The sequence below is a fragment of the Marinobacter alkalisoli genome, assembly GCF_045449855.1.
Lineage (GTDB): Bacteria > Pseudomonadota > Gammaproteobacteria > Pseudomonadales > Oleiphilaceae > Marinobacter.
In genome coordinates this window covers 1-56,593 of the sequence record NZ_JBJJLC010000031.1, presented here as the reverse complement: position 1 = coordinate 56,593, position 56,593 = coordinate 1, and the positions used below count along the sequence as shown (strand labels likewise).

Annotated in this window: 50 protein-coding genes, 1 tRNA gene and 1 rRNA gene (1 of these 52 cut by a window edge); 24 read left to right on the top strand and 28 right to left on the bottom strand. The window is 58.4% G+C overall.

Annotation, left to right across the window (positions count from 1 at the left end; all coding sequences use genetic code 11):
• Both ACJO5Y_RS13150 and ACJO5Y_RS13145 read right to left on the bottom strand, forming a co-directional pair.
• Positions 1-638: the 5' portion of a DUF2254 domain-containing protein gene (locus tag ACJO5Y_RS13150; protein WP_406987780.1), read on the bottom strand. The gene continues 646 nt to the left of window position 1, outside the view; the window shows 638 of its 1,284 coding nt (coding positions 1-638); its start codon is at positions 636-638; its stop codon lies off the left edge, out of view.
• A 30-nt stretch (positions 639-668) separates the two neighbouring features.
• On the bottom strand, positions 669-3,056 hold the full coding sequence (locus tag ACJO5Y_RS13145; protein WP_406987778.1) for a catalase: 2,388 nt from the start codon (positions 3,054-3,056) through the stop codon (positions 669-671).
• Positions 3,057-3,363: 307 nt separating this feature from the next.
• Here ACJO5Y_RS13145 and ACJO5Y_RS13140 point away from each other — a divergent pair, with 307 nt between their 5' ends.
• Together ACJO5Y_RS13140 and ACJO5Y_RS13135 are read left to right on the top strand one after the other, a co-directional pair.
• Complete coding sequence (locus ACJO5Y_RS13140; RefSeq protein ID WP_406988014.1) at positions 3,364-4,605, top strand: DUF2254 family protein; 1,242 nt, start codon at positions 3,364-3,366, stop codon at positions 4,603-4,605.
• A 317-nt stretch (positions 4,606-4,922) separates the two neighbouring features.
• Positions 4,923-5,639 (top strand): matrixin family metalloprotease, encoded by a 717-nt coding sequence (locus ACJO5Y_RS13135; RefSeq protein ID WP_406987777.1) that lies wholly within the window; start codon positions 4,923-4,925, stop codon positions 5,637-5,639.
• A 6-nt stretch (positions 5,640-5,645) separates the two neighbouring features.
• Here the strand turns inward: ACJO5Y_RS13135 and ACJO5Y_RS13130 are convergent, their stop codons facing one another.
• Positions 5,646-6,194 carry an outer membrane beta-barrel protein gene (locus ACJO5Y_RS13130; RefSeq protein ID WP_406987776.1) on the bottom strand — a complete coding sequence of 183 codons (549 nt, stop codon included), beginning with the start codon at positions 6,192-6,194 and terminating at the stop codon, positions 5,646-5,648.
• Positions 6,195-6,588: 394 nt separating this feature from the next.
• Between ACJO5Y_RS13130 and ACJO5Y_RS13125 the strand changes: the two genes are divergently transcribed.
• From ACJO5Y_RS13125 to ACJO5Y_RS13110, 4 genes are all read left to right on the top strand, one after another.
• The gene (locus ACJO5Y_RS13125) at positions 6,589-6,792 is read left to right on the top strand and encodes a CsbD family protein (protein WP_406987774.1); all 204 of its coding nucleotides are present in this window, start codon (positions 6,589-6,591) and stop codon (positions 6,790-6,792) included.
• A gap of 90 nt (positions 6,793-6,882) precedes the next feature.
• On the top strand, positions 6,883-7,032 hold the full coding sequence (locus tag ACJO5Y_RS13120) for a CsbD family protein (protein WP_406987773.1): 150 nt from the start codon (positions 6,883-6,885) through the stop codon (positions 7,030-7,032).
• Positions 7,019-7,234 (top strand): DUF3185 family protein, encoded by a 216-nt coding sequence (locus ACJO5Y_RS13115; protein WP_406987772.1) that lies wholly within the window; start codon positions 7,019-7,021, stop codon positions 7,232-7,234. The genes ACJO5Y_RS13120 and ACJO5Y_RS13115 overlap by 14 nt, the downstream gene beginning before the upstream one ends.
• Before the next feature lie 14 nt (positions 7,235-7,248).
• Entirely contained in the window at positions 7,249-8,427 is a 1,179-nt protein-coding gene (locus tag ACJO5Y_RS13110; RefSeq protein ID WP_406987770.1) for an AI-2E family transporter, read from the top strand.
• A gap of 41 nt (positions 8,428-8,468) precedes the next feature.
• Here the strand turns inward: ACJO5Y_RS13110 and ACJO5Y_RS13105 are convergent, their stop codons facing one another.
• Positions 8,469-8,957, bottom strand: a complete 489-nt coding sequence (locus ACJO5Y_RS13105; protein ID WP_406987769.1) for a winged helix-turn-helix transcriptional regulator — start codon at positions 8,955-8,957, stop codon at positions 8,469-8,471.
• A 103-nt stretch (positions 8,958-9,060) separates the two neighbouring features.
• Between ACJO5Y_RS13105 and ACJO5Y_RS13100 the strand changes: the two genes are divergently transcribed.
• From ACJO5Y_RS13100 to ACJO5Y_RS13090, 3 genes are read left to right on the top strand one after another with little or no spacing between them, the layout of a single operon-like run.
• Complete coding sequence (locus ACJO5Y_RS13100) at positions 9,061-9,795, top strand: SDR family oxidoreductase (protein ID WP_406987767.1); 735 nt, start codon at positions 9,061-9,063, stop codon at positions 9,793-9,795.
• 12 nt (positions 9,796-9,807) lie between these two features.
• Positions 9,808-10,398: a 2-hydroxychromene-2-carboxylate isomerase gene (locus ACJO5Y_RS13095; RefSeq protein ID WP_406987765.1), complete on the top strand. Its 591-nt coding sequence runs from the start codon at positions 9,808-9,810 to the stop codon at positions 10,396-10,398.
• Between the two features lie 54 nt (positions 10,399-10,452).
• Positions 10,453-11,721: an MFS transporter gene (locus ACJO5Y_RS13090; RefSeq protein WP_406987764.1), complete on the top strand. Its 1,269-nt coding sequence runs from the start codon at positions 10,453-10,455 to the stop codon at positions 11,719-11,721.
• A gap of 65 nt (positions 11,722-11,786) precedes the next feature.
• Here the strand turns inward: ACJO5Y_RS13090 and ACJO5Y_RS13085 are convergent, their stop codons facing one another.
• From ACJO5Y_RS13085 to ACJO5Y_RS13070, 4 genes are all read right to left on the bottom strand, one after another.
• Positions 11,787-12,371, bottom strand: coding sequence for an antibiotic biosynthesis monooxygenase (locus tag ACJO5Y_RS13085; protein WP_406987762.1), 585 nt, complete (start codon positions 12,369-12,371; stop codon positions 11,787-11,789).
• Positions 12,372-12,531: 160 nt separating this feature from the next.
• Positions 12,532-12,867 carry a TraR/DksA family transcriptional regulator gene (locus ACJO5Y_RS13080; RefSeq protein ID WP_406987760.1) on the bottom strand — a complete coding sequence of 112 codons (336 nt, stop codon included), beginning with the start codon at positions 12,865-12,867 and terminating at the stop codon, positions 12,532-12,534.
• 114 nt (positions 12,868-12,981) lie between these two features.
• A tRNA-Arg gene (locus tag ACJO5Y_RS13075) sits at positions 12,982-13,058 on the bottom strand.
• Positions 13,059-13,120: 62 nt separating this feature from the next.
• Positions 13,121-13,768: an MBL fold metallo-hydrolase gene (locus tag ACJO5Y_RS13070; protein WP_406987759.1), complete on the bottom strand. Its 648-nt coding sequence runs from the start codon at positions 13,766-13,768 to the stop codon at positions 13,121-13,123.
• Positions 13,769-13,864: 96 nt separating this feature from the next.
• Between ACJO5Y_RS13070 and ACJO5Y_RS13065 the strand changes: the two genes are divergently transcribed.
• Positions 13,865-14,608 carry a TIGR04283 family arsenosugar biosynthesis glycosyltransferase gene (locus ACJO5Y_RS13065; RefSeq protein WP_406987757.1) on the top strand — a complete coding sequence of 248 codons (744 nt, stop codon included), beginning with the start codon at positions 13,865-13,867 and terminating at the stop codon, positions 14,606-14,608.
• Positions 14,592-15,230 carry a TIGR04282 family arsenosugar biosynthesis glycosyltransferase gene (locus ACJO5Y_RS13060; protein ID WP_406987755.1) on the top strand — a complete coding sequence of 213 codons (639 nt, stop codon included), beginning with the start codon at positions 14,592-14,594 and terminating at the stop codon, positions 15,228-15,230. The genes ACJO5Y_RS13065 and ACJO5Y_RS13060 overlap by 17 nt, the downstream gene beginning before the upstream one ends.
• Before the next feature lie 12 nt (positions 15,231-15,242).
• On the opposite strand, the gene ACJO5Y_RS13055 is transcribed toward ACJO5Y_RS13060, so the two are convergent.
• On the bottom strand, positions 15,243-18,095 hold the full coding sequence (locus ACJO5Y_RS13055) for an insulinase family protein (RefSeq protein WP_406987754.1): 2,853 nt from the start codon (positions 18,093-18,095) through the stop codon (positions 15,243-15,245).
• A gap of 20 nt (positions 18,096-18,115) precedes the next feature.
• Positions 18,116-18,415, bottom strand: coding sequence for a hypothetical protein (locus ACJO5Y_RS13050; protein ID WP_406987752.1), 300 nt, complete (start codon positions 18,413-18,415; stop codon positions 18,116-18,118).
• 379 nt (positions 18,416-18,794) lie between these two features.
• Between ACJO5Y_RS13050 and ACJO5Y_RS13045 the strand changes: the two genes are divergently transcribed.
• Positions 18,795-20,780 (top strand): SDR family oxidoreductase, encoded by a 1,986-nt coding sequence (locus tag ACJO5Y_RS13045; RefSeq protein WP_406987751.1) that lies wholly within the window; start codon positions 18,795-18,797, stop codon positions 20,778-20,780.
• A 65-nt stretch (positions 20,781-20,845) separates the two neighbouring features.
• Here the strand turns inward: ACJO5Y_RS13045 and rnt are convergent, their stop codons facing one another.
• Both rnt and pyrC read right to left on the bottom strand, forming a co-directional pair.
• Positions 20,846-21,502, bottom strand: coding sequence for a ribonuclease T (rnt, locus tag ACJO5Y_RS13040; RefSeq protein WP_406987750.1), 657 nt, complete (start codon positions 21,500-21,502; stop codon positions 20,846-20,848).
• A gap of 65 nt (positions 21,503-21,567) precedes the next feature.
• Positions 21,568-22,605 (bottom strand): dihydroorotase, encoded by a 1,038-nt coding sequence (pyrC, locus tag ACJO5Y_RS13035; RefSeq protein ID WP_406987749.1) that lies wholly within the window; start codon positions 22,603-22,605, stop codon positions 21,568-21,570.
• A 212-nt stretch (positions 22,606-22,817) separates the two neighbouring features.
• On the opposite strand from pyrC, the gene ACJO5Y_RS13030 reads away from it, so the two are divergent.
• A complete protein-coding gene (locus ACJO5Y_RS13030; protein ID WP_406988013.1) occupies positions 22,818-23,681 on the top strand; it encodes a flagellar protein MotY in 864 nt (287 codons plus the stop codon).
• Here ACJO5Y_RS13030 and ACJO5Y_RS13025 read toward each other — a convergent pair.
• Positions 23,678-24,604 (bottom strand): histone deacetylase family protein, encoded by a 927-nt coding sequence (locus ACJO5Y_RS13025; RefSeq protein ID WP_406987747.1) that lies wholly within the window; start codon positions 24,602-24,604, stop codon positions 23,678-23,680. The genes ACJO5Y_RS13030 and ACJO5Y_RS13025 overlap by 4 nt on opposite strands.
• 202 nt (positions 24,605-24,806) lie before the next feature.
• Here ACJO5Y_RS13025 and ACJO5Y_RS13020 point away from each other — a divergent pair, with 202 nt between their 5' ends.
• Positions 24,807-27,551: a bifunctional acetate--CoA ligase family protein/GNAT family N-acetyltransferase gene (locus ACJO5Y_RS13020; protein ID WP_406987746.1), complete on the top strand. Its 2,745-nt coding sequence runs from the start codon at positions 24,807-24,809 to the stop codon at positions 27,549-27,551.
• Positions 27,552-27,573: 22 nt separating this feature from the next.
• On the opposite strand, the gene rdgC is transcribed toward ACJO5Y_RS13020, so the two are convergent.
• From rdgC to ACJO5Y_RS12980, 8 genes are all read right to left on the bottom strand, one after another.
• Entirely contained in the window at positions 27,574-28,503 is a 930-nt protein-coding gene (rdgC, locus tag ACJO5Y_RS13015) for a recombination-associated protein RdgC (protein WP_406987745.1), read from the bottom strand.
• Positions 28,504-28,592: 89 nt separating this feature from the next.
• Complete coding sequence (locus ACJO5Y_RS13010; RefSeq protein WP_406987744.1) at positions 28,593-28,793, bottom strand: DUF2788 domain-containing protein; 201 nt, start codon at positions 28,791-28,793, stop codon at positions 28,593-28,595.
• Positions 28,794-28,819: 26 nt separating this feature from the next.
• The gene (gene yaaA / locus ACJO5Y_RS13005; protein WP_406987743.1) at positions 28,820-29,590 is read right to left on the bottom strand and encodes a peroxide stress protein YaaA; all 771 of its coding nucleotides are present in this window, start codon (positions 29,588-29,590) and stop codon (positions 28,820-28,822) included.
• 12 nt (positions 29,591-29,602) lie between these two features.
• The gene (locus ACJO5Y_RS13000) at positions 29,603-29,836 is read right to left on the bottom strand and encodes a glutaredoxin family protein (protein ID WP_127331718.1); all 234 of its coding nucleotides are present in this window, start codon (positions 29,834-29,836) and stop codon (positions 29,603-29,605) included.
• Positions 29,836-30,585 carry a YciK family oxidoreductase gene (locus tag ACJO5Y_RS12995; RefSeq protein ID WP_406987741.1) on the bottom strand — a complete coding sequence of 250 codons (750 nt, stop codon included), beginning with the start codon at positions 30,583-30,585 and terminating at the stop codon, positions 29,836-29,838. The genes ACJO5Y_RS13000 and ACJO5Y_RS12995 overlap by 1 nt, the downstream gene beginning before the upstream one ends.
• Before the next feature lie 48 nt (positions 30,586-30,633).
• On the bottom strand, positions 30,634-31,293 hold the full coding sequence (locus ACJO5Y_RS12990) for an HAD family hydrolase (RefSeq protein WP_406987739.1): 660 nt from the start codon (positions 31,291-31,293) through the stop codon (positions 30,634-30,636).
• A complete protein-coding gene (ubiG, locus tag ACJO5Y_RS12985; RefSeq protein WP_406987738.1) occupies positions 31,290-32,018 on the bottom strand; it encodes a bifunctional 2-polyprenyl-6-hydroxyphenol methylase/3-demethylubiquinol 3-O-methyltransferase UbiG in 729 nt (242 codons plus the stop codon). The genes ACJO5Y_RS12990 and ubiG overlap by 4 nt, the downstream gene beginning before the upstream one ends.
• 52 nt (positions 32,019-32,070) lie before the next feature.
• Entirely contained in the window at positions 32,071-33,402 is a 1,332-nt protein-coding gene (locus tag ACJO5Y_RS12980) for a TRZ/ATZ family hydrolase (protein WP_406987737.1), read from the bottom strand.
• Positions 33,403-33,585: 183 nt separating this feature from the next.
• On the opposite strand from ACJO5Y_RS12980, the gene mtnA reads away from it, so the two are divergent.
• Positions 33,586-34,650: an S-methyl-5-thioribose-1-phosphate isomerase gene (gene mtnA / locus ACJO5Y_RS12975; RefSeq protein ID WP_406987735.1), complete on the top strand. Its 1,065-nt coding sequence runs from the start codon at positions 33,586-33,588 to the stop codon at positions 34,648-34,650.
• On the opposite strand, the gene ACJO5Y_RS12970 is transcribed toward mtnA, so the two are convergent.
• From ACJO5Y_RS12970 to ACJO5Y_RS12955, 4 genes are all read right to left on the bottom strand, one after another.
• Positions 34,639-35,352, bottom strand: coding sequence for a helix-turn-helix domain-containing protein (locus ACJO5Y_RS12970; RefSeq protein ID WP_406987734.1), 714 nt, complete (start codon positions 35,350-35,352; stop codon positions 34,639-34,641). The two genes, mtnA and ACJO5Y_RS12970, sit on opposite strands and share 12 nt — an antisense overlap.
• A 35-nt stretch (positions 35,353-35,387) precedes the next feature.
• A complete protein-coding gene (locus tag ACJO5Y_RS12965; protein ID WP_406987732.1) occupies positions 35,388-37,547 on the bottom strand; it encodes a carboxy terminal-processing peptidase in 2,160 nt (719 codons plus the stop codon).
• A 258-nt stretch (positions 37,548-37,805) separates the two neighbouring features.
• Positions 37,806-39,956, bottom strand: coding sequence for a 3-hydroxyacyl-CoA dehydrogenase NAD-binding domain-containing protein (locus ACJO5Y_RS12960; protein ID WP_406987731.1), 2,151 nt, complete (start codon positions 39,954-39,956; stop codon positions 37,806-37,808).
• Between the two features lie 33 nt (positions 39,957-39,989).
• Positions 39,990-41,198, bottom strand: a complete 1,209-nt coding sequence (locus tag ACJO5Y_RS12955) for an acetyl-CoA C-acetyltransferase (RefSeq protein ID WP_406987729.1) — start codon at positions 41,196-41,198, stop codon at positions 39,990-39,992.
• Between the two features lie 187 nt (positions 41,199-41,385).
• Here ACJO5Y_RS12955 and ACJO5Y_RS12950 point away from each other — a divergent pair, with 187 nt between their 5' ends.
• Entirely contained in the window at positions 41,386-41,649 is a 264-nt protein-coding gene (locus ACJO5Y_RS12950) for a late competence development ComFB family protein (RefSeq protein WP_406987727.1), read from the top strand.
• Between the two features lie 11 nt (positions 41,650-41,660).
• On the opposite strand, the gene ACJO5Y_RS12945 is transcribed toward ACJO5Y_RS12950, so the two are convergent.
• A complete protein-coding gene (locus tag ACJO5Y_RS12945; protein ID WP_406987726.1) occupies positions 41,661-44,132 on the bottom strand; it encodes a DUF349 domain-containing protein in 2,472 nt (823 codons plus the stop codon).
• A 178-nt stretch (positions 44,133-44,310) separates the two neighbouring features.
• On the opposite strand from ACJO5Y_RS12945, the gene ACJO5Y_RS12940 reads away from it, so the two are divergent.
• Entirely contained in the window at positions 44,311-44,796 is a 486-nt protein-coding gene (locus tag ACJO5Y_RS12940) for a regulatory protein RecX (protein ID WP_406987724.1), read from the top strand.
• 11 nt (positions 44,797-44,807) lie between these two features.
• Here ACJO5Y_RS12940 and mltF read toward each other — a convergent pair whose 3' ends face one another.
• Complete coding sequence (gene mltF / locus ACJO5Y_RS12935; protein WP_406988012.1) at positions 44,808-46,286, bottom strand: membrane-bound lytic murein transglycosylase MltF; 1,479 nt, start codon at positions 46,284-46,286, stop codon at positions 44,808-44,810.
• Between the two features lie 377 nt (positions 46,287-46,663).
• Here mltF and purL point away from each other — a divergent pair, with 377 nt between their 5' ends.
• On the top strand, positions 46,664-50,569 hold the full coding sequence (gene purL / locus ACJO5Y_RS12930; protein ID WP_406987722.1) for a phosphoribosylformylglycinamidine synthase: 3,906 nt from the start codon (positions 46,664-46,666) through the stop codon (positions 50,567-50,569).
• 437 nt (positions 50,570-51,006) lie between these two features.
• Positions 51,007-51,318 carry a YqfO family protein gene (locus tag ACJO5Y_RS12925; protein ID WP_406987720.1) on the top strand — a complete coding sequence of 104 codons (312 nt, stop codon included), beginning with the start codon at positions 51,007-51,009 and terminating at the stop codon, positions 51,316-51,318.
• Between the two features lie 6 nt (positions 51,319-51,324).
• Here the strand turns inward: ACJO5Y_RS12925 and ACJO5Y_RS12920 are convergent, their stop codons facing one another.
• Positions 51,325-51,873 (bottom strand): NUDIX hydrolase, encoded by a 549-nt coding sequence (locus tag ACJO5Y_RS12920; RefSeq protein ID WP_406987718.1) that lies wholly within the window; start codon positions 51,871-51,873, stop codon positions 51,325-51,327.
• Between the two features lie 99 nt (positions 51,874-51,972).
• On the opposite strand from ACJO5Y_RS12920, the gene ACJO5Y_RS12915 reads away from it, so the two are divergent.
• The 5 genes from ACJO5Y_RS12915 (at position 51,973) to ACJO5Y_RS12895 (ending at position 56,522) form a co-directional block, all read left to right on the top strand.
• Positions 51,973-52,578 carry an NUDIX hydrolase gene (locus tag ACJO5Y_RS12915; protein ID WP_406987716.1) on the top strand — a complete coding sequence of 202 codons (606 nt, stop codon included), beginning with the start codon at positions 51,973-51,975 and terminating at the stop codon, positions 52,576-52,578.
• A gap of 1 nt (position 52,579) precedes the next feature.
• Positions 52,580-53,113 (top strand): gamma carbonic anhydrase family protein, encoded by a 534-nt coding sequence (locus ACJO5Y_RS12910; RefSeq protein WP_406987714.1) that lies wholly within the window; start codon positions 52,580-52,582, stop codon positions 53,111-53,113.
• Positions 53,110-53,292 (top strand): DUF1289 domain-containing protein, encoded by a 183-nt coding sequence (locus tag ACJO5Y_RS12905; protein WP_127331754.1) that lies wholly within the window; start codon positions 53,110-53,112, stop codon positions 53,290-53,292. Before ACJO5Y_RS12910 ends, ACJO5Y_RS12905 begins: the two co-directional genes overlap by 4 nt.
• Before the next feature lie 27 nt (positions 53,293-53,319).
• Entirely contained in the window at positions 53,320-54,510 is a 1,191-nt protein-coding gene (gene purT / locus ACJO5Y_RS12900; RefSeq protein ID WP_406987712.1) for a formate-dependent phosphoribosylglycinamide formyltransferase, read from the top strand.
• A gap of 472 nt (positions 54,511-54,982) precedes the next feature.
• Positions 54,983-56,522: ribosomal RNA gene (locus ACJO5Y_RS12895) — 16S ribosomal RNA — on the top strand.
• Positions 56,523-56,593: the final 71 nt, after the last annotated feature.

The following is a 56,593-nucleotide window of genomic DNA, read 5'->3' as shown; positions in this document are numbered from 1 at the left end:
TAACCAACCGTTGAAGAACAGACGGGGACACCCTTGTCCCCGGCCTGATGCGGGGAGACTGCCAAACCGCCGAGTGTGGGCGCATGGCGGCGACGATCCAGTGCGTCGCCGGCTGCCTTTTCCGCTTTCTCAATGGTGTTCACCACCCGGCCCAACCGGGCAATTCTGTCCACCCAGCGAACGAAAGTGATGATGACAATGGCGAACACCAGAAGGGTCAGCACGAAGATCGCAAATCGGCCTGCAGAGTCAAACAGGTCATTCTGGATGGCTATCAGGGAAACAATACTGAAGATGAAGGCGCCTATAAACGCAGACAATGCGTTCTGGGTAACGTCATCAGCAATAACAAGCGGTATGGAACGAGGTGTCGTACCGGCACTGGCGGATGCATAAGCGGCCACCATGGAGCCTACCGCAAAAGTTGCGATAACCAGCATGCTGGACGCCATGATGGACAGCAGGGACTCGACAGATTCCAGGGTAATCTCGGGCAACACACTGGAAAGACCCGTATCGTCAGCCAGTTTGGCGATGAAGGTACCACCAATAGAAAGCACGCAAAGTACCAGTGGCTTGACCCACAAACGCTCTTTAATCCGACTGATAACAAAACGAAACCTGTCCGCGCTCAACATACTGGTCCCTCCAACTGCTGTGATGATACATCAGGTTGGAGGGGCCCTGTCAGAGTCAAAATGACGATGAGCCGCGACCGCGTTGATAAAGGCGGACGCGATCTCGGCGGCATCGGCGCTTTCTGCCAAAAGGATCCCCGGGTCGTCCTCCGCCGCTGATTCGATGCCAGCCATTTCCAGCAGCTTCCGTCCGGCGCCGAAAGCAAGGATCGTCTTACAGTGCCTGAACTGATCGTTAACAAACTCCATCGTCTCTCCATTACCCGCCAGCGCCTGGACCGCTTTGTCGCCATCGGGCAATACCAGTGCGTCGAACAGGAATCCGGGCGCATTTTCCATCGATTTGTCCGCTTCTATTTGTTCGCCCGAGTCGCCTGCGAACAGGCCTACCCGTGGACCTACAAAATGAACCACGGCTCCTGCATCCGTCAGCGCGCTGTGAAGGCTGGCGAGCGAGGCATGGTGGACGCCTTCCTCCACCAACACGGCGATCTGTCGCGTGCGGACACCGCATTCGCCCGGCAGCGCCATCAGCGAAAGGGCAGGGGATGCGGTGACTTCAGGGGGCTGGGGATTTTCCATTGCCTTCGGCATGGCTTTGGGCACCTCCATGCCCAAACCCGCGGCGACCCTGGTTGCCAGATCTGGCGAAACGTTCACCAGGGATGACAACATCCGCTCCCGTATGGCGGGAACACCGACCTTGCTAAGCTCGAAACGGAATCCGTCCACAATATGCGCTTGCTCGACAGCCGTCTGACTGTCGAAGAACAGGGTGGCCTGGGCATAGTGCTCGGCGAACTTCTCCGGTTTTCCACGGACCTTGTCTTCGGCATTGGCATCTGGGAAGGACACGAATCCTGCTGTGCCAGCCTGGAAGGGGCAGCCGCCCGCCAATGAATTCGGTTCGTACGCAACACGCCCGCGATGCACCGCCTGACGGTGCAAACCGTCGCGCTGGTTGTTCTGCACCGAGGCAAGGGATGCATTGATCGGAATTTCGTGAAAATTGGGGCCGCCGAGTCGCGTGATCTGCGTATCGGAATAAGAATGGATACGACCGGCGAGCAAAGGATCATTGGAGAAGTCGATACCCGGTATAACATGCGCCGTACAAAACGCGACCTGTTCGGTTTCCGCGAAGAAATTGTCAGGGTTGCGGTTCAGAACCATGCGTCCGACGGGCGTGAGCGGCACCAGTTCCTCCGGCACAATCTTGGTGGAGTCGAGCACATCGAAGCTGAAGCTCTCGGCTTGCTCCTCGGTGAAGATCTGCAGCCCCAGCTCCCATTCGGGGAATTCGCCGGATTCGATGGCTTCCCACAAATCCCGCCGATGGAAATCGGGATCCGCGCCCGAAATTTTCACGGCTTCGTCCCAAACGAGTGAGTGGGTTCCCTGCAGTGGCTTCCAGTGGAACTTACAGAATACGGATTGCCCCTGCTCGTTGACCAGGCGAAATGTGTGAACGCCAAAGCCCTGCATCATCCTGTAGCTACGCGGTATGCCGCGATCCGACATCACCCACATCAGCACATGAGTGGATTCCGGCATCAGCGAGACGAAGTCCCAGAAGGTATCATGGGCCGACGCCGCCTGAGGCATGCCGTGATGCGGTTCCGGCTTGACGGAATGGACCAGGTCGGGAAATTTCATCGCATCCTGGATGAAGAATACCGGTATGTTGTTTCCGACCAGGTCCCAGTTGCCTTCGTCGGTATAGAACTTCACCGCAAAGCCACGGATGTCCCGCGCGGTATCTTTCGAACCGCGTTCGCCGGCCACTGTGGAAAAGCGCACGAACACAGGTGTGATTTTGCCTTTCTCGGCGAACGGCGCTGCGCGAGTGACCTTGGTCAGCGCGTCGTAGGCTTCAAAGTAGCCATGGGCTGCCGAACCGCGTGCATGGACGACTCGCTCCGGAATGCGTTCGTGATCAAAATGGGTGATTTTTTCCCGAAGAATGAAATCTTCGAGTAACGATGGCCCCCGCAATCCGGCTTTCAACGTGTTCTGATTATCGCCAATGGGAACACCTTGATTCGTCGTCAACGGTCGACCGCTTGCGTCGACTCTGACCCGGTCGAGCGGAGCGACGGCCGCGTTCGTTCCGAGCCGCGCTGCGCCGCCGGTTTTTGCGGTCCCGGTATCCTCTGTGGTCGTGCTCGCGGTCAATGCACTGGAACCCGGCTCTACAGTCTCTCCGGCCGGTGGCGTCACGGCGTTGGCGTGACCGTGCTCCTGCGCCTTGATACTGTTATAGGGCATTGCAGCGACGAAGTCTTCGCTTGCGCTGGCGTGCTCCGCGACAATGTCGTTGGTTCTGAGCACACCATCGTCTCTATGACCTGTCGTGGCAGGCTTATTGCCATCGTTTTTCACTCGTGATGACGGGGCCGGTTTCTTTTTCTTGGCCATGATTCTTCTCCGTGAAAGTGGGGAATGCGAACAATCGAGATGCCACTCGAACCACTTGCCTCAGTGGATTTTCATGCTGCTGGGAAGAACTGTCTGTTCGGTAACGAACGCTTAAGACGAGCTGGACCTACCCCGGTCATTCAGTTCCGATTTGCGCTCAGTGTGACAGCGCACCGACGAGATGGTCGCCACCGGGCGACTATACGCCGCTCGGCCACAACAAGGGGGGAGCAACATGGGGGAGACGAACCGGGGCAGGCCACGGCCCCGCTGGACTAACCTGCGCCTGGGAGAGATCACGGTGGCGATGAGCGTGGCCATGGCCGCCGGCCTGGGCGTGGGCCTGGCCGCAGTGGCCGTGGATACTGCGTGGCTGTGGCCTCCGCCGGTCGAGCTCGGTACCGTCGCTGGCGCGCGGGTCCTGCTGGGATCGGTAACTGGTGGTCTGATCACGGTCGCGGTGTTCGGCCTGTGGATGCGCACGGTCGTGGTTGGCCTCATGGCCGCGCATTTCTCGCCCCGGACGCTGCTGATCTTCCTGGATGATCGCTTTCAACGCAATCTGCTGGCGTTCATGTCGGCGGGCGTCGTGGCGGTACTGGCAATCCTGTTGAGGATGCCTGCCGACGAACAGGCGGCCGCTCCCCTGGTGAGTACGGTGCTGGTGGTGGTGATCGCGCTCGCCGCGATGGCGGGCGTATTGCTGGCGATTCAGCACGCTACGCGGAGCCTGTCGCTGCCGGAACTGATCAGCCGCCTTGCCGAAGAGGCCCTCCAGGTGCTTGATCGCTACCCCGAGGCGCGGGTTGAACTCACCGAGGTGCCGCCGCCGATGTCTGCCCCGCGGACGGTCCTGGCCCCGGGAACCGGCTGGATTACCCGCATCGACATCGACCGGATTCGCATGGCGCTGCCGGTTGGCGGGGTTGTCCATTTGCGTTGCCGAATTGGCGAGTTTGTCACCCCCCGTCGCCCTGTCGCGCTCGTGTCCTCCACAGAAATCGACGTAGAGGAGGCCGACTTCGACGCCGTGGCCAACGCTTTCAACCTTGCCCGTACCCGCAGCCCTGATATGGACCTCGCGTTCGCCGTGAGCCAACTGGTGGACGTCGGGACATTCGCGCTGCAGGCGCGCGCGGACACCTCAACCGCCCACGAGGTAATGGTCCACCTTGAAGCCGTGCTCGAGGAAATCGTCGCGCGGGGGCTGCCGCGGCTGCACGACAGGGACAGGGATGGCCGCTGTGTTTACGATGAGGTCGGCCGGGACGCCGCCGACCTGGTGCAGCTGTGCGTGGAACGACTGCGGGAGCAAGCTTCCCGCGATCCGGAAGCGGCCCGGCACCTGATGCACATGCTTCATCGGGTCCGAGAGGTCGCCGAGGACTGTGACGCTTTCGCGGTTGTCTCTGAGATCGCATGTCAGGTGGAGATGGTGCTGGCTCTGGCGGAAGCCAACGGGCTACTGCTTCAAGACCGCCAGCGGCTTGAGCGAGAGGCCGAGGTCGTCGTCAACGGTGACTCTACCGGTCACATACGTCATACATGATTCGATTGACCGGCCTGTTCGACTTTGCACAGCCGGGATGCTCATTTTCCGACAAACATTTCCTTACCAATCTGCAATCGACACCTCCCACGATTATCAGTAATCTGCCGTAGCGACTCGAGTCTTGATATCGCAGGAATGCCCCCTTCGGTTTGGGCATAAGCGAAGGCTTTGTCAGTGCGGTGGCGCACCTACTCGTTGTCCTGTAACGGAGGCCCCATGGACGCTCAAAGCGTACTTGCCGGGTCGATTCCAGTGTTTTCAGTTATCTCTGTTCGGAGACTGCCGTGCGAACGGTCACAGGTGCACGCCTTTCCATGCGAGTATTAGTAATGGCAGCCCTCTTGCCATTGTCGTTCCCGCTGCCAGCCGAAAACGGTGAAGGCGGGTACCGTCTGCTTGAGCTGGACGGCTACAAGGTCAAGTGGGGCGAGCAGACGTTAGGGGTGGGGGCGAGCATCAGCTACGCCTTCGCTGACGAGACGTTGCAGTTCGATGATGCGCGCAACTGTCGTGATCTGGCACCGATGAAAGCAATCTCCGGGCAGGATCTCTCCTTCGAGACGCTGGTGCGCGAGACCGAAGCGGCATTTCAGGTTTGGGAGCGCGCTGCTGATCTTTCATTCCACCAGGTTGCTGATGCCCGGGATGCAGATATCATTCTGGGTGCGCAAGGTCAGCCGCGCAGGCGGGCATTTGCCAATGTATCTTACGCGCCCGATGAGAAAGAGGGTGTGCGCACCATCGAACAGGCGCTGGTGTGCCTGAACCCCGACCAGAAGTGGAAGGTTGGATTCGGTGGCGACAAGGAAGTCTACGACATCCGCTATACGCTTATTCATGAGATCGGTCACGCCATAGGCCTGGACCATCCCGGTCCATCCGGGCAGGTGATGGGGTTTCGCTACACCGAGGCCTTCCCCGGGCTGCAGCCCGGGGATCTGCGGGGCGTCCGGCGACTCTACGGGCGTGGCGCCAATGGTAGCCAACTGGCCGATGGCCCCGCCGCCCACCTCTTCAAGTCAGCGCTCTGACGTCGTTCAGAAGTTGTAGCCCAGACCCACTGTATAGGCCCAGATTCCGTCGTCCTGGAACGCATCGGTAGCGTCATCGGTGTCGCTGAACAAGAACTGATACTCGGCGCGGGCGAGGAAATAGGTCTTGGTTTGCACGTAGTACTTTATCCCCGTTTCCAGACCGGCAAAGGCGCTGTCCTTGACGCCGTCGCCGTAGATTCCGCCGAGGCTGGCGCCAACGAAGGGACGCGCACGATTGTCGAGGAACTGCTGGTTGAGGTAACCACGGGTTGAGCCGTTCCAGAAATCATCCGAGACGCCTTCGCCTTCGATATCAGCGAAAGTGATGCTTTGCCGGACACCGGCAACCGTGTTATCCCGCAAATACCAACCAAGATCGCCGGTTACACCGAAACTGCCGCTATTGAAATCCCGGTCGTTACTGCCGGTTCCGGAGATGGAGAATTCCCGGTCGCCCTCATCGGGACCGAACTCCGAGGATTGTGCGGATGCTGCCATGGGCAGTGCACCGAGGAGACAGAGAGTGATTGCCGCCGTGTTGACTCTGATCATGAGAGACTCCTTACTTGCATTCTTCAAATCGCATTTCCGAAATGCGCCATTACGTACTTGGCGCGGGCAGTGGTGCGGCGAATACCACGGCAGTCAACCGACGCGAACGCACTTCCTCAGCATCGGTGCCCGCCCGTTCGGCTGTCTGTGCGGAAGCGCACATAAGGGATGCATTTCAAAACCAGGTCTTCCCGCAGGCCAAAATATCGCGCACATCAAGTCATAGATTGAGCCGGGGCCCGCTCGCCCAGTCAAACGGGTGTCTGTGTCTGATAACGCACAGACCCCCGTTTGAATAAAAGGAATGATGTACTGGCGACGGCGCGCGGTTTTGCGTCATCGGGTATGCGTCCAATGAATCCACGAACCGGCCATAGGGCTAAAGGAGAGAAAGATGAACAAGGACACCATTGAAGGTAACTGGAACGAACTCAAGGGAAAAGTGAAAGAACAGTGGGGCAAGCTGACCGATGATCGACTTGACGAGATTGCCGGCAGACGAGACCAACTGGCGGGCGAAATTCAGCAGGCCTACGGTATTTCGAGAGACGAAGCCGAGAAGCAGGTCAAAGACTTTGAAGAGTCCACCAAACGCTAACACTCGCTAGTCCCGACAGTTGTTACACGCTGCCTGCAAGGCTGTGTCGCAGGCAGTTCCCAAATGGAACAAACATCTGGAGATACGCTCATGAGCAAGAATCCGGTCAAAGGTGGTGCGAACGAGGAGAAGGAGAAGGCAAAGGAGACCGACGACGAAAACACGGAGAATAAGGGTAAAGCCAGGAAGCGTGGCGACAAGGATGATACCGTGTTAGGAGATGTCAATGACGAGCAATAGAATTCTGGCTCTTGTGTTGCTTGTTGTGGGGGTGATTCTGCTGTTCTTTGCGTATCAGTCATCCCAAAGCCTGGGCGATCAGGTGACGGAGGCCGTTACCGGCCGTTTCACTGACTCCACCACCTGGTTCCTGATCCTTGGCGCGGCTTCTGCGGCGGCCGGTGTTGGACTGCTGCTGTTCGGTAAATCCGCCCGCAAATAGCGCAGGAATCCGCGATGTCCCACAAGGTGCAGGAACCCCTGGATGGCGGCGCGAAGGTTGCCGGTCAGAACCCGGTGGGGTTACGGCCGGATCAACGACTGTTCAACGCAGTAGAGCTTCGCTTGTTTCGCTACACGGCGGTGCTGTTGTCCCTGGTTGCACTGACTGCGCTGATCGGAATCATCTTGTGGGCATTCAGTTGGGTGCTGAACGAGTTCTACAACCTGCTTTTGTCGTTGTCCCTGGCCGGCATTCTGGCGCTGGTGCTTCATCCTGTGGTGGAGTTTCTCGAGACCCGGCTTCACTTACCCCGCTTGCTGGCCATCATTCTTCTGCTGATGGCCTTCTTCGCGGGTATCGGCGGCCTGATTTTCTTGTTCGTTCCCACCCTGGTCAGCCAGATTGTCCAGTTGATGACCATTTTGCCCAACACACTGGCAAACTGGCAGGAGTATTTCTCCATTTACTTCCCGGAACTCAGCGCCATGATATCCTCCAGCCTGGAGAACAGCGATGGGAAGGAGTCCCTGCCAGTCCTGGAGGACCCGGGTACGACCATCATGAACTATCTGGGGCTGTTGGCGGGCATCAGCTTCGTCCCCCTGTTCCTGTTCTTCACCCTGCTTTCCGGGGACTTGCTCCGGGGACAGGCATCCGAGCTGTTATCTGTCTTCCGCAAGCCCATCCAGCAGAAAGTGCTGTATTTCATGGATGTGTTCGTGGGGTACGTCACCGCCTTCTTTCAGGGCCAACTGATCATCGCCGTGTGCATGGGAACCCTGTATGCCCTGAGCTTTACACTGATCGGTCTGAAGTTCGGCGTGCTGGCCGGGCTGGTGCTGGGGCTGCTGAATATCGTCCCCTTCCTGGGCACCCTGATTGGCCTGCTGGTGATCCTGCCCCTTGCCTATCTGCAGCCGGACGGCGGCGTTGAGTTACTGATCCTGGCCGGACTGGCGTTCGCGGCGGTGCAACTGGTCGAAAGCTGGCTGCTGACACCGAAGATCATGGCCAACCGCTCGGGCCTGCACCCCGCGCTCGTGGTTATTTCCCTGTTCTTCTGGGGCACGGTCTTGAGCGGCATTATCGGCATGGTACTCGCGGTTCCCCTGACGGCGTTCTTTGTCGCTATCTGGAGCGAGATCAAGACCAGTCTGGAACACGCGCTGAGCAGTCCGGATGCCAAGCCATGAGGACTGGCGACAATGTCGATGTTCCGTGAGCGTAGAAAAAGTTACTTGCCGCGAGCCGGAACCAGGCCGTCGATGGTTCCCTCCCATGCCGGACCAATCTCGACACGCACATCCCGCGCGCCGACTTCTTCCTTGCAGTGAGAGCATACGGTCACCGGAGCCATGCGGTGGCCGCAGGATTTATGAATGTGAAGCAGCGGTGCTCCGCGCTCGTCCGCCATGTGAGTGTTCCCCCACTGGACCAACGCCATGATCACGGGGTGAAGGTCCAGTCCCTTGTTCGTCAGGCGGTATTCCTCTCGCAGCGGGCGTTGTTGGTAGGGCGATTTTGAAAGTACGCCATGCTGCACCAGCTTCTTCAGCCGGTCCGTTAAAACGTGACGGGTGATGCCGAGCCGGTTTTCGAATTGTTCAAACCGCCGTACCCCAAGGAAACAGTCCCGCAGAATAATCAATGTCCACCGGTCACCAATGACCGACAGGGTTCTGGCAAGGGAGCAAGGCTCCTGGTTCAGTTTTTCCCAACGCATAAGGTGTCCTCTTTTCGCTTGCCGTCATTTTAACTTGACAGGTTCTGAAAAGGAACTGATCCTAATGGCAGGTTCCAAAAAAGAACGGACAAGGTGAATGCTGATGCAGAAGAATCAACAGAAGGTAGCCGTGGTCATCGGCGCGGGAGATGCCACTGGCGGGGCGATCGCAAAGCGCTTTGCGCGGGAAGGGCACGTCGTTGTCGCCACCAGGCGTAGCGAGGACTCCCTGAAGCCGCTGGTAAAAGAGATCGAAGCCATGGGGCGCACGGCTTACGGACTTGGCTGTGATGCCCGGGACGAGGACGCGATGTGTGCCTTGTTCTCACGGATTGAAGCCGAGATAGGGGAGGTTGACGTGGTCGTGTTCAACATCGGGGCTAATGTCCGGTTCCCGATTACCGAGACGACGGGGCGTGTCTACAGAAAGGTCTGGGAAATGGCGGCCTTCGCGGGGTTCCTGGCTGGAAGGGAAGCGGCCAGGGTGATGTTGCCGCGTGGCCGTGGAACCGTTATTTTCACGGGTGCTACAGCATCTCTCCGTGGTGGAAGTGGCTTTTCGGCATTTTCCGGTGCGAAGTTTGCTCTGCGGGCACTGGCACAGAGCATGGCCAGAGAGCTCGGGCCCAAAGGTATTCATGTGGCCCACTCTGTTATCGATGGGGCAATCGACACCGACTTTATCCGGGAAAACTTTCCCGAGCGTTATGCCCTGAAGGAGCAGGACGGGATTCTCAACCCCGAGCACATTGCCGAGCAGTACTGGCAGCTTCACCAACAACCAAGGGACTGCTGGACCCACGAGCTGGATCTGCGGCCGTGGATGGAAACCTTTTAAGGAGAGAGCAACATGACCGAGACTATCGATTTCTATTTCGACGTAGGAAGTCCCGCGAGTTATCTGGCCTGGACCCAACTGCCGGCGCTGGCTGAGCGAACCGGGGCGGAGATTCGCTGGAAGCCCATGCTGCTCGGCGGTGTCTTCAAGGCAACCGGGAACCAGTCCCCGGCAATGATTCCTGCGAAATCCCGCTACTCTCGCATGGATATGCAGCGTTTCGCCCGGACATACGGTGTGCCGCTGAATTTCAATCCTCATTTTCCGGTGAACACGCTGGTGCTCATGCGAGGCGCCGTTGCCTACCTGGAAACGCAGGATTTCCACCGCTATCTGGATGCGGTTTTCAACGCAATGTGGGTTGAGGAAAAGAACCTGAACGATCCCGAAACCGCCGTCAGCGTACTGCAGCAGGCCGGTTTTGATGCCGAAGACGTCCTGGCGCGTTGCGACGATGCCGCAGTGAAGGCGGAACTCAAACGTCTGACGGAGGAGGCGGTCGGCCGCGGCGTGTTCGGGGCCCCGACCTTCTTCGCAGGGGATGAGATGTTTTTCGGGCAGGATCGGATACCGCAACTGGAGCAGCACTTAAACGCGCGCTGATCGGCTTGCAGCGTCCGAAAGCGTCGACCTCAATCGTACAGTGAGAACAATGCAGTGGATAAAACCTACTCAGGTTCCTATGACCGCCTGATCAACCCTGTTCTGATTGCGGGCTGCATCATCATCCTGGTCAGTTTTGCGGTTCGTGCGTCTTTCGGGCTGTTTCAGTTGCCCATTGCCCAGGAGTTTGCCTGGCCACGCGAGTCGTTTTCGCTGGCGATTGCCATCCAGAATCTGTTCTGGGGCATCGGGCAGCCGATTTTCGGCGCACTGGCGGAACGTTATGGGGACCGGAAGGCGATTCTGGGTGGCGGCGCCTTCTATGTGATCGGGTTGGTGTTGTCGGCCTACGCCATTACGCCGGGGCAGCACCAGTTGCTGGAGATGCTGGTGGGCTTCGGCATTGCCGGCACGGGCTTTGGCGTGATACTCGCAGTGGTCGGACGCGCGGCACCGGACAGGCACCGGTCCATGGCGCTGGGGATCGCAACGGCGGCCGGTTCCGCCGGTCAGATTGTCGGCCCGCCGGTGGCCAATGCGCTGCTCAGCCAGATGCCCTGGCAGTCGGTGTTTATAGTCTTCGCGGGCTTCGTCATGCTCTCTATGATGGCGCTTTTACTGATGAGGGCGCCCAAGCCACAGAAGTCCACAGCCGACGAAGAACCGATGGGGTCAGTGATCAAACGGGCGGTCAGAGACCCGTCTTTTTTGCTCATTTTTATTGGCTTTTTCTCCTGCGGTTACCAGTTGGCCTTTATCACCGCCCACTTCCCGGCCTTCATCACCGAGATGTGCGGCCCCATTGCGCCAGACAGCTTGCTCTACGCGGTCGGTGTTACTTCGGCCTCCGGGCTGGGAGCCATTTCCATTGCGCTGATCGGATTCTTCAACATCGGCGGAACGCTGTTCGCCGGCTGGCTGGGTAACCGATATTCGCGCAAATACCTGCTGGCCACCATCTACCTGTTGCGGACGCTGGTTTCGGCGGCTTTTATACTGGCGCCTATAACGCCGGAAACCGTGGTGCTCTTTTCCGTAACCATGGGCTCGCTCTGGCTGGCCACGGTACCGCTGACCTCGGGTCTGGTGGCCCATATCTACGGGCTTAAATACATGGGTACGCTTTACGGGCTGGTGTTTTTTTCCCACCAGTTGGGCGGTTTCCTCGGCGTATGGCTGGGTGGCGCCATGTACGACGTGTACAACGACTACACGCTGGTCTGGTGGGCCGGTGTCGGCGTGGGCGCCCTGTCGGCGGTCATCCATCTGCCAGTGAAGGAGTATCCCTGGTCGCAACGTGCCAGCGTGGCCGCCGCGACCTGACAAGCCGGTCGCCGGCGCCGACAACGCAGTGATTGCTAAGTAACCGTACACGTTGTCCTGCCGGCCTAACGGAATAGCCAACCCGCTACGAGCCGGACCACGCGCGGCATAATCAGATACACCACAAGGGCGACAATGGTCGCGGCGACGATCCCGTGGCGGACGCCCCAGACGGCAAGCTCTGGAACGCCTTCAAACAAGGGCTGATACACCACAGGTACGATCATGGTCAGTGGCCATATCACAGCCGTGGTGATGAGCCACTGTTTCCATCGCGTGGGTTGTTTGGCTTTCGAGGCCGGTGGGGTAAACCAGAAATCAATGCCGCTTTTGATTTCAACCTGCTCGTCAGACGCCAGTGCCGAAGCGATGTCGGATATCAGCTCCTTGCGGATATCCGAGTTCAGCCACGCTTCGGCGTCTTCCTTACTTGAAAACCGCACCGCGATTTCAAAAGTGTCATTCCCTTCGGGCGGACGGACCACATGAACACCCTGATGCCCGGGAAATTCAGCCGCGGCGGTAATAATCTGCCGCAGCCAGGTTTCGTAGCGATCCCGGAGCCGGGGGCGGACGGTGTGCCGGATAATGATCGATCTGCCTGAATTGTAATGCACACTGGGCGTGGCGTTTGTCGCTTCATCGCTCATGACCGATCTCCTGACCAAGCATATTGTTACCGCCGATAAGACGCGGTGAACCGCTTAAAGAATCTAGTTGAAATTCGTGGGTGGGGGTAGGTCGGAGTTCTGAACGGTGTGTTCCATGGGTGGAACATGTCTGTGTATTGATGTGAGTCTGTATCAGAGGCTACCGCGCGCAATCAATGCAGTAAAGGCAGGTGGGGTCAATTTCCAGGCGTTTGGGGTTGATGGGCTCGCCACACTCCATGCACTCCCCGAATTCGTCGTTGTCGATCCGCTTCAGGGCTGCCTCGATCAACCGCAGCTGGCGTTCCGCACGTTCCTTACCGGCTTTGGCCAGCGCCTGGCTCTGCAGGGCATCCATACGGGAGAGCCGGCCCACACTTTGCTGGTCCAGGTGCACGGTTCCGCTGGCCTCGTCCCGGGCCTCGCTGGTTGAGAGCAGGTCTTCACGTAGTTCGAGTAGTTGTTGACGAAATTTTTCCAGCTCTTCCGGGCGCATGTGCTGACCTCTTATTGTTTGTGAACTTGGCTTCCATTGTCCGGGGGGTATCACAGGTTGGATATGTTATCAGAGAATACTATGTGAATCGTTGCACGACGGGAGAGGGGAGAATGGTACCCCCGGCAGGACTCGAACCTGCTACCTTCCCCTTAGGAGGGGGACGCTCTATCCAGATGAGCTACGGGGGCATATCGTCAGAAGGCGGGTATGATAGCGGGCCCGTTGATGTGTCTCAAGGGCCCGCGGGTATTTATCCCCGATGATCGGATACGAACGGGTTATTGGCCTTTTCATGGCCGAAGGTGGACATGGGACCGTGGCCCGGTACGAAGGCGATGTCGTCCCCTAGGGGAAACAGTTTTTCGCGGATGGAACGCACCAGGGTGTTGTAGTCGCCTTTCGGGAAGTCGGTGCGGCCGATGGAGCCCTGGAACAGTACATCGCCCACCAGGGCTAGTTTTGATTCACCGTGATAGAACACCACGTGGCCCGGTGTGTGGCCGGGGCAGTGCAGAACGTCCAGTGTCTGGTTGCCGACGGTGACCTGTTCATCATCCTGCAGCCAGCGGTCCGGGGTGAATATTTCCGGCGCCGGGAAGCCAAACATCTGCGCCTGCATGGGCAGGCCCTGAATCCAGAAATCGTCTTCCCGGTGAGGCCCTTCAATAGGAATGCCCAGCGACCTCGCCAGTTCAGCGGTGCCACCGGCGTGATCGATATGGGCGTGGGTCAGCAGTATCTTTTCGACCTTCACGCCTTCTTCCTCGACCGCTGCGCGGATCCTGTCCAGATCACCGCCCGGATCGACAACGGCTGCAACCCCGGAATCTTCGCACCAGATCAGGGAACAGTTCTGTTGGAACGGGGTCACGGGAATGATTCTGTATTTCAGTGGCATAGTGATACTCGTCTGACGGCTGTACTGGTTTAGAATGGCTATGGTAAAGGTAATCGAGCCTCGGCTCGAATTTTCAAGGTAAGGAGATTGTTGCGGATGAGCGAGCAGTCGTCGCGTGGGGATGACGAACCGGGAGAACCACTGAGGCTGAGCGTGATTGTTCCGGTCTGGCAGGAAGCGGCAACCATTACGGCCACCCTGCAGCGCCTGGCGCCGATTCGTGAGGCTGGCCATCAGGTGATTGTGGTGGATGGTGGTAGTGACGACGGTACCCAGAAGCTCGCCGAACCCCGATGTGACCGGGTGCTGTCGTCCGGGCGTGGCCGTGCGTGTCAGATGAACGCCGGGGCGGAGGTGGCCACCGGTGATATTCTGCTGTTTTTACATGCAGACACGCGCCTGCCCGAGTCCGCACTGGCGGCGCTGGAGCGGTTTCACGCCAGTCGCAATGCCTGGGGGCGGTTCAATGTCCGGTTGAGCGGCCAGCGTCCTCTGTTCCGTGTCATTGAATGGTTTATGAACCAGCGGTCCTGGTTGACGGGCATAGCCACCGGTGATCAGGCGTTGTTTGTGCGGCGCCCGGTGTTTGAAGTGCTCAGGGGCTTCAGGGAGATGCCGTTAATGGAGGACGTGGAGCTGTGTTCCCGGCTGAGGCTGGTGTCCCGCCCATTCTGTGTCACTGACCCGGTGGTCACCGATAGCCGGCGCTGGGAACAGGGCGGGGCCTGGCGTACTATCTTCCTGATGTGGCGGTTGCGCTGGCGCTATTGGCGCGGCGAATCGCCGGAATCCCTGGCAAACGCCTATCGTTCGGATGTTCGCAATGCCCAAGAGCCCTGAGTCGTCAGTATTGGTTATGCAGTTCTCCAAGTGGCCGGAAGAGGGCAGGGTGAAAACCCGGCTGATGCCGGCGCTGGGTGCCACTGGCGCGCTGGATGCTCACGTCAGGTTGAGTCTGGAAGTACTGGATAACCTCATTGCCAGCGGATTCCCGGTTCAGTTTTGGTGGGATCGTGCCTTGGATCAGGCGCCCGATGCTGCGGCCCCAGTCCTGTCGAAGCTGGATGCGGCACAGATCACCACGGGCATTCAACAGGGCGACAATCTGGGACAGCGGATGGAAGCCGCGTTGGCCCGGGTGCTGGAGGATCATGACAAGGCTCTGGTGGTCGGCAGTGATTGCCCGTCGGTGGATCCGGATTACGTGCGGCAGGCCGTGGCGGAGCTGGATGCCAGTGATGTGGTGCTGGGGCCGTCCAATGACGGTGGGTACGTGATGATTGGCGCTCGCCGGGTGGTTGCCGGGATGCTCGACGGCGTGAACTGGGGCACCGGGAGTGTGCTGGATCAGACTTGCACCGGAATGGCGGGGCTGGGCCTGTCGGTGGGGCTGTTGCCGCCCCGTTGGGACGTGGATGAGCCCGAAGACTGGCAGCGGTTCCTCGACCAGTCTCCAGGCTGAGTGCCTCCGGGATCAGACGTCCGGGACCGGCCCCTGTTCCAGAATGCGTTGGACCAGAGTGTTGGTGTTCGTCTTTGTGGCGCCGGTGACCACTCTGAGGGCATGTTCCCGGTCGAGAACAGCCTTGCGGTAGGTCTCTATCAGTTGGTCCCGGTCAAACGCTTTTACTGCTTTAACCAGCTGTTCCCGCGAATCGAAATTTGTAGCTTCCCGGTCAATCTCCCGCCAGAAACGCTCTGACACCGCGCCAAGGGTGCGGTCCTGTTCCATCAGTTGGCTGATCACCGCCTGCTTCTCCCGCTTGAGATCACCGTCGCTGAGGGAACTCAGACGTTTCTCGAATGTGTCGGAAAACTCACGAACGGCCTGGTCGATTTCCTCGCCTGAAGCTTCCGGGGACTGCACCACGAAACCCAGTGCGGGTGTTTCAAGCATTTCAAAGGGCGTGGCGTAGACAATGTAGCCCAGTTGCCGGGTGGTACGAATGTCTTCATAGAAGGGGCTGCTGATGATCTGACCCAGCAGCCGGAAGGCAGCGCGTTCGCTGAAGCCGGTATTGCCTCCCTGCATGTAGAGGGTATAGCCGGTATCCGGGTGGTCCACTGACAGCGGCACGATGGACTCGCCCTCGGGGAGTTGCCGTACGATGCTGCGGGGCACCTCGGTGATCTCGGCACCGTTCAGCACCACTGCCCGGACTTGCTGGGCAAGGTTCAGGGCCGCCGCCTGACTCAGGTTGCCGTGGGCCAGCATCACCGGATCGGTTTGAGCGAACAGTTCGCTGGCGAAGTTCCGGAGCTCATCCAGCGTCACTTCCCGAGCTGCCCTGAGGCGTTCTTCGGTGCCCCACGCGCCTTCGATCAGCAGGGTTTGCACCTTTTCAGACGTCTGCTGGACAGGTCGTTCCTTGGCCTTGTTTTGCAGGTTGTCGATCACATTCTGACGGGCAATATCAAAGCGTTGCTGTGTCAGGTGCGGGTCTGCCACCTGGGTCAGGATCCGTGTCATCAGGGTGTGCAGTTTGTCGCTGTAGCCCCCCACCCGGATGGTCACGCCGCGCAGGTGAGAGTATACGCTGTAGTCCAGCCCCGCCAGCTGCGCCGGGTAGGCCCAGGCGTTGAGGTTGGTGTTGACGGCATCCACCAACAGTTGCGTGAGTACTTTGCCGCGGGCGGAGGCTTGCGCCAGCGGGGTGCGGATGCTGACGTAGACATTGGCTTTCGGTGTGCCGAATTGGGTATCCCGGGCGTACCAGACAGAGAGGCCGCCCTGGTTGGTCAATTGCACCGGCTTGTCCATATCCGCGCCGGACACCATGTCCAGGTTTTCGGGGACAAACGGGTTGGGCTCGGGCAGGCGTAGCTGGCCGGCCAGCGCTTTGTCGGGTGTGGCTGCGATCACCGACGGATCGGCGGGCTTGAGCTCCCAGGCGGCCTGGTACCACTGTGTCAGGCTGGGTGTCTCGATCTCGGGTTCCGGTTCCACCACGGTAATGAGTACGTTATCCGGCGTCAGACGCTGCAGAATGTCGCGGTATTTTTCCGGTGTGTAGGCTTCCATCATCCAGGGCGCCCGTAGGACATCGGTCGCGTCATAATGGCGCAGATGGCTGGAAAGACGCGTGACCTCGCTGACTGGCTCGCCGCGCTCACGGAAACGGAAATCGATTTCCGCCAGGTTCTTCATCTCCTCAAAGCGTTCCTCCGAGATACCTTCCTCACGGACGTCCTCGATATAGGCGAACACCAGGCGGAGGATCCGGTCCTTGTTCTCCAGCCCTTTGGGCGTAAGGGCCATGGAAAGTACCAGGCTGGATTCCGTCCCGGTATCCATACCGCTACCCGCCGACAGGCTGTCCACCAGGCCGGCCTGTTTCAGGACATCAAACAGGCTGCCGGGGCCCTCGTGCCCCAGCAGGTTGGCGATGGAGCTGGCAGGCTTGCTGCGGTAATTCTCCCGCTGGGAAGGGATGGGAAACGTCAGCGACAGGCTGCGCAGGTCCTTCAGGGCATCCACGGTTACCTCGGCCGGCAGGCGGTCTGGCTCCAGCAGCGGCACGTCGTGAACTTTCGGTTCCAGATTCCTGTTTTCGATGGCCTCGAAACGGCCCCTGACCATTCGCTCCAGTTCATCGAGGGATTGAGGGCCATACACCGACAGGCTCATCAGGTTCGATGAGTAGTGGTTCTTCCAGAATTCGATCAGGTCCGGCCGCAGTGGGCGCTCATCGGTGTTTTCGAGGGTGCTGAGATTGCCGACTGCGAACTGGCTGAAGGCGTGCGCCGGATTGCTGATGGCTTTCCTGACGGAATAGATCCGGCGGCCATCGTCTTTTTGCTTCGAGGTGAACTCCGAATGCACGGCTTGCCGTTCCCGGTCGACCAGATCGGGGGTGAACAGGGGCGCGGAAAACTGCTGGGCGAAGCGATCCAGTGCGTCATCCAGGTGGTCGGCCTGGATATCGAAGAAGTAGTTGGTGTCCTGGAACGAGGTGAATGCGTTGTGGCTGCCACCGTGGCTCTTGATGAACTGCTGGTACTCGCCGGGATCGGGGTATTTCTCGGTGCCCAGGAATAGCATGTGTTCGAGGAAATGGGACAGGCCTTCCCGCTCTTCCGGGTCATCGCCACTGCCTACCGCAACGTTCATGGAGGCAGCCGCCTTATCGGAACCCGGAGAGGATGCCAGCAATACCTGCATGCCGTTATCCAGTTCAAGGTAGCGGTAGCTGTTCCGGTCATTGGGGCTTTTCACCGGCTCGATGGCGGCCTGGGTGAGGGCGCTTGCGGCCAGGAACAGAAGCAGGGTCAACAACTGGGACAGACAGCGCCCATGGCGGGCTATAAGGTTCAGACCTGAAGGCATGGTGTCGCTCGCTCCGGAAATCAGTGGATTATTGCGTTCTTTGTGCTCTCTGGTTGCTGGTCAAGAGTTTTACGGGCGAGAGAGGCTGCCGTATCAGCATCCAGTTGCCCGGATGCGATGCGCTCAAGCACGGTGCCCATCACTGCGACGGACTGGCGGTAATCAGCAAATTCCGCCTGGAAGGCGTCGTCAATCGCCTGGTAAACCGCCTGGACCTTCTCCTCGCGGGAGCCGGCATCCGCCGTGGTGTCGTTAATGGCTTTCAGGCAGGCCCGGGCGATGGCGATATAGCGTTCGGCGTTGGCGTCGTCTTTCTTCATATACGGGTATCCGGTGTGGAGTGAGTGGTTCGCGTGTTGCGGATGTATGGGCGGATTATGTCATTGCTATAGGGTGGTTTCATTTCTTTCTGGTAATCCGGCAGTTTTTCGGCCAGCTCTAAAACCATGTGCTAGGCTCAAATTCAGGGTGTCGATTCTAGCGGTGCTTTCTGCGCTCCCGCCTGTCCCGGCGGAAAATATAGAGTAGTTACTCTAAACAAAACAATGGCTTACAAGAGTAAATGCTCTAAAAAAGTTCGATACATGAGAGTTGCAATTAAGTACAATGCCGGCGCTCCCGAATGATCTAAGACTTTAGTCGTAGATGTTCGGGCTTAAGGACAGATAACAATTGAGCAACAGGCAAGGTGGACTATAGATGAACTACTTTCTGACGGGTGGCACCGGATTTATCGGCCGTTTTCTCGTGGAAAAACTCCTCGCGCGTGGCGGCACCGTTCATGTGCTGGTGCGTGAGCAATCCCTGGGCAAGCTGGAAACCCTGAGGGAACGCTGGGGAGCAGACGAGAATCAGATAAAAGCGGTTATTGGCGATCTGACCAGTCCCAATCTGGGCATTGACGACAAAACCATGGAATCCCTGAAAGGTCATGTTGACCACTTCTTCCATCTGGCCGCCGTGTACGACATGGGCGCTGACGAAGAAGCCCAGCAGGCAACCAACATTGAGGGCACCCGCAGCGCGGTCAATGCAGCCCAGGCCATGGGCGCCGGTTGCTTCCATCATGTGTCTTCCATTGCCGCCGCCGGATTGTTCAAGGGCACCTTCCGTGAGGATATGTTCGAGGAAGCGGAGAAGCTGGATCATCCCTACCTGCTGACCAAGCATGAATCCGAGAAAGTGGTTCGTGAAAGCTGCAAGGTGCCGTTCCGCATCTACCGTCCGGGCATGGTGATTGGCCATTCCGAAACCGGCGAGATGGACAAGGTGGACGGGCCTTACTACTTCTTCAAGATGATCCAGAAAATCCGCCACGCGCTGCCGCAGTGGGTGCCGACGATCGGTATTGAGGGTGGTCGCCTGAACGTGGTGCCGGTGGATTTCGTGGTGAATGCCCTGGATCACATTGCGCATCTGGAAGGTGAAGACGGCAACTGTTTCCATCTGGTGGATTCCGATCCCTACAAGGTCGGCGAGATCCTCAATATTTTCTGTGAGGCCGGTCATGCGCCGCGCATGGGGATGCGCATCGACTCACGGATGTTCGGCTTTGTGCCGCCGTTCATCCGCCAGAGCCTGAAGAACCTGCCGCCGGTGAAGCGCCTGACCAACGCGGTGCTGGATGACATGGGCATTCCTCCGTCCGTGCTTTCGTTTATCAATTACCCGACCCGGTTCGATGCCCGGGAAACCGAGCGGGTGCTGAAGGACACCGATATTGCGGTACCGCGCCTGCCGGATTACGCACCGGTGATCTGGGATTTCTGGGAACGCAATCTGGACCCGGATCTGTTCAAGGACCGTACCCTGCGTGGCACCGTGGAAGGCAAGGTCTGTGTGGTGACCGGAGGCACATCGGGCATTGGTCTGGCTACGGCCCAGAAACTGGCCGATGCTGGCGCCATCCTGGTGATCGGTGCCCGCAAGAAAGAACGGCTGGCGGAAATTGCGGCCGACCTGGAGGCCCGTGGGGGCAATGTTCACGCCTACCAGTGTGATTTTGCCGAAATGGAAGACTGTGATCGCTTCGTGAAAACCGTTCTGGACAACCACGGCCACGTGGATGTGCTGGTCAACAACGCCGGTCGTTCCATCCGTCGGTCACTGGCACTTTCGTTTGACCGATTCCATGATTTCGAGCGCACCATGCAACTGAACTACTTCGGTTCCGTGCGCCTGATCATGGGCTTTGCCCCGGCCATGCTTGATCGCCGTCGTGGCCATGTGGTGAACATTTCCTCCATCGGCGTGCTGACCAACGCACCGCGTTTCTCGGCCTACGTGGCGTCCAAGTCCGCACTGGATGCGTTCAGTCGCTGTGCGGCCGCGGAGTGGTCTGATCGCAACGTCACCTTCACCACCATCAACATGCCACTGGTGAAGACCCCGATGATTGCGCCCACCAAGATCTACGATTCGGTGCCCACCCTGACCCCGGATGAAGCAGCGGAAATGGTGGCGGACGCCATCGTCTATCGGCCCAAGCGGATTGCCACCCGACTGGGCATTTTTGCCCAGGTTCTGCACGCACTCGCGCCGAAGATGGGGGAGATCGTGATGAACACCGGTTATCGCATGTTCCCGGATTCTCCGGCGGCGGCCGGCAGCCGGTCCGGTGAGAGGCCCAAGGTGTCCACGGAACAGGTGGCCTTTGCGGCGATCATGCGGGGTATTTACTGGTAATCGTCCGGTTAGACGGCATAAAAAAACGCCTCCCTCGGGAGGCGTTTTAATAATCCCAACTCGTTTTATTCCTCTGTCTCGCTGATCAGTGGCGGAGGAAACCCTCCCAGTTCCTTCCAGCGATTGACGATGCCGCAGAACAGATCCGCGGTCTTTTCCGCATCATAGGCTGCCGAATGGGCTTCCTTGTTGCTGAAGGGAATGCCGGCCAGTTTGCATGCCTGCGCCAGTACCGTGTGGCCATAGGCCAGTCCGGCAAGCGTGGCGGTATCAAACGTGGAAAACGGATGGAACGGGTTCCGCTTGATGTCGGAGCGCAGCGCGGCCGCAAACACGAAGTTGTGATCGAAGGTGGCGTTGTGACCCACCAGCACCGCGCGTTTGCAGTCGTGGGCTTTGACTGCCTTGCGAATCGGGCTGAAGATTTCACTCATGCCTTCTCGTTCCGGCACGGCTTCCCGCTCGGTGCTCCAGGGATCGATTCCGGTAAAGTCGAGTGCGGACTGCTCCAGATTAGCGCCTTCGAAGGGATCAATTTGCTGCACGTGGGTTTCGGTACGTCTCAGCCAGCCGTCTTCGTCCATGGTCAACAGCACCGCAGCCACTTCCAGCAGGGCGTCTGTCTCGGGATTGAAGCCACCGGTTTCGACATCGACAACCACCGGGAGAAATCCCCGGAAACGTCGGGCCATCGGATGCGGTTCTTTGTTTTCGTCAGTCACTCAAACTCCTAGGGATTAGCCAGAGTACGGTAAAGAGTACGGGTAAAAGGTACAGGGTGTCTGGTTCAGGCGCTTGTCAGTTGCCACTTCAGGGTTTCGCCGGCGCGAAGCGGAACAATGACGCCATCTGCCAGCGGTAGCTCCGCTGGCATGGTCCAGCTTTCCCTGGTCAGAGTAATAGTGTCGGTATTGCGTGGCAGCCCGTAAAAGTCTGCGCCGTTGAAACTGGCGAAGGCCTCCAGCTTGTCGAGAACGCCCAACTCCTCGAAAATCTCGGCGTACAGGGCAATCGCGCCGTAGGCGGAGTAGCAGCCGGCACAACCACAGGAGGCTTCCTTCTTGTCCCGCCCGTGAGGGGCGGAATCCGTGCCCAGGAAGAAGCGTTTGTCACCGCTGGCAACGGCATCCCGCAGGGCCTGTTGGTGCTTGTTTCGCTTGAGGATCGGCAGGCAGTAAAGGTGGGGGCGGATACCGCCCACCAGCATATGGTTACGGTTGTACATCAGGTGCTGCGGCGTCAGGGTCGCGGCCAGGTTGTCGCCCTTGTGCTGGCGGACGAAGTCGGCGGAATCGGCGGTGGTGATGTGCTCCAGCACGACCTTCAGGTTGGGGAAGGCTTCCAGGGTGGGCGCCAGTACACGCTCAAGGAACACTTTCTCCCGGTCGAAAATATCAATATCCGCATCGGTCACTTCACCGTGGACCAGCAGCAACATGCCGCAATCAGCCATCGCTTCCAGTACCGGATAGATATTGCGGATATCGGTCACACCGGATGCGGAGTTGGTGGTGGCTCCTGCCGGGTAAAGTTTGGCGGCGACCACACCGGCGGATTTTGCTTCGCGGATGTCCTCTGCCGAGGTGGACTCGGTCAGGTACAGGGTCATCAGCGGTTCGAACGGGATGTCGCCAGCTGCGCTCAGGATGCGCTGGCGGTACGCCATGGCATCGCTGGCCGTGGTCACCGGTGGCACCAGGTTCGGCATGATGATCGCTCGGCCAAAGCACCGGGCGGTGGCCGGTACCACATCGTTCAGGATGGCGCCGTCTCTGACGTGCAGGTGCCAGTCATCGGGGCGGGTGATGGTCAGTTGTTCGGTCATGCGGCGTTTCCAGTTCCAGGTCAGCTCGGGCAGATGCCGGTGAAAATTTGGCGGAATTATACCAGATGCCGTTTACGATTGTTTCCGGTGAAAGGCTAAAGAAACGAATCATGCAGCCGTTAAACGGTCAGTAACCCAGATACTGACGGATAGATGCCATGGTCAGACTAGCAACCTTATTCCCGTATACAGCCGTGTTGGCCCTCACGGTGATGATGGGGACCAGTGGTACAGCCCTGTCGTCCAGCTTTGGTGCCGGTATCGAAAACAGCCAGTGGTACGTGTCGGAGTCGGTGTTTGAATGCGCCATGGTGCATGAGGTACCCGGTTATGGCCGCGCTGTTTTCCGCCATAAGGCCGGGGAACAGCTGTCGTTCTATCTTGAATCGGATACCGCCATGATGCGCCCGGGCAAGGGCAGCCTGGTGGTGGAAGCGCCAGCCTGGCGTCCGGGTGCGGCGCCACGAAAGGTGGGAACGGTCAATGTCGGTGAGGGCCGGCGGCCAGTCGCGCTAAGCTCACGCCAGGCCATGGTGATTGCCCGGGGTCTGCTTGATGGCATGACCCCGACCGTCACGCGGGAATCCTGGTATGACCGCAGCCCGGTCCGGGTACGGGTTTCCAATATCAATTTTGCCGGTCAGTACGAAAGCTATCGTGCCTGTACCGCCAGCCTGTTACCGGTTAACTACGACCAGATCAAACGCTCACGAATCCCGTTTCGTGCCGGCAGTACCAGTCTGTCGGGCGGCGACCGTGAGTTGCTGGACAACATTGTGGCCTATGTGCAGGCGGATTCGACGGTGGAGCGTATCTTCGTGGATGGCCACACCGACAGCAGCGGAAGTCGCATTGATAACCGCGCCCTGTCGGAAGAGCGAGCCAACGCCGTGGCGGATTACCTGATCGGGCAGGGGATTCCCAAGGACCTGATCACTGTCCGTGCCCACGCCGATCAGTACCCGGCTTCCGGGCGCCCGGCGGATAACCGGCGCACCACCATTCGCCTGCAGCGCCTGGGCGAACGGCCGGAGCTTCAGCAGGCCAATGGTTATGAAGCCGGATTTTCCGGCTAGTTAACGGCGCTCAGTACTTCCAGGTGGGCATTGACGCTTTCCGCCAGTGCCCTCAGGTGATAGCCCCCTTCCAGGGTTGAGATGACTCGATCATTGGCGTGGTCACTGGCGACGCTGGTGATCATTTCCGTCAGCCAGCGATAATCCTCCACCTCCAGATTCAGCTCCGCCATCGGATCAAGCCGGTGACCATCGAAGCCCGCCGATACCAGGATCACCTGGGGTCTGAAATCCTGCAGCTTCTTCAGCCATCCGGCCTCTACGGCTTTGCGGTAGTCCAGTGCCGAACAGTCGGAGGCAATGGGGATGTTGACTATGTTTTCCGGCTGACGGTGCACGTGGGAGTGCGGGTAGAACGGGTGTTGGAAGCTTGAGCACATCAGTATTCGTTCGTCGCCGCCAATGATGTCAGCGGTGCCGTTGCCCTGGTGAACGTCGAAATCGATGATGGCGATCCGTTCCAGATGATGGAAGTTCAGCGCCCGCATCGCCGCCAGTGCAATGTTGTTGTAGAAGCAGAAACCCATGGATTTGCTGCGTTCGGCGTGGTGCCCCGGTGGCCGCGCGCAGACAAAGGCGTTGGTCACCTGGCTGCTCATGACCATGTCCACCGCCTGGACATTGGCGCCGGCTGCCAGCCGGGCCGCCCGCAGGGTGTCCGGCATCATGGCGGTATCGGGATCGGTGAAAACGCGTCCACGGGTCGGTTGCATCAGGTCCAGCTGGTGCAGATATTTCTCCGGATGCACCGTCAGCAATTGGTCACGGGTGATTTCATCCGGGCGTACCCAGTCCAGTACATCACCAACCCCGGAATCGGCCAGGTAACTGATGATGGCTGACAGCCGCTCCGGCGACTCGGGGTGCTCCGGGCCCATGTTGTGCTTCAGGCAGTCATCATGAGAGAAGAAAGCTGTGGTCATACGGATCCTGACTACTCTTGTTCTGCATGCGTGGTTCAGCTTGCGTGGGTTCTGCTTGTATTTTCGCCAATATTATCAGGGATGGTACGTGGTTGCCGTGTTTCTTTGGTCTTATGGGGACACTAGTCGTTTTACATCAGGAAACAAGCGCCTAAGATAAGGGTAGCCTCGTCAACGATTGAAAACAGCAAGGAGTTTGCGCTTGAGCACCCGCTATCTGGAAAGTCTCTTCAATCCATCGTCCATTGTGGTGATCGGTGCTTCCGAGCGGGCAGACAACCTGGGTGGCATGGTGCTGCGTAACCTTCTGGGCGGCGGCTATCCCGGCAGACTTCTGGTCATCAACCAGAACGATTATGACAACGTTCATGGCGTGCCCTGTGTCCGCAAGGTCTCGAAAATGGAGTTCAGTCCGGATCTGGCCATTATCTGTACGCCCCCGGACACGGTGCCGAAAATGGTGCGCCGACTCGGGGAGGCCGGGGTACGCACCGCCATCGTCATGACCGGGGGCATGTCCCGTACCCACAGTAAAACCGGCCAGCCGCTGATGTATTCGGTGCGGGATGCTGCGCGGGAAACCGGAATCCGGGTCCTGGGGCCCAACACCATCGGGCTGATGGTGCCCGCGCGGAGCCTGAACGCAACCTACGCCCATATGGGGGCCATTCCCGGCAAGGTGGCGTTCATTGGCCAGTCCGGGACCGTGGCCAGCTCCATCATTGACTGGGCGTTTGCCCGGGGCGTGGGCTTTTCCTACTTCCTGACCCTTGGCGATGGCATGGACATCGATCACGACGACCTGATCGACTACCTGGCCCAGGACAGCCAGACCCGGGCCATCCTGCTGCACATCGAGAATATCCCTAACCCCCGGCGCTTTATGTCGGCGGTTCGGGTTGCTTCCCGCACCAAGCCGGTCATTGCGGTGAAAAGTGGCCGCACGCCGGAATCGGAATGGTTCGCCCATCAACTGCCGGCGGGCCTCCGACGGAGCGATCCCATCTATGACGCTATGCTCCAGCGCGCCGGTGTGCTGAGGGTGGATGGCCTGGGGCAGATGTTTGATGCCCTGGAGACACTGACCCGGATGCGCCCCTTGCGGCGGGAATCCCTGGCGATCATGGCCAATGGTGTGGGCCCGGGGGTGTTGGCGGTTGACCGGCTGATCGATCTGGGAGGCGAGCTGGCCAACCTGTCGGAGCACACCATTGAGGCGCTGGCGGAAAACCTGCCGCCGTACTGGACCCGTAAGAACCCGATCGATCTCAACTACGACGCCTCCCCGGAGCTGTATGCCAAAGCCATCAAGATCCTGGCCAAGGATCCAGAGGTGGCCAACGTGCTGGTGATGTACGCCCCCAGCCTGACCGAAGACAGCCTGCAGATCGCCGATGCGGTGGTCCAGGCCGCCAAGGGCAGCCGGTTGAACGTATTTACCTGCTGGTTGGGGCAGAGCACCGTAATGGATGCCCGTGATGAATTCTACCGCGCCGGGCTGCCGTCGTTTTTCAATCCGGAGAAGGCGGTGATGGCCTTTATGCAGCATGTGCGTCACCAGCGGGTGCAGCGTCTGCTCACGGAAACCCCGGAGTCGTTCACCGATCATTTTGACGACCGTACCCAGACCCGTCGTGTGGTGATGGGGGCCATGCGTTCCGGGCGGATGCATCTGTCGAATCGCGAAGCACGGGAGGTCATTCGGGATTACGGCATCAACACCATTGAGACCATCTACTGCGATGATGTGGAAGAGGTGCTGGAGGCGTTTTCGGTGGAGCGTCGCCCGGTGGATATCACGCTGATCCACGAACAGGCGTGTTACCCGTTTCTGGAGCTGAGCACCGGACAGCGCCGATTCAAGGGAACGATTCAGAAGCTCAATAGCGAAGCGGCGATCATCGATTCCTGTCGGGTGCTGATGGAAGAGTATCAACATCATTTCCCGGGCAGCGGGTTCCTCGGCTTCGCCGTGCAGCGTTCCTACCAGCATGTGGGGGGCATTGAATTCAGCGTTGGCATCACCCGGGATCCGGTGTTTGGCCCGCTGGTGGTCTGCGGCGCGGCCGGTGCCCAGATAAATGTCATGACCGACCGCCAGATTGCGTTGCCGCCCCTGAACATGGTGCTGGCCCGGGAACTGTTGCGTCGGACCTACATGTACAAGCTGTTGAAGGAACACAGCCTGAAGCCCGAGGAGGATATCCGGGCGGTATCGGAAACCCTGGTGACCCTGTCCCAGATCGTGATCGATATTCCCGAAATCCGCGGCCTGGAAATCGCCCCGCTGCTCTTTAACGAACAGGGTGCTGTAGCGGTGAACATTGCCATCGATCTGGCCGACAAGCCCGGGCGACCCATCATCCAGCCTTATCCCCGGGAACTGGAAGAGTGGATCATGCTGCCGAAGTCCGGGCGGCGGGTGATCATCCGGCCGGTGTTGGCGGAAGACGAGCCGGCCCACCGGGCCTTTCACGAGCTGCAGTCGCCGGAGTCCATCCGCTACCGGTTCTTTCAGTATCGCAAGCATTTCTCCCGCGAGGACGTCGCCCAGATGGTGCAGATCGACTATGACCGGGAAATGGTCTTTATCGCCAATGCCCCGAGGGAAGACGGGGAAGGGGAGGAGACCCTGGGAACCGTCCGCGTCTGGACGGACGCAGATAATCTTCGCTGCGAATTCGCCGTCATGGTGCACGACAACATGAAGGGGGAAGGTCTCGGTGTAGCGTTGATGCAGAAGATGATTGATTACTGCCGGTCACGGGGAACCGTGGAAATGGTCGGTAACGTATTGCCGGATAACCGGCCCATGCTGCAATTGGCGGAACATCTCGGGTTCGAGGTCCAGTACAACATGGAAGAGGAAGTGATGGACTTGCGGTTGGTGCTGAACGAACCGGATAAGGACTGGCAGCGGGAGCGTCTGCTCAAGAGCTCCCACTGACAGCCAGACGGGACACTAGGCTTCAGGCTTCCTCGACAATCGCCGAGCGATCCTCGCCACCCAGGGCTTCCAGCAAGCCCGGAATGAGCCTGGCCAGTTCCAGGGTCATCAGCGCAAACGCTGCATCGAACCTGGCGGCGGCATCATCCGCATCCACGTCGTCCAGTTTCTCCTGCAGTGTGTCACCGAACTTGAGCCGGCGGATGCCCAGTTCCTCATCCAGCACGAATGACAGGCTGTCGTCCCAGGAGACGGCCAGCTTGGTTACCTGCATGCCCGCATCCAGATGGTTGCGGATTTCGTCGGCCTGCAGGTCCAGACCCTTGCAGCGCACAACTCCGCCATCCTCGGACGGATCCTTGAGCTCGCATTCGCTGCCGAGTTCGATGGTGGACGGCAGGTCAACGCTCTCATTCAGCCAGCCGGTGAACGTGAAGGCCGGGGCCTGTTCCACTGCGGGCGGCCTGACGGGCAGGGAGCCAAGGCTCTTGCGCAGGAATGACGCCAGGTCTTCAGCTTGCTTGGAGGAGCCGGCATCGACAACGAGCACGCCGTCTTTCGGTGCCAGATAGGCGAAGCAGCGGCGGTTCTTGGAAAAGGCCTGGGGCAGCATTTCCAGCATCACCTGCTCTTTGATCTCGTCCTTTTCCTTGCGACGCACTTTCCGCCCCTGTTCGGCTTCAATGGCTTCGGCGCGTTCTTCGACCAATTCTTTCACCACGGGGCCGGGCAGGATTTTCTCTTCCTTGCGCAGTGCGACCAGATGGTAGCCGTTGGTGCTGTGCACCAGCATGTCACTGTGTTTGCCCAGTGGCGGGACCCAGCCCTGGCGCGTGGTTTCCTGAGGGCCGCAAGGTTTGAATCCATCGTTCTGCAGCTTTTCTTCCAAAGCTTCAGCAGAAATATCGAAGGGCTTGGTAAAACGAAAAACACGGGCATTACGAAACCACATCAGGGTCGATCCTTGTCAGAGTTTCAAAATGGGAAAGGGATGATACGGCCACCGGTCAGTGGCCGTAAAGTGGCGGCGCCGGCGTCACATCACAGCTGCATGATTTCAACCAGAACGGTTTTCACAATAAAGCCGACAACACCCGCGCCCAGCACGGTAAACAGGGCAATGGTGCCAAAACGGCCAGCCTGGGATTTCTTGGCGAGATCCCAGACGATAAAACCCATCCAGATAATCAGCCCGGTAAGTAGTACCAGCATGGCAATCTGGGAAAACACTGCTTCGTTCATTCAATGCTCCGAAAATGCTGACAGGGTTACTGCTCATCCCGCAGGAACAGCCAGTTGTCCTGGTCGGACTGCTCTTCACAGAAGTAGTAACCATCAAGGTTGAAGCCTTTCAGATCGTCCGCCTGGGTAATGCCGTTCTGAATGGCGTAGCGGCACATCAGGCCGCGGGCTTTCTTGGCGTAAAAGCTGATCATCTTGTACTGGCCGTTCTTCCAGTCCTTGAACTGTGGGGTGATCAGACGCCCTTTCAGGTCCTTCTTGCGAACGCTCTTGAAGTATTCGTTGGAAGCCAGGTTGACCAGCGCACCGTCATCCTCAGCCAGCAGCCGGTTCAGTTCGTCGGTGATCCGGTTGCCCCAGAATGCATACAGGTCCTTGCCCCGGGTATTCTCGAACCGGGTGCCCATTTCCAGCCGGTAGGGCTGCATCAGGTCCAGGGGTTTGAGCACGCCGTACAGGCCGGACAGCATGCGCAGGTGTTTCTGGGCAAATTCGAACTCTTTTTCACTGAAGCTTTCGGCGTCCAGGCCGGTGTAGACGTCGCCCTTGAAGGCGAGGATGGCCTGGCGGGCGTTCTCCGGTGTGAATGGCGTGTGCCATTGCTGGAAACGCTCGGCGTTCAGTTGTCCCAGCTTGTCGCTGATGTTCATCAGATTGCTGACCTGATGGGGCTCCAGGGTTTTCAGCTGGTCCACCAGTTCACAGGCGTCATCCAGGAAATCCGGCTGGCTGAAGTGTTCAGTTGCCAGCGGACTCTCGTAGTCCAGGGTTTTGGCCGGGGAAATAACCATCAACATGTCAGGCTGTCCTCATTGCAGAAAAGTCAGTAACTGGTCCCGGGTGAACGGCCAGTCCAGCTCGGCGCCGGTGTCGTTGCGGCGCAACACCGGGATACGGGTGCCGTAACGCTCCACCAGAGCCTCGGACTGGGCAATGTCCACCACATCCACCGGGATCGGGGCCGGCATGGGAGTGTTTACGAGCAGGGCTTCCGCCAGTTCACACAGATGGCACTGGGATGTGGTGTAAAACAGCAGTTCCATTATTTCGGCTGGGCGTCCAGTTGTTGGCCATTGACCCCTGCACTGTCCTTACCCATCAGGTACAGGTAGATGGGCATCAGGTCTTCCGGCGCCGGGTTTTGCTGAGGGTTTTCCGCCGGGTAGGCGTGGGCCCGCATGTTGGTGCGGGTGGCCCCGGGGTTCAGGCTGTTGACGCGCACGTTGTGGCGCTCGTCATCCAGTTCCTCCGACAGCAGCTGGCTCAGCCCTTCAAGGGCGAACTTCGAGACCGCGTAAGCTCCCCAGTATGGCTTCGCCTTACGGCCGACACCCGATGAGGTAAACACCACTGAGGCGTCGGTGGACTTGCGCAGCAATGGAATAGCGGCACGGGTCAGGAGGAATGGGGCAGTGGTGTTGACATGCATGACCTGATTCCAGGTTTCGGGATCATACATTTCCACCGGGCTGCGGGTGCCGAGAATGCCGGCATTGTGCAGCAGGCCGTCAAGCCGACCGAAGTTGTCCTCAATGGTCATGGCCAGTTCTTCGTATTCCTTGACGGCCGCCCCTTCGAGGTTCAGGGGCACAATGGCCGGCTTGGGGTGCCCGGCGGCTTCAATTTCATCGTATACGGATTCCAGCTTTGACACAGTCCGGCCAAGCAGAATCACGGTAGCGCCATGGGCTGCGAAAGTCTTGGCGGCCACACGACCAATACCGCTGCCGGCGCCCGTCACCATGATGATACGGTCTTTCAGCAGATCTGCCGGTGCCTGATAATCTTGCATAACCTGTCTCCGATTTGGGAAACCGATGGGTCCAACGTTTGAATGGAACTATTGTAACAGTTTTGCCAGGTCCTGGACGGTGTCGGCGATGAGGTCTGCTTGCCACAGGTCAACGGTTTCCGGCTCTTCAATGTAGCCATAACGTACGGCAATGGTTGTCATGCCGGCATTGCGGCCTGCTTCGATATCTCGCTCGTGATCGCCTACGTAGATGCCCTTAGCCGGATCGGCGCCTATATGTTTGCAAGCCAGGTGAAGGGCTTCGGGGTGGGGTTTCCGGTGGGTGACGTGGTCCGGACAGATGACGACAGCACAACGTTTCGCCAGGCCAAGGGCCGCCACCAGGGGAGCTGCGAAGCGCACCGGCTTGTTGGTGACGATGCCCCAGGGGATGTCCCGGGACTCCAGATTGCGGAGAATGGTGTCCATGCCCCCGAACAGACGGGTTTCAACGGCAACGCCTTCCTCATAGAGGTCGAGGAAAGCGGTATGTTTTTCCAGGTAGTCCGGGTGTTCCGGTTCCAGTCCGAAACCGACACGGACCATGGCACGGGCGCCGTTGGACACGGAACGACGGATGGTTTCCGGCGGCAGCGGTTCCATACCGTGATCGACCCGTAACAGGTTCAGGCAGCGGATGAAGTCCGGTGCGGTATCTATCAGCGTGCCGTCCAGGTCGAACAGCACGGTTGAAGGTTGCTGGTTCACGGTTGTGGGTCACCTTCCCGGGTATCCAGGGCGTGCATCATGTAGTTAACGTCCACATCACGGCCGAGGCGATAAACTTTGGTGACCGGGTTATAGCTCATGCCGGTGAGTTCACGGACGTCCAGCCCTGCGTGACGCAGGTGATCCGACATTTCCGACGGACGAATGAATTTGCGCCACTCATGGGTGCCCTTTGGCAGCAAGCCCAGCACGTATTCCGCACCGACAATGGCAAACAGGAACGATTTGGGGTTGCGGTTGATGGTGGAGACAAACAGGTGGCCGCCGGGCTTGAGCATGGCAGCACAGGCCCTGATGACCGATGATGGATCGGGCACGTGCTCCAGCATTTCCAGGCAGGTCACCACATCGTACTGCCCGGCGTGCTCCGGGTCCGCCGCCAGGGCTTCCACGGTGATTTGCCGGTAGTCCACTTTGATACCGCTTTCCAGGCCATGCAGCCGGGCCACTGACAGCGGGGCTTCACCCATGTCTATTCCAGTGACGTGGGCGCCCCGGCGGGCCATGCCCTCTGACAGCAGGCCGCCGCCACAGCCCACATCCAGCACCCGCTTGCCGGCGAGGGGCGCACGTTCGTCGATGTAGTTCAGGCGCAGTGGGTTGATGTCATGCAGCGGCCGGAACTCGCTGGTCGGATCCCACCACCGGCTGGCAAGGGCCTCAAACTTGGCGATTTCGTTGTGGTCTACGTTCTGGTTACTCATAGTCGGTTCTGCCTGATTGAAAATACGGTGGCGGCCAGGGGAAGTGCCTGTCTTATTGGTTACGAATCCGGTCAGACCAGGATTGTACCCTGAGCATCAGGTCTGGCACATCGATTCGGGTCAGCCGACCATCCTGAACCTGAGGAATGCCATTGATCCAGCTATGGCTGACCTGGCGACCGTGGTTGCTGTAAACCAGATGGGAAGCCGGATCATAAACCGGTTGCAGGAAGGGATCGCTCAGGTCAACAGCGATGACATCCGCCAGTTTGCCGGCTTCCAGCGAACCCAATTCGTGGTCCCGTCCCAGCGCCCGGGCACCCTGTATCGTGGCCATGGCAATGGCCTGGTGGGCGGACAATGCGGCTGCATCCCCGGCCACTACTTTGGCTACCATGGCGGCGGTGCTGATTTCTCCAAACAGGTCCAGGTCGTTGTTGCTGGCGGCGCCATCGGTACCGATGGCCACGTTAATGCCGGCCTCCGCCAGTTTTTGCACCGGGCACAGCCCGCTGGCGAGCTTGAGGTTGGATTCCGGGCAATGGATCACATGAGCGCCGGACTGCTGCAGCAAGGCGATATCGGACTCATCGATTTGGGTCATGTGCACACACTGGGTGCGGGCGCCAAACACGCCCAGTTCTGCGAGCCTGGCCGTGGGGCGTTTGCCGGACTTCTCCAGCGCCTCCGCTACCTCGAACGCCGTTTCATGCAGATGAATCTGGATGGGCGCTCCGGTGTCGGCAGACAGTGCCACCGCTCGTGTCATTGGATCGTCAGATACCGTGTAGGGCGCGTGGGGACCGATGGCAGGCATGATGTATTCATTATCTTGCCATTCCCGGATAAAGGCCGCTCCCTTGCTGAGATACTCATCCGGGCCTGAGCCCCAGGGGGTCGGGAAGTCCAGCAGGGGAAAGCAGATCTGCGCCCGCATGCCGGCATCGTGGGCCATCTGGGCAACTATTTCCGGAAAGAAGTACATGTCCGAGAAGGTGGTAGTGCCGGTGCGCAGCATTTCGGCCATGGCCAGTTGAGTGCCATCGGCAATGAAATCCTCACTGACAAAGGCGCCCTCGGCAGGCCATATATGATCGTTCAGCCAGGTCATCAGCGGCAGGTCGTCCGCCATGCCCCGGAACAGTGACATGGCGGCGTGGCCGTGCATGTTGATCAGCCCCGGCAAAACCACGTGCTGGTCCAGGTCTATGGTTTCCCGGGCACGGAAGCGGGCGTCGGCCTCTTCCCGGGATACCACCGCTGCAATCCGGTCGCCCTGTATGATAACGGCCTGGTTGTGCAGTACGGTGTTAGCGGGTTCCACCGGAACGAGCCAGCGGGCGTTAATGCGTATATCGGCTGCAGTAATGGTATCTGCCGTCATTTACCCTGCCTTTTGGGTGCGGTACGGGCGTCTGTCACCATGAACAGATCCCGGAGAATGTAGCCGGAAAGTATAACCAGCCACCGCCCGGAGAACTACCCTGGATTCAGGGCTGAGAATCCCCCGTTAACGCGGGTATACTGGCGGGCCTGTGTGATGGATTTAATCTACCGGAGCTCACTGATGCCGAAGTCTTCCAAGCCGTCTGCAAACCGTGCAATTGGTACCGTTGCCATGCGTTGGCATGAAAGCAGTCTGGAGTTGCTGGACCAGCGGCTGCTGCCGACGGAGGAGCATTGGATTACGCTGGAAGGCGCATCCGGCGTTGCCCAGTGTATTCGCGATATGGTGGTACGCGGGGCGCCCGCCATTGGCATCAGTGCCGCCTACGGTGTGGCCCTGGCGGCCCGCCACGCTGGTGGTGGCGACTGGCAGGCGGAAATAAAACAGGCCATTCGTGAACTGGCGGCGTCACGTCCGACCGCGGTCAATCTGTTCTGGGCCCTGCAGATCATGGAGCAGGAGTTTCATGGCTGCCATTCCCTGGAGGAGGCGGTCAAACGTCTTGCGGCGATGGCGGTGCGAATCCATGAGGATGATCTGGCGGCCAACCTCGCCATGGCAGACCATGCCCTGGAGTTCATGGCTCCGGAAACACCGTTTTCGGTGCTGACCCATTGCAACACCGGGGCACTGGCAACCGGAGGTTACGGCACGGCGCTGGGGGTTATTCGCCGCCTTCATGAGGAAAAACTGTTGAAGCGGGTGTATGCCGATGAAACCCGCCCCTGGCTTCAGGGTAGCCGCCTGACGGCGTGGGAGCTCGCTCGGGAGGGGGTTCCCGTCACGCTGAATGCAGATGGTGCAGCCGCTGCGATTCTCGCCCGGGGCGATGTTAAATGGGTTGTGGTGGGCGCGGACCGGATCACCGCTAATGGAGACGTCGCCAACAAAATCGGTACGTATAGCCTGGCGGTGCTGGCACGCCACCACAAAGTCGGATTCATGGTGGTGGCGCCTTCAAGCACCGTCGATATGGCTCTGGCGTCGGGGCAGGATATTCCCATTGAAGAGCGCGAGGGCAGTGAGGTGAGGCAGATCAAGGGGGTTCCCATCGCACCGGAGGGCGTGAGCGTGTTCAATCCGGTCTTTGATGTCACCCCGGCCAGTCTGATCGATGCCATCGTGACCGAGAAAGGGGTGGTCCATAACCCCAATATTACCGGTATGCGGGCTTTATTCGGCTGAACCTTCGTATTTGTCCCTGAGTTCCGCCGCTTTCTGTTCCTGCTCCTCGACAAAGTGCAGGGACATTTCAAAGCTTTGCCGGGTGAACTCAAGGACCTTCCGGAACCCTTCGTCCGAGAGGTTCCGGGCGTCGTCATGGCGGCGGAAGATATTGATGAATTCCCGCTCCCGCTCGAACTGTAACGGCAGGCGGCCGATGCCCCAGTCATTGAGGATTTGCCAGACTTCCGGGTTGTAGTTGCGGGTGGTGCGCAGGATGAAGGGAATCGGGTCGTTGCGGGCGATCAGCGCGGCAAGCCGCAGAATAAGCTCGAATGACAGGGTGGCGGTGCCATTTTCCACAGCCTCAAGGACAGACTTGTCCTTGAGATTCAGTGCCTCGCTCATTTCCGACAATGTCAGCCCGGCGACTTCGCGGATGTCCTTGAGGGACTGTCCAGCCGTCAGCATCATCCGCAACTGATCCTGGGAGTTTATCAGCGCCCGGCCGACACGCAGCGAGGTGTCGGTCGAGCGGGCGGCGAAACGCAGGGCCGAGCCGGTCATGCCGGTAATGCGATTCACCAGGGACCTCTGATCCCGGGATTCCGCCCCCTGTTCAAGGCCCTCCACCTCGTCCAGAGACTTCATGGCATGCATGGCATCCATCAGCATGCCCTGGAGCATCTGCGCTTTCTTGCGATCGTCGTCTGTGGCGGTCATTGATGGCCTTGTTGGTCGTGCGCCAGGCGCTGCTCTCAGCGCGCCTGGGCAGTGATTTGCCTGGGGTTCAGAATAGACGCCATGCGTTGGTCCAGCTCGAGCATGTCGGCCATGATATGGCCACCCTCGCGGATGATGAAATCAAGCTCTTCATCGGTGCTGTCGAGATCTGCGGCCTGCATATCCTGCCAGTCATCCAGTTCTTCCAGTGTGTCGAAAGGTTCTTCACCACGGAGCTCGCGCCGTGCATTGGCGATGGTCAGGCGTGTGCGCTCGATCTGGGACTGGTGCTCCTTGCGCTGTTCATGGTTCAGGCTCACGGATTCCATTTCCCGTTGTTCCTTCAGGAAATCAATTTCCTGCTGCAACAGGCGAAATTCCGGACTGGTTTCAAAGCGCTCGTCGTGGCGCTTGCGCAGTTCGTCGATAATACCGCTGAAATCAAAATACCGGGCGTGGGGAACTGCCTCTATCTGATCCCAGGGCAGGGCGTGATCAAGGGCATCTTCGCCAATGCGGGTTTTATCGACCCGGGACGGAATCTCGATATCCGGAATGACCCCCTTGTGCTGTGTGGAGCCACCGGATACCCGGTAAAACTTCGATTGGGTAATTTTCAGCTGCCCGTGGTTCAGCGGGCGCACCGCCTGTACGGTACCCTTGCCGAAGGTCTGGGAACCGACGACCAGGCCGCGGCCATAGTCCTGTATGGCGCCGGCGAAGATTTCAGAGGCAGACGCACTCATGCGATTGACCAGCACTACCAGCGGGCCGTCGTAGGTTACCGAGGGGTCTTCATCGGTAAGGACCTGCACGTCGTTATTGGAATTGCGGATCTGCACCGTGGGGCCCTGATCTATGAACAGGCCCACCAGGTCGTTGGCTTCGTGCAACGCGCCGCCGCCGTTGTTTCGCAAATCCATCACCACCCCGTCGACGCCGTCTTCCTTGAGTTCTTCAATCAGATTGCGGACATCGCGGGTGGTACTTTTGTAGTTGGGATCGCCTTCCTGCATGGCCTGGAAATCGGCATAGAAGGTGGGAATGTTAATAACGCCAATACGGTAGCTCTCGCCGCCACGGTCAAGCTCGATAACGTCCTTGCTGGCGCTTTGCTCTTCCAGTTTTACCTTGTCGCGCTTGATGGCAATGGTCTTGGTGACGGTTTCGTCCGTGGCGCTGGCGGGAACAACTTCCAGGGTCACCGTGGATTCCCGGGGACCGCGAATCAGATCCACCACTTCATCCAGGCGCCAGCCGATGACGTTGACCGGCTTTTCTTCATCTTCCTGGGTCACGGAGACGATGCGATCCGCCGGTTTTAGCTGGCCCTGCTTGGCTGCGGGGCCGCCAGGAACCAGTCGGACCACTTTGGTGTATTCATTGTCGGACTGGAGCACCGCGCCAATACCCTCGAGGGACAGGCTCATGTTGATGTTGAAGTTCTCGGAGGTGCGCGGTGAAAAATAGGAAGTATGGGGGTCCCACATGCCGGCGAAGGCGTTCATGTAGGCCTGGAATGCGTCCTCGCTGCGGGCCTGGTAGGCACGTTTGAGCTGGCCTTCATAGCGCTGGCGCAGGCTATCTTCAATGGCCTCGTCGTCTGAGCCATTCAGTCGCTGCGCCAGAACGGCGTTCTTGACTCGTTTCACCCAGAGTTTGTCCAGGGCTTCTTTGTTGGGCTCCCACTCGGCCTCTGAACGATCCAGGAGAATGGTTTCCTCGGCATCGAAGTTCAGGTTGTCGATACCCTCATCAATAAGTGCGAGGGCAAAGTTGAGGCGTTCAATAATGCGCTGCTGGACCAGGTTGTAAATATCAAAACCAGGCTGGAGTTGCCCGGTCTTCAGGGCGGAACCGAGCCCCAGGCGGATTGCCGAGAACTTCTGGATGTCCTCCTGGGTGAGATAGATCCGCTGACCATCCAGGTAGTCCAGGTAGGCATCGAAGACATCCCCGGAGAGGGAATCATTGATGCCCAGATCCCGGAAATGGGTGAACTGAAGCTGGCGGGCGATCAGTATGTTGGCGCGCGCCTGCTCCACGGTGGGGGCCACCGGCTCGTATTGCTGCGCATCCTGGTCGATGGCACCAGAGACTGAAAACGGCAGGGCCAGCATCAGCGCGAGGGTGATGCCTTTGGCTACTGGCCGGGCTTGCAAGTTTCTGGTGATCAATCGCTGAGTGATGCTCATAAACGTTATACCTGACGGTGCATGGCAATACAGATACGCCTGGCGGGTAAGCTGCGTGGGTATGTACCCCTGGAACAAATACGCCTGAACGGTATCGCCGGATTTGGCTTATGAATTTATTGTAGGCAAGCGTAATGGCGGTTGCCATAGCCCCGACGTATCGGTTCGTGACAATCTGTCCATGATGTGGGCAGGTTTGCAGCCTGATTTGCAGGAAGTTGTGTATTGCGGGGGCCTGGCAGCCCCCGCATGCGCCGGTTACGAGAATAACGCGTTGGCTTCGGCTTTTTCCAGCAGCAATGCCGGAGGCGCAAAGCGATCGCCGTACTGATCCGCCAGTTCTTTGGCTCGTTCCGCGAAGGCCCTCACGCCATACTGGTTGATGAACTGGATGGCGCCACCGGTCCAGGGGGCGTAACCAATGCCGAAGATGCTGCCGATATTGGCGTCTTCCACGGTTTTGAGGACACCTTCTTCCAGGCAGCGAACCGTCTCGATGGCCTGAATAAACAGGATGCGATCCTTCAGGTCCTGGAGTTTCACCGTTCTGGCCTTTCCGGCATCCACGTACAGGTTTTCCAGCTCCGGCCACAGGTACTTCTTGCCGTTGGCGGGATACTCGTAGAACCCGGCGCCAGCAGCCTTGCCCTTGCGGTTATGGGTATCCACCATCTGATCAATCACGGCCTCCGCCGGGTGTGGCTGCCAGGTACCGCCAGCAGCTTCGGTGTCCTTCTTGCTCTGGGCGCGGATGTGCTGCATCAGGGTCATGCTGACTTCATCGGAGATCGCCAGCGGCCCGACGGGCATACCTGACAGAACACCCGCATTCTCGATGCTGGAAGGATGCACCCCTTCGCCCAGCATGGAGATTCCCTCGTTTACGAAGGTGCCGAACACCCGTGAAGTGAAGAAGCCACGGCTGTCGTTGACCACAATGGGGATTTTACCAATCTGCTGAACGTAATCGAACGCTCTTGCCAGGGTCTCATCGGAAGTTTTCTCGCCAACGATGATTTCCACCAGCTGCATCTTGTCCACCGGGGAGAAGAAGTGCAGGCCGATAAAATGATCCGGCTTGGCGGAAGCCTCGGCCAATTGCGTAATGGGGATGGTCGAGGTGTTGGAGGCAAAGATGCCGTTGTTCACCAGTTTGGGCTCTGCTTCCTGGGTGACCTTGGCTTTCAGGCTGCTGTCCTCAAAGACGGCTTCGATCACCAGATCGCAACCTTCCAGGTCGTCGGCAGAATCCGTGGCCTTGATACGGCCCAGTACTTCGGCTTTCTGCTCTTCGGTCATGCGGCCACGGCTGACTTTCTTGGCGAGCAGTTTTTCGGAGTAGCTTTTGCCTTTCTCGGCGTTTTCCACCGATACGTCCTTGAGGACGACCTCAATACCGCGGGTTGCGGTGGAGTAGGCGATGCCGGCGCCCATCATGCCGGCACCCAGAACACCCACCTTCTTGAAGGTTTCCTTTTCAACACCTTCAGGACGGCTGCCGCCGGCGTTGATGGCGTTCAGCTGGAACCAGAAGGTGCCGGTCATGTTCTTGGCCACCTGGCCAATGACCAGCTCGGCGAAATAACGGGTTTCGATCAGGCAGCCGTTGTCGAAGTCCACCTGAGCGCCTTCCACGGCGGCGGAGAGAATGCGCTCCGGTGCCGGGTAGCAGCCCTTGGTCTTCTGCTTGAGCATGGCTGGCGCAATCGCCAGCTTCTGAGCCATGGCCGGATGGTGAGGGGCGCCACCGGGCAGCTTGAAGCCTTTCTGATCCCACGGTTGCTGGCATTTGGGATTGGCTTCGATGAAGGCGCGGGCCTTGGTCATCATCTCTTCCGGCGATGAAGCCAGCTCATTGACGATGCCGGCTTTCAGGGCAGCTTTGGGTTTGACCTTCTTGCCTTCCATCAGGAATGGGAACGCGGCCTCCAGGCCGATCATCCGGGGCAGACGCTGGGTGCCGCCACCGCCGGGCAACAGGCCCAGGGTCACTTCGGGAAGACCCAGTTGGATGCTGTCGTTGTCCAGAACAATGCGGTGATGGCAGGCCAGGGCAATCTCCAGGCCGCCGCCCAGAGCGGAACCGTTAATGGCGGCAACCACGGGCTTGCCGCAGGTCTCCAGGGCCCGCATTTCCGCTTTCAGGCCGTTGACCATGTCTTCGAAAGCCTGGGCATCGTCGCGGGTAACTTTGTGCAGCTCTTTCAGGTCGCCACCGGCGAAGAAGGTTTTCTTGGCGGATGTAACGATAATGCCGCGGATGCTGTCGAGGTCTTCTTTGACCTTTGCAACGGTCTCGGTCAGCCCCTGGCGGAAGTCCGCATTCATGGTGTTGGCGGACTGGCCCGGCATATCAATGGTCAGGGTCAGAATCTGGTCTGAAACCAGGTCGTAATGGATGGCGCTCATAATTCGGTTCTCCTGTCAGAAAAAGTGTCGGGCTCAGATGCGCTCGATGATGGTGGCAATACCCATACCGCCGCCCACACACAGGGTGGCGAGACCGAAGCGCAGTTCACGGCGTTCCAGTTCATCGAGCAGGGTGCCCAGAATCATGGCGCCGGTGGCACCCAGCGGGTGGCCCATGGCGATGGCGCCGCCGTTGACGTTCACTTTTTCATCCGGAACAGACAGTTCCTTCTGGAAGCGCATGACCACAGAGGCAAACGCTTCGTTCACTTCAAACAGGTCGATCTGATCGACGGTCATGCCGGCCTTTTCCAGTGCCTTGCGGGTAGCAGGGGCAGGGCCGGTGAGCATGATGGTGGGATCGGTGCTGGTGACCGCAGTTGCCACGATGCGCGCCCGTGGTTTGAGCCCCAGGGCTTTGCCCTTGGCTTCGCTGCCAATCAGCATGGCGGTAGCGCCGTCCACGATACCGGAGGAGTTGCCCGCATGATGTACGTGGTTGATCTTTTCCACGTAATGGTATTTTTCCCGCGCGACGCCATCGAAGCCCATCTCGCCCATCATCTGGAAAGAAGGCTTCAGCCCGGCGAGAGATTCAACCGTGGTGTTGGCGCGGACCTGTTCGTCGCGATCCAGGATGACCACGCCATTCTGATCGGTCACGGGAATGATGGATTTGACGAAATGGCCCTTTTCCCAGGCACTGGCTGCTTTTTGCTGGGATTTTACCGCGAAACCATCCACATCTTCACGGCTGAAGCCTTCGATCGTCGCGATCAGGTCGGCGCCAATGCCCTGGGGCATGAAACCGGTGTGCAGGTTGGTGGCGGGGTCGGTTGCCCAGGCGCCGCCGTCGGAACCCATGGGCACACGGGACATGGCTTCCACGCCGCCGGCCACGACCATATCTTCCCAGCCGGAACGCACTTTCATGGCGGCCAGGTTGACCGCTTCCAGGCCGGAGGCACAGAAACGGTTCAGGGTGACGCCGGCCACTTTTTCATCCCAGTCGGCAGCCAGGGCAGCAGTCTTGGCAATATCCGCGCCCTGATCGCCAACGGCGGTGACACACCCCATCACGATATCGTCTACCTGGGCAGTGTCCAGGCTGTTCCTCTCCTGCAGTGCGTTGAGAACGGTGGTCAGCAGCGTGATGGGCTTGACGCTGTGCAGGGAACCGTCTTTCTTGCCGCGCCCCCGGGGGGTGCGTACTGCATCGAAGATATACGCTTCGGTGGTCATTGCTATTCCTCTGGTGGTTATTGTTTCGGGACGATAGTCCGATGCACTAACCATAGCGGGTTGCAGGCACCGTGGGTAATGACGCCGGCTGCCAATCGCATTGGCGAAAGTGCTCACCGGGTCCATGACAAGGGGGCTGGGGGGATCTATGGTTTAACTACAGGCATATCGAAACAGGAGGCTGAAAATGTCCCTGAGAGATGCGATCGACAATTTCTATGAAAGGCTGGTGGTGGATGCAATTGATGCCACCCGGGAGGACTCCGATACTGCCGACTTCCTGACGGATGTGATGTGCGTTGCCCTCAACCGGTTACCACCGCGATATTACTGCCACTCTATCGATATGATGTTCTACCTGGGAGATGACGAACTAAAGAGTATGAAGCAAAAATCCCTGGCTGCCGTTAAGGATGCCAGGGATTTTGTGGCGAGCCATCAGAGGGACTGAGGATGTGACCTTCAGCCCAGCAGCGTTTCCAGTGCCTTATTCAGACGCGTCGCCAGATCACCGTCAAGCGCTTCCTGGGGTTGCTGGATGCACCAGTTCGCCACCAGGCTTTCCAACTTACGATTCTTGTCGCTATCCGTATCTCCTGTGTTTCCCATGCCGTCCGCCAGGCGCTGTACCTGAATTTCCATTCGCCGTCCCTGATCCGATTCAGGGGAGGGCGCGCCGGTCAGAATCTCTGCGCGGATGACCAGCTCCCTGGCGTCCATAGTGTCAGGCTCGTCGGCCAGCGCCGGCCATGCCGCCGGGATGCTGTCGTTATCCTGATTGCCGGCAAGCCGGGCCTGGACGTGGTCCTGCCAGGACTGCACCTTGCTCCGGGTTTTAAGGTCTTCCAGTATGTCCGACAAGCGGCGCTTCTGCTCCCCCATGCGATCCCGGACTGATTGCGATACGGGTTCCGACGCCAGGGTTTTGAGATCATCCAGCGCGTTCTCGATTGTGCCGGCATCGGTTTCATCGCCATTCAGGGCTTCACAGGCGGCAATCACCGATTCCACCCGCTCGTCGGCTTCCCTGGCAGCTTGTTGCTGCTCGGACTTCCGGGCATCGCGACGGGCGAAGATTTCGTCACAGGCTTTGCGGAACGCCTGCCAAAGTTTGCGGTCCTCCCGGTGTCGGGTGATGCCGATTTGTGTCCATTCAGTCTGTAGCGCCTTGGCCTGATTCATCGCGTCGGTCAAGGGCTCATGGTTGATCAGAGCGTTGGCGCGGTCGACGATGTCCTGTTTCAGCGCTTCGTTCTTCTGGCGCTCTGCATCCAAGGGGTCTTCGAGTTTTTTCAGTAATGCGTCAAAGCGTTTTTGTACCGGCCGATTGTCCCGGAACTCAATGGGCCAGGCCGCTTTCCATTCCTGGCGCGCTGTCTGGTGTATACGCTCGGCGGTTTTCCAGTCGATCGCGGACCAGTCGGCGGCGCCGAGGAAGGTTTCCAGCTCCTCGCAGATCGCTTTACGCTTTTCCAGGTTGGCCTGTTTGAGGCCGGACTTGGCTGAAAAGTAGGCTTTGCACGGTTCATATGCCTTGTCTGAGGCGGCTTTGAAGCGAGTCCAAAGCGCCCGGTCAGACGAACCGCCCAGCTCACGCCATTCGTTCTGAAGCTCGTGTATGCGCTCGGCTTTAGCTTCCGGCTCTATTGGCTGGGTGGCCAGATATTCCATCTGTTCACACAGGGCTATCTGTTTGGGTTCGGTTGCAAATCCCTGCCAGTCTGTCAGTTCGCGGAGTTGCCCGCCCAGAAGTTGAATACGTGCCTGGAATGGTTTGCCGTGCCGGTGATCGAGATCCCTGAACTGGTGCTGGGCGTGTTTGAACAGCTGCCTGGATTCCTTGAGCTGCTTGGCCTCAAGCGCTGTGTCCAGCTTCTCCAGGTTGGCTTTCAAGGCATCAGCCAGTTGTTTCTGTTCCTTGCTGTCGCGCTTTGGGGACGGTTTTGTTTTGGCCGTGCCGGCCATTTTACAGACAGTCTCCAACTGGGCGGGGCGACTGAAGTCTGTTGGCCAGTCAATGATCTTGATCAGTTCCCGGGCCTCGTTCTGCGGGTCTCCATCCCCGGACTGATTTTCCGACAGGGCAGACAGCTGTTCCCGGTGCTGGGTAAATCGCTTCAGCGCCCCGATGTAATTGCGCAGCGGTTGCATGCAGCTTTCGTAGGTTTTCTGTTCGTGCTTCTCAACCGACGTTTCGCGGGTGGCCTCCAGCCAGCGGTTTTCCTGGGTCTTTTGCAGCGCATCCAGTGTTGAAAGGGAGGGTGCCTGGTCCGGTGATTGCTGTTTGAGCTCGTCTAGCGTTGCTTGCAGCAGTTCAAGGGTTTCGGTGCGTTGTTTCTGTTGCTCCTGCTGGCGCAGGGTCTGCTCAGCCTCGGCCTTCAGGTGCTCGACCCGTTCGCGGCAGCGGTGAACGGCTTCGAGGAATTCGGTGGTTTGCTCACTGGAGGCTTCATGCTCTACTTCGGCCCACTGCCTGAGCAGAGCGTCCAGGCGGGCTTCGTAGAGTTTGGTGTCTTCGCTGCGGGCCTGGTCTCCCGCCTGGGCCACCAACGTTTCTATGCGTTCCCGGGTTTTCTGTTGCTGTTCTTCTTCATGGCGGATTTCCTGCAGGGCCTGGCGTACCAGCTGATAGACGGCCTTATCGCGCCCCTTGGCTTCTTTCTGCACCCGTTGCAGAGCGGATTTGTCGGTAATATGGCGGGCTGCCTCGGTACGCAGGTCAGCGGTTAATCCGCTGATGGCCAGCCGCTCAAGCTGATCCCCGGTTGGAGAGCCAGCTAATTGCTGCTTTTGTTCCTCAAGCTGCTCTTTCCTCAGGTCCACTTCCGGTGTCTCTTTCTGTTGCACCGGCGCGGCTTTTGCCCGACCCGGTGTCGCACCTGATTTTCCGGCGGATTTACGGTTTTTGAACAGTTTCTGGATGAATGCAGCCATCAGGGTATCCTTGAATATTGAAACCAGTTCCCGGTGTGGGGCACAGTGTGCCGGCACCGACCATCGGCATCCCATGGCAGGGAGCCGGAGAAGTCAGCGGGTTGCCTGGATATCAGGCAGCCGCTTTGGTAAGTGGGGCTAGTCTAGCGTTTTGTCTGCGTTTGCGGGAAGGGTCAGAATGGGAAAACAGGAAAATCCGGAGGATCTGGAATACAGGGCCCGCTCGGCAGCGCTGCGGTTGCTGGCCAGGCGAGAGCACAGCAGGCTGGAGCTCAGTCTCAAGTTACGGCAGCGAAAAATCCCCAATGAGGTGATTGAGCCGGTGCTGGATGACTATGAAGCGGAAGGGTGGCTGGATGATGACCGTTTTGCCGATATCTACGCCCGCCAACGCATGGATCTTGGTTACGGTCCGCTCCGCATCCTTGCCGAGCTTCAGCAGCGAGGCGTGCACCACACCCCGGCCTGTGTGAACGATCTGAATGACAAAGACTGGTCGGAGCGGGCTATCCGGTTGCGTCTGAAACGGTTTGGCGGAATCGATATCCGTGAAGACTGGGAGGAGAAGGCGCGACAGGCGAGGTTCCTGACGCGACGTGGGTTCGCTTCGGCTCATGTCGAGGCAGCGCTTGATTATGTGGAGCGGGAAGACGGGGAGTGGTGATGACCCGGCCGTTATAAGGTGGGAGGAATCATTCCCAGCTCTCGCGGTAACATGGCTCGCATGTCGCCTTCGGACCTGGAGCTGGCGGAACCGTCGCTGGCCTCAGCTCCATCCAGTTCCACGAACCAGGGCTCTTTCGGTGCGGGGCGTTCCTCCTCCGGTTCCGTCATCCAGGCCAGAACGTCGTAGTAGCGGCGGATGTTCTGCACATAGATCACCGGTTCGTGTCCCCGGGCATACCCATAACGGGTCTTTGAGTACCATTCTTTCTGCGCCAGCAATGGCAGGAATTCCTTGACGTCCATCCAGCGGTCCGGATTCCTGCCAGCGTCTTCTGTCAGTCTTCGTGCGTCTTCTAGGTGGCCGAAACCCACATTGTAGGAAGCCAGTGCGAACCAGGTCCGGTCTGGTTCCGGAATGCGGTCAGGGATCTGGCGGTGAACGAGAGTAAAGTACTTCGCGCCGCCATGGATGCTTTCTTCCGCATCCAGCCGGTTGTTGATACCAATCTGGCCTGCGGTATTCCGTGTCAGCATCATCAGGCCCCGGACCCCGGTGGGAGACACGGCATTCGGGCGCCAATGGGATTCCTGGTAACCGATCGCAGCCAGTAACCGCCAGTCAATGCCGTAATCCTCGGCATAGCTGCGGAAAAGCGCTTCATATTTCGGCAGGCGATTGTTGGCGTGGTGAGCGAAGGTGCGGGCACCCACGTAGTTGAGGCGGTCAAGGTGGCCGTAAAACCTTTCAGACAACTGTGCGAGAGTGCCGTCTTCACGGAGCTGGTTGAGAAAATCCCGTGCGGCCGTCGTTAATGAATCGTCCTGCTCTGCGGGGAAAAGCCAGGCCAGTTCTTCCGGTTCGCCCAGGGAAAAGGATTCCTTCACCTGCGGAAAGTATACGTGGTTCAGGTCCAGCTCGTTCGACGACACAATGGCCATGGTGAATTCCCCGGACTCCACACGTGCCAGGACGCCGGCTGCATCCAGCGTGGCGTGAACCTGCCAGTTCAGATCCGGATGTTTTTCCCGGAGCTCCAGCAGTCGGTGCTCGTGGTTGCTGTCGGCCACCAGGTGCACGGTGGTGCCGGCCAGGTCTTCGACGGTTTCCGGGCGGTCAGTGCCCCGGTGGTAGACAACCACGGACTCGGCCTCAATTCCCGTCGGCAATGCGTGATATTTTTCAGCCAGCCCGGGACGATTCGACAGGCCAGCCAGGCCAATGTGGGCGAAATTGCGATTAAGTACAGACAGGATTTCGGTGTTGTTCCCGGCCACGCGCACCCGAAGTTCCACGCCCAGCTCCTCAGCAAAGCGTTTGGCGAGTTCGTAGTCATAGCCGGTGATGCCATCACGTCCCTCAAAGTATATGGACGGGGCAGTGCGGGTGATAATATGAAGTACGCCTTCCGAGCGGATCTCCTGCAATGTGGTCGGCCTGGAGCATCCACCTGCCAACATGACAATAGCGAAAGGCAAAAGCCAGTGCATCAATCGGCTTCTGGCATACCATTTGAGTTTTGACAAATCCCTGGTCTCCCCTGGTACTGCTGCAGGATCCTGAGTGTACGACCAAACCCCGCTGGTGCGATCACCGTTGAAGCCGGTGCAGGTTGATCCGAGTTCTTCGCTGATGGTGGCGTCCGTTGCCACAAAACCATGATCTCCGGTCCGGTCGTGCCGGTCAATAAACGTGATCAATTTATATGCAAAACAATGTCAATTTTACATGGCCGTAATTACACGTGTGGCGCTGTATCCCTGCCACGCTTTCAAGTATCATGGCGGCCTTTCAGATGGCCGGGTGCCTTCTGCCAATTCTGGCAGGCGCCCTGACCTCCCAGTTTCGCGCGATACAGGTTTCTATCATGCTTGAACTTCGCGGCGCTCCAGCGCTTTCGCCTTTCCGCTCCAGCAAATTGCATGCTCGCATTCAGGACGTTGTGCCAGAAGTTGAGCACGTCTATGCCGAGTTCATGCACTTCACCGATCTGGAGTTCGAGCTTTCCGAGCCGGAACAGGCCATTCTGGACCGATTGCTGACCTACGGGCCGAGCGTGCAGGTGGAAGAGCCCGAGGGCGTTCTGTTTCTTGTTGTTCCGCGCCCCGGTACCCTGTCTCCCTGGTCGAGCAAGGCAACCGATATCGCCCGTAATTGCGGCCTGCGTCAGATTCGTCGGATTGAGCGGGGTGTTGCCTATTACGTCCGCGCCAACCGCAAGCTGAACCTGGCCCAGCGCGAGAAAATCGCCGCCCTCCTGCATGACCGCATGACCCAGAAAGTATTTCATGAAATGGGCGGCGCGGAATTACTGTTCAGTCATGAAGAGCCCCGTTTGCTGAACCGCGTGCCGGTCCTGGCCGGTGGTCGCGATGCTCTGGTGGAGGCGAACCAGTCACTGGGACTGGCGCTGGCGGAAGATGAGATTGATTATCTGGTGAAGTCGTTCACGGAGCTGGAGCGCGACCCTACCGACGTTGAGCTCATGATGTTTGCCCAGGCGAACTCCGAGCATTGCCGCCACAAAATCTTCAATGCTTCCTGGGATATCGACGGGGAAGGGCAGGAAAAGTCCCTGTTCGCGATGATTCGCAACACTTATGAAATGAACAGTGAAGGGGTGCTGTCCGCCTACAAGGACAATGCCTCCGTTATTCGTGGCAGCCGTGGTGGTCGTTTCTTCCCGGATCCTGAGACCGGTATTTACGGGTACAACCAGGAAGACATCCACATCCTGATGAAGGTGGAAACCCATAATCACCCCACGGCGATCGCGCCTGCTGCCGGCGCCGCGACTGGTTCCGGTGGCGAGATACGTGACGAGGGCGCAACCGGTCGCGGCTCGAAGCCAAAAGCCGGGCTGGCGGGCTTTACGGTGTCGAACCTGAATATCCCCGATGATCCGCAGCCCTGGGAAATCGGTTACGGCAAGCCGGACCGCATTGCCTCGCCCCTGGACATCATGATTGAGGGGCCGATCGGCGGCGCCGCATTTAACAACGAATTTGGCCGTCCGAATCTGGCCGGTTACTTCCGCACCTTTGAAGAGTTGGTGCCGGGCGCGGCCGGTGAGGAAGTTCGCGGTTATCACAAGCCCATCATGATTGCCGGTGGTCTCGGCAACATCCGGGGCGAGCATGTGGAGAAAGGCAATATCCCGGTCGGGGCCAAACTGATTGTGCTTGGTGGTCCCTCCATGCTGATTGGCCTCGGTGGCGGTGCTGCGTCGTCCATGGATTCCGGCGTCAGTAACGAAAACCTGGATTTTGCCTCTGTACAGCGTGATAACCCGGAGATGGAGCGCCGTTGCCAGGAAGTGATTGACCGCTGCTGGCAGATGGGTGAGAACAACCCCATCGCCTTCATTCATGATGTCGGTGCCGGTGGCCTGTCGAACGCCATGCCGGAACTGGTCAAGGATGGTGGTCGTGGTGGCAAGTTCGAGCTGCGCGATATTCCCAGCGATGAGCCGGGCATGTCCCCGCTTGAAATCTGGTGCAACGAATCCCAGGAACGCTACGTCATGGCGGTGGCAGCGGAGAACCTGAAACAGTTTGATGCGTTGTGCCGTCGTGAGCGTTGCCCGTACGCAGTCATTGGTGAAGCCACCGAAGCGCATCACCTGGAACTGGGTGACTCCTATTTTGATGACAAGCCCGTTGACCTTCCCATGGAGGTGCTGTTCGGCAAGCCGCCGCGCATGCACCGTAGCGTATCCCGGTCTTCCTTTACCAAGCCGATCTTCGACTCCACCAAGGTGGATCTGAACGACGCTATCAGGCGGGTATTACGGTTGCCATCGGTTGGCTCCAAGAGTTTCCTGATTACGATCGGGGATCGTACCATCACGGGGCTGGTGGCCCGGGACCAGATGGTCGGACCCTGGCAGGTGCCGGTCAGCGATGTGGCTGTTACGGCAAGCTCTTTCGATGTCCGTACCGGTGAAGCCATGGCGATGGGCGAGCGAACCCCGGTCGCAGTGATTGATGCTCCGGCTTCCGGACGCATGGCCGTGGGAGAGGTGATCACCAACCTCGCCGCGGCGTCCATTGCGGAGCTGTCTGATATCCGCTTGTCCGCGAACTGGATGGCTGCAGCGGGCCACCCGGGTGAGGATGAAAATCTTTACGAAACCGTTCGTGCGGTGGGTATGGAGCTGTGCCCCGAGCTGGGCATTACCATCCCGGTGGGCAAGGATTCCATGTCCATGAAAACCGTCTGGGACGAAGACAGCGGTGAGCAGAAGAGTGTGACATCGCCACTGTCCCTGATTATCAGCGGTTTCGCTCCGGTTACTGACGTGGCACGAACGCTGACACCGCAGCTGATAACGGACGCCGGCGAAACCGACCTGATCCTGATTGATCTGGCCGCGGGCCAGAACCGTCTTGGTGGTTCGGCCCTGGCGCAGGTATATCGCCACGTAGGCGCTGTTGCTCCCGACCTGGACGACCCTGAGGACATCAAGGCGTTCTTTGCGGTTATTCAGGGGCTCAACGGCGACAATAAATTGCTGGCCTATCATGATCGCTCGGACGGCGGTCTGTTCGTAACCCTCGCCGAAATGAGCTTTGCGGGTCACACCGGCATCGACATCAAGCTGGACGGACTGGCAGAAGAAGCCTCCCAGTTTGCCCGGGAGCTGTTCAACGAAGAGCTCGGGGCTGTCATCCAGGTGCGCCGCGAAGACACCGATTTTGTACTGCAACAGTTCTCCGGAGCCGGTCTTGGCGATCATACCTCGGTGATTGGTTCTTTGAGGGAGGACGATCGCGTCCGCTTTACCTTCAGAGGCACAGCGGTGGTCGATGAAGCCCGGGCTGATTTGCAGCGGTTGTGGGCGGAAACCAGCTATCGCGTCCAGTCCCTGCGTGATAATGCCGAGTGCGCGCAGGAAGAGTTCGACAATCTGCTGGATCTGGAAGATCCCGGGCTCAGTGTCGATCTCAGTTACGATATCAATGAAGACATCGCCGCTCCATTTGTGAACACCGGTACCCGACCAAAGGTCGCCGTGCTCAGGGAGCAGGGTGTTAATGGTCAGGTTGAAATGGCGGCGGCCTTCGACCGGGCTGGATTCGAGTCGGTTGATGTTCATATGAGTGACCTGCTCTCCGGTCGCATCTCGCTGGAAGGTTTCAACAGCCTTGTGGCGTGCGGGGGCTTCTCATACGGTGACGTGCTGGGAGCGGGCGAAGGCTGGGCCAAGTCGATTCTGTTCAGTGATCGTGTCCGGGACCAGTTTGCGGCATTCTTCAATCGTCAGGACACCCTGGCGCTGGGTGTCTGTAACGGCTGTCAGATGCTCTCCAACCTCCATGAGCTGATCCCGGGCAGTGAGGGATGGCCACGCTTTGTGCGCAACCAGTCAGAGCAGTTTGAAGCGCGTCTGGTGATGGCCGAAGTCATGCCTTCCCCGTCAGCCTTTATGGACGGTATGGCGGGCTCGAAGATGCCCATTGCGGTTGCCCACGGAGAGGGCCGCGTCGAATTTGGTGGCGCCGCCTCCGCTTCGGCGCTGGAGGAAAGCGAGCTGGTGGCCTTGAGGTATGTGGATAATCGCGCCCGGGCGACCGAGCGTTACCCATATAACCCCAACGGCTCCGAGGCCGGCATTACCGGTGTGACCACGCGTGATGGCCGGGTTACCATCATGATGCCTCACCCTGAGCGGGTGTTCCGCGCGGTTCAGCATTCCTGGCGTCCTGGCGAGTGGCAGGAAGACGGTCCCTGGATGCGGATGTTCCGCAATGCGCGTCGCTGGTTTGGCTGATCACTCCGCTTGAACCGGAGCCGGCCTGAGGGGTTGCAAAACTGCAAGTCCTTCGGCCGGTTTTTTTGTGCCTGCAAGTCTCAAGTCTGTGCATAATTCAAGGGGAATTTCTCCTGGAAATGGTATTTTTTCTCTTGACTCGTTACGTTTATGCACATTGTTGGTGCCATGCTGTGCGATCCATGAGCAATTAGATGATTTTTGGTTCAACTTTTGATCGACTTTAGTAAGATATTGATAAATAAGAGTTTATTGCTTTAGGTGAATTTGTCGCCAATTTAACGGAAGTGCAGTAATCACGGGGGATGGGGGCACGTACCCAAAAACTTTCCCCAGAGTTATCCACAGATTCTGTGGGTAAGTGGGTAAATGCTTAATCTGTACAAAAAATATCCGACGTTGTTGGGGCGGATGTTTCGTTTCGAGGAGTGAAAGCCATGTACAAGCTTTGTTATTTCGTGCCGGAAACACACCTGGAACAAACCAAAGCGGCGCTATTTGAAACCGGGGCGGGCCGCATCGGTGATTACGACTGTTGTGCCTGGCAATGTCGGGGGCAGGGGCAGTTCCGTCCTCTGGACGGCAGTCAGCCGTTTCTTGGTCAGCAGGGCGAACTGGAAGTGGTGGATGAATACAAGGTCGAGCTTGTATGTAAAGACGAACTCATCAGTGAGGCGCTGGCAGCGTTCAAGAAGGCGCACCCCTATGAAGAGCCCGCCTACGAAGTCTATCGAATGGAGGCTATGTAGCGGGTCTTACGTGCGGGCTTTGATTGAGTAGCGAATGTCACTGACATGTACCTGGAAGGATTCGCGTCTCAGATCTTCCAGGTAGAGCTCCAGGGTTTTCCGGACCGTCGGAAATGAAATCTCGTCCCATGGAATGTCATCAAGATCGAACAGCTGGGTTTCCAGGGATTCCTCACCGGCCCCGTAGGTGCCGTCGATCAGCGTCGCACGATAGAACATGTGTACCTGATTGATGTGAGGGACATCGATAATCGTGTAGAGGCCATCAATGTTGACCTCGGCGAGCGCCTCTTCCCGGGTTTCCCGGGCGGCGGCTTCGATGGTGGTTTCCGCGTTTTCCATGAAACCGGCCGGCAGGGTCCAGTAGCCATAGCGAGGTTCGATGGCGCGCCGGCAAAGCAGAATGCGGCCTTCCCAAATGGGAACTGTGCCCGCTACGATACGGGGGTTCTGGTAATGTATGGTTTCGCAGCTCACGCACACATAGCGGTGGCGGTTATCGCCCTGGGGAATTCGTTGTTCAACAGGATGGCCGCATGTGCTGCAGTATTTCATGGGTTTCACCGTATACTTATATAAAATGTTTGGTAGCAAGTTTAACGATCTGTGCTGCCGCTGTCTCATTCAATAGTCAGTCGTAAGTGGAGCAGGGTTTTGCACGACCTCCTTAAAGAACGACTTGCCGGATACGCGCCCCGTCAACTGGCGTTGGATTATCCGGAGGCCGGAATTCTTGTACCGGTTACAGACGATCACCGGAATCCCGAAATGGTGTTCACACTAAGGTCGTCCAATCTCAATACCCATCGAGGGCAGGTGGCTTTCCCTGGCGGTAAACGGGATGTGTCCGATCCCTCCCTGGCGGCAACAGCGCTCCGGGAAACACACGAGGAAATCGGATTACCCCCGGACCAGGTGCGGGTAGTCGCGCCACTCAGTCAGGTCATGTCGCGGTATGGGATATTGGTGACACCTTACGTGGGTGTGATTCCTTGCGATCACCCGTTGACTGCGAATCCCTATGAAATCGAGAGTATTTTTCGGGTTCCTCTGGAATTTTTCCTGGAGGACAATAGAGAGCGTACGGATGCTCTCGATTTTCTGAATCATACTTTTTATGTTCCCTGCTACCGATGGGAGCGTTACCAGATCTGGGGATTGTCGGCTGTGGTGCTGGTCGATTTTCTCAACGCCGTATACGGCGCTGGCATTGATCTTCTGGAACCACCCACTCCCAAAACTTCCCGCACAGGAGGCTGATATGTTTTATTCGCTGGGCGATCGCAAGCCAGAGCTGGAGGGCGCTGGTCAATATGTCGCCGACAACGCAACGGTCATTGGCAGTGTCCGGTTGATGGACAAGGCCAGTATCTGGTTTAACGTGGTCATCCGTGGGGATAACGATCTGATTACGATTGGTCCCGAGTCCAACGTGCAGGATGGCTCAGTACTTCATACCGATCCGGGGATCCCTCTGACCCTCGGTCGCGGTGTTACGGTGGGCCACAAGGCGATGCTTCACGGCTGCAATATCGGTGACTATTCGCTGATCGGCATCAATGCCGTGATCCTTAACGGTGCAAAGATCGGCAAGCACTGCCTGATAGGGGCCAACACTCTGATACCCGAGGGCATGGAAATTCCCGATGGCTCCATGGTTGTAGGGTCGCCTGGCAAGATCAAGCGCGAACTGAATGACAACCAGAAGAAGATGCTGGAGCTCAGCGCCCTTCATTATGTCGAGAATGCCGAGCGCTATCTTGGTCAACTGGCACCGTATGAGCCTGAACAATGAAAGTCGCTGATAAGGTGCGCTCTCCGTGCGTCAGTGTCTGCGCTCTTGATGCCAATGATGTCTGCATCGGATGCCATCGGACCGGTGATGAGATCATGCGCTGGACCCGGATGACCAATGATGAGCGCCGTGATGTTCTAAAGAAAGTTGCCAGGCGTGAAGAGAAAGTTGCGCTGTAAACCTTGAAGCTACAGGAACCCTGAACGATGTCTGAAACCGTGCGCGTTGGTACACCGCTGAAATCAAATGCCTTCAAAGTCCTGTTCTGTGGCTCGGGGGAGTTGGGGAAGGAAGTTGTCATTGAGCTCCAGCGTCTTGGTGTCGAGGTGATTGCAGTTGATCGCTACGCCAACGCGCCGGCGATGCAGGTTGCCCATCGTAGTCATGTCGTGGATATGCTGGATGGTAAGGCGCTTCGCGCGGTTATTGAACAGGAGCGCCCCAATCTGATTGTTCCGGAGATCGAGGCGATTGCAACACCTGAGCTGGTGGAGTTGGAGAAAGAAGGGTATCGGGTTATACCGACGGCCCGGGCGGTCAATCTCACCATGAATCGTGAAGGGATCCGGCGGCTTGCGGCAGAAGAGTTGGGACTGCCTACGTCTCCGTACCGGTTTGCCGAAACCCGGGAAGATTATCTGGAGGCGGTCCGGGAAATCGGTTTGCCTCTGGTGGTGAAGCCGGTGATGAGCTCATCTGGTAAAGGGCAAAGCACCGTCAAAACGGAAAACGATATTGAGGCGGCCTGGGAGTATGCACAAACCGGCGGCAGGGCAGGTAAGGGGCGAGTGATTGTTGAGGGCTTTGTGGATTTTGATTACGAAATCACATTGCTGACGGTGAAGCACCGGGATGGTATCTCCTTCTGTGATCCGATAGGTCACCGTCAGGAGGACGGTGACTACCGGGAATCCTGGCAACCGCAACCGATGAGTGCAAAAGCCCTGGCCCGCTCAAGGGAGATAGCGGAAGCCGTCGCGGGCAACCTTGGCGGTTATGGCGTATACGGGGTTGAGCTTTTCATAAAGGAAGACGATGTTTGGTTTTCCGAAGTGTCACCTCGCCCTCATGACACCGGCCTGGTGACACTGGTTTCCCAGGATCTGTCTGAGTTTGCACTTCATGCCCTTGCAATCCTCGGGTTGCCGGTACCGGCGATTCGCCAGCAGGGGCCTTCCGCCTCAGCCGTGATCCTCCCGGAAGGGGATTCTTCAGAGGTGTCTTATGCCGGTCTTGAACATGCGCTGGCTCATCCCGATACCCAGTTAAGGCTGTTTGGTAAGCCGGAACTGAAGGGGCGCCGCCGCATGGGCGTTGCCCTTGCGAAAGCGGAATCGATAGAAGAAGCCAGGGCAAAGGCAACCCGTTCCGCAGCAGCCGTAAAAGTGGATATTTAGTGGGGCAGTGACGGTCTTTGGAAAAAGTTTTGAATGAACCGTTGACACCTCGCCTGAGCTCTGTAGAATGCGCATCTCTTTCGAGGGGTAAGCCACTGAGGCGGCTCCGGATTCGAAAGGCAACTGTTTGAAAGTATTGAAGAAAACGAGTTTCAAATTTCTTCAGAAAGCGGTTGACAAGGTGGCGGTTCAGTGTAGAATGCGCGCCTCGATACAGCAGTAAGCCGGTGAGTTTTTCGGCGGTTTCCGGAGACGGAAACAGCGAGAAATAAACGGTTGACAAGGCGGCGGAGCGATGTAGAATACGCCACCTTGATCGGGCAAGCCCCGAACGCTCTTTAAAAAGTTAACCAAGTAATTCGTGTGGGCGCTGGCCGAGGTGTTTCGGATACGAAATATCAGGACAGTGACTCGTCGAAATTGAGTTTTGTCTTGAGCAAGAATAGGGAATCTTCGGATTCTTGTATGATTTAAACTGAAGAGTTTGATCATGGCTCAGATTGAACGCTGGCGGCAGGCTTAACACATGCAAGTCGAGCGGTAACAGGGGGAGCTTGCTCCCCGCTGACGAGCGGCGGACGGGTGAGTAATGCTTAGGAAACTGCCCAGTAGTGGGGGATAGCCCGGGGAAACCCGGATTAATACCGCGTACGCCCTTCGGGGGAAAGCAGGGGATCTTCGGACCTTGCGCTATTGGATGTGCCTAAGTCGGATTAGCTAGTTGGTGGGGTAAGAGCCTACCAAGGCGACGATCCGTAGCTGGTCTGAGAGGATGATCAGCCACATCGGGACTGAGACACGGCCCGAACTCCTACGGGAGGCAGCAGTGGGGAATATTGGACAATGGGGGCAACCCTGATCCAGCCATGCCGCGTGTGTGAAGAAGGCTTTCGGGTTGTAAAGCACTTTCAGTGAGGAGGAAAACCTTATGGCTAATACCCATGAGGCTTGACGTTACTCACAGAAGAAGCACCGGCTAACTCCGTGCCAGCAGCCGCGGTAATACGGAGGGTGCAAGCGTTAATCGGAATTACTGGGCGTAAAGCGCGCGTAGGTGGTTTGATAAGCGAGATGTGAAAGCCCCGGGCTTAACCTGGGAACGGCATTTCGAACTGTCAGGCTCGAGTGTGGTAGAGGGTAGTGGAATTTCCTGTGTAGCGGTGAAATGCGTAGATATAGGAAGGAACACCAGTGGCGAAGGCGGCTACCTGGACCAACACTGACACTGAGGTGCGAAAGCGTGGGGAGCAAACAGGATTAGATACCCTGGTAGTCCACGCCGTAAACGATGTCTACTAGCCGTTGGGACTCTTGAAGTCTTAGTGGCGCAGCTAACGCACTAAGTAGACCGCCTGGGGAGTACGGCCGCAAGGTTAAAACTCAAATGAATTGACGGGGGCCCGCACAAGCGGTGGAGCATGTGGTTTAATTCGACGCAACGCGAAGAACCTTACCTGGCCTTGACATGCAGAGAACTTTCCAGAGATGGATTGGTGCCTTCGGGAACTCTGACACAGGTGCTGCATGGCCGTCGTCAGCTCGTGTCGTGAGATGTTGGGTTAAGTCCCGTAACGAGCGCAACCCCTATCCCTAGTTGCTAGCAGTTCGGCTGAGAACTCTAGGGAGACTGCCGGTGACAAACCGGAGGAAGGTGGGGATGACGTCAGGTCATCATGGCCCTTACGGCCAGGGCTACACACGTGCTACAATGGCGCGCACAGAGGGCTGCAAACCCGCGAGGGGGAGCTAATCTCACAAAACGCGTCGTAGTCCGGATCGGAGTCTGCAACTCGACTCCGTGAAGTCGGAATCGCTAGTAATCGTGAATCAGAATGTCACGGTGAATACGTTCCCGGGCCTTGTACACACCGCCCGTCACACCATGGGAGTGGATTGCACCAGAAGTGGTTAGTCTAACCTTCGGGAGGACGATCACCACGGTGTGGTTCATGACTGGGGTGAAGTCGTAACAAGGTAGCCGTAGGGGAACCTGCGGCTGGATCACCTCCTTAAACGAAGCCGAATGCTTCGGTCAGAGTCCACACGAATTACTTGGTTGGCTAATAAAGAGAGCAAAAGGGTC

Bases quoted from the DNA above. Each gene is read 5' to 3' on its own strand.
- ACJO5Y_RS12965 (WP_406987732.1), bottom strand. From the start codon at position 37,547: ATGAGCATCACTCAGCGATTGATCACCAGAAACTTGCAAGCCCGGCCA.
- ACJO5Y_RS13010 (WP_406987744.1), bottom strand. From the start codon at position 28,793: ATGAACGAAGCAGTGTTTTCCCAGATTGCCATGCTGGTACTACTTACC.
- ACJO5Y_RS13030 (WP_406988013.1), top strand. From the start codon at position 22,818: ATGATGGGGACCAGTGGTACAGCCCTGTCGTCCAGCTTTGGTGCCGGT.
- ACJO5Y_RS13025 (WP_406987747.1), bottom strand. From the start codon at position 24,604: ATGACCACAGCTTTCTTCTCTCATGATGACTGCCTGAAGCACAACATG.
- ACJO5Y_RS12910 (WP_406987714.1), top strand. From the start codon at position 52,580: ATGTTTTATTCGCTGGGCGATCGCAAGCCAGAGCTGGAGGGCGCTGGT.
- ACJO5Y_RS13095 (WP_406987765.1), top strand. From the start codon at position 9,808: ATGACCGAGACTATCGATTTCTATTTCGACGTAGGAAGTCCCGCGAGT.
- pyrC (WP_406987749.1), bottom strand. From the start codon at position 22,605: ATGACCGAACAACTGACCATCACCCGCCCCGATGACTGGCACCTGCAC.
- ACJO5Y_RS12950 (WP_406987727.1), top strand. From the start codon at position 41,386: ATGTCCCTGAGAGATGCGATCGACAATTTCTATGAAAGGCTGGTGGTG.
- ACJO5Y_RS13050 (WP_406987752.1), bottom strand. From the start codon at position 18,415: ATGAAGAAAGACGACGCCAACGCCGAACGCTATATCGCCATCGCCCGG.
- ACJO5Y_RS12960 (WP_406987731.1), bottom strand. From the start codon at position 39,956: ATGAGCGCCATCCATTACGACCTGGTTTCAGACCAGATTCTGACCCTG.
- ACJO5Y_RS13060 (WP_406987755.1), top strand. From the start codon at position 14,592: ATGCCCAAGAGCCCTGAGTCGTCAGTATTGGTTATGCAGTTCTCCAAG.
- ubiG (WP_406987738.1), bottom strand. From the start codon at position 32,018: ATGAGTAACCAGAACGTAGACCACAACGAAATCGCCAAGTTTGAGGCC.
- ACJO5Y_RS13045 (WP_406987751.1), top strand. From the start codon at position 18,795: ATGAACTACTTTCTGACGGGTGGCACCGGATTTATCGGCCGTTTTCTC.
- ACJO5Y_RS13070 (WP_406987759.1), bottom strand. From the start codon at position 13,768: ATGCCACTGAAATACAGAATCATTCCCGTGACCCCGTTCCAACAGAAC.
- ACJO5Y_RS13055 (WP_406987754.1), bottom strand. From the start codon at position 18,095: ATGCCTTCAGGTCTGAACCTTATAGCCCGCCATGGGCGCTGTCTGTCC.
- yaaA (WP_406987743.1), bottom strand. From the start codon at position 29,590: ATGTTGATGGTTATTTCCCCGGCCAAAACCCTGGACTACGAGAGTCCG.
- ACJO5Y_RS13065 (WP_406987757.1), top strand. From the start codon at position 13,865: ATGAGCGAGCAGTCGTCGCGTGGGGATGACGAACCGGGAGAACCACTG.
- mtnA (WP_406987735.1), top strand. From the start codon at position 33,586: ATGCCGAAGTCTTCCAAGCCGTCTGCAAACCGTGCAATTGGTACCGTT.
- ACJO5Y_RS13120 (WP_406987773.1), top strand. From the start codon at position 6,883: ATGAGCAAGAATCCGGTCAAAGGTGGTGCGAACGAGGAGAAGGAGAAG.
- ACJO5Y_RS13140 (WP_406988014.1), top strand. From the start codon at position 3,364: ATGAGCGTGGCCATGGCCGCCGGCCTGGGCGTGGGCCTGGCCGCAGTG.
- ACJO5Y_RS13105 (WP_406987769.1), bottom strand. From the start codon at position 8,957: ATGCGTTGGGAAAAACTGAACCAGGAGCCTTGCTCCCTTGCCAGAACC.
- ACJO5Y_RS12940 (WP_406987724.1), top strand. From the start codon at position 44,311: ATGGGAAAACAGGAAAATCCGGAGGATCTGGAATACAGGGCCCGCTCG.
- ACJO5Y_RS12970 (WP_406987734.1), bottom strand. From the start codon at position 35,352: ATGACCGCCACAGACGACGATCGCAAGAAAGCGCAGATGCTCCAGGGC.
- ACJO5Y_RS13110 (WP_406987770.1), top strand. From the start codon at position 7,249: ATGTCCCACAAGGTGCAGGAACCCCTGGATGGCGGCGCGAAGGTTGCC.
- mltF (WP_406988012.1), bottom strand. From the start codon at position 46,286: ATGCACTGGCTTTTGCCTTTCGCTATTGTCATGTTGGCAGGTGGATGC.
- ACJO5Y_RS12955 (WP_406987729.1), bottom strand. From the start codon at position 41,198: ATGACCACCGAAGCGTATATCTTCGATGCAGTACGCACCCCCCGGGGG.
- ACJO5Y_RS13115 (WP_406987772.1), top strand. From the start codon at position 7,019: ATGACGAGCAATAGAATTCTGGCTCTTGTGTTGCTTGTTGTGGGGGTG.
- ACJO5Y_RS13100 (WP_406987767.1), top strand. From the start codon at position 9,061: ATGCAGAAGAATCAACAGAAGGTAGCCGTGGTCATCGGCGCGGGAGAT.
- ACJO5Y_RS13000 (WP_127331718.1), bottom strand. From the start codon at position 29,836: ATGGAACTGCTGTTTTACACCACATCCCAGTGCCATCTGTGTGAACTG.
- ACJO5Y_RS12925 (WP_406987720.1), top strand. From the start codon at position 51,007: ATGTACAAGCTTTGTTATTTCGTGCCGGAAACACACCTGGAACAAACC.
- ACJO5Y_RS13125 (WP_406987774.1), top strand. From the start codon at position 6,589: ATGAACAAGGACACCATTGAAGGTAACTGGAACGAACTCAAGGGAAAA.
- ACJO5Y_RS13145 (WP_406987778.1), bottom strand. From the start codon at position 3,056: ATGGCCAAGAAAAAGAAACCGGCCCCGTCATCACGAGTGAAAAACGAT.
- ACJO5Y_RS13080 (WP_406987760.1), bottom strand. From the start codon at position 12,867: ATGCGCCCGGAAGAGCTGGAAAAATTTCGTCAACAACTACTCGAACTA.
- ACJO5Y_RS12945 (WP_406987726.1), bottom strand. From the start codon at position 44,132: ATGGCTGCATTCATCCAGAAACTGTTCAAAAACCGTAAATCCGCCGGA.
- ACJO5Y_RS12920 (WP_406987718.1), bottom strand. From the start codon at position 51,873: ATGAAATACTGCAGCACATGCGGCCATCCTGTTGAACAACGAATTCCC.
- purL (WP_406987722.1), top strand. From the start codon at position 46,664: ATGCTTGAACTTCGCGGCGCTCCAGCGCTTTCGCCTTTCCGCTCCAGC.
- ACJO5Y_RS13135 (WP_406987777.1), top strand. From the start codon at position 4,923: ATGCGAGTATTAGTAATGGCAGCCCTCTTGCCATTGTCGTTCCCGCTG.
- ACJO5Y_RS13085 (WP_406987762.1), bottom strand. From the start codon at position 12,371: ATGAGCGATGAAGCGACAAACGCCACGCCCAGTGTGCATTACAATTCA.
- ACJO5Y_RS13130 (WP_406987776.1), bottom strand. From the start codon at position 6,194: ATGATCAGAGTCAACACGGCGGCAATCACTCTCTGTCTCCTCGGTGCA.
- rdgC (WP_406987745.1), bottom strand. From the start codon at position 28,503: ATGTGGTTTCGTAATGCCCGTGTTTTTCGTTTTACCAAGCCCTTCGAT.
- ACJO5Y_RS12980 (WP_406987737.1), bottom strand. From the start codon at position 33,402: ATGACGGCAGATACCATTACTGCAGCCGATATACGCATTAACGCCCGC.
- ACJO5Y_RS12995 (WP_406987741.1), bottom strand. From the start codon at position 30,585: ATGCAAGATTATCAGGCACCGGCAGATCTGCTGAAAGACCGTATCATC.
- ACJO5Y_RS12905 (WP_127331754.1), top strand. From the start codon at position 53,110: ATGAAAGTCGCTGATAAGGTGCGCTCTCCGTGCGTCAGTGTCTGCGCT.
- purT (WP_406987712.1), top strand. From the start codon at position 53,320: ATGTCTGAAACCGTGCGCGTTGGTACACCGCTGAAATCAAATGCCTTC.